48 protein-coding genes and 1 riboswitch are annotated in these 56,596 nt (G+C 33.8%); of the genes, 17 read left to right on the top strand and 31 right to left on the bottom strand.

Features of this window, described 5'->3' with window-relative positions:
• Positions 1-138: 138 nt before the first annotated feature.
• From ptsP to auxA, 5 genes are all read right to left on the bottom strand, one after another.
• Positions 139-1,869, bottom strand: coding sequence for a phosphoenolpyruvate--protein phosphotransferase (gene ptsP / locus HHH54_RS07375; protein ID WP_198618204.1), 1,731 nt, complete (start codon positions 1,867-1,869; stop codon positions 139-141).
• Positions 1,869-2,135, bottom strand: a complete 267-nt coding sequence (locus HHH54_RS07370) for a phosphocarrier protein HPr (protein ID WP_198618203.1) — start codon at positions 2,133-2,135, stop codon at positions 1,869-1,871. Before HHH54_RS07370 ends, ptsP begins: the two co-directional genes overlap by 1 nt.
• 158 nt (positions 2,136-2,293) lie before the next feature.
• On the bottom strand, positions 2,294-2,824 hold the full coding sequence (locus HHH54_RS07365; RefSeq protein WP_198618202.1) for a DUF697 domain-containing protein: 531 nt from the start codon (positions 2,822-2,824) through the stop codon (positions 2,294-2,296).
• Between the two features lie 60 nt (positions 2,825-2,884).
• Entirely contained in the window at positions 2,885-4,057 is a 1,173-nt protein-coding gene (locus tag HHH54_RS07360) for a class I SAM-dependent rRNA methyltransferase (RefSeq protein ID WP_198618201.1), read from the bottom strand.
• Between the two features lie 115 nt (positions 4,058-4,172).
• Positions 4,173-5,495 (bottom strand): lipoteichoic acid stability factor AuxA, encoded by a 1,323-nt coding sequence (gene auxA, locus HHH54_RS07355; RefSeq protein ID WP_198618200.1) that lies wholly within the window; start codon positions 5,493-5,495, stop codon positions 4,173-4,175.
• Between the two features lie 301 nt (positions 5,496-5,796).
• On the opposite strand from auxA, the gene graF reads away from it, so the two are divergent.
• The 4 genes from graF (at position 5,797) to HHH54_RS07335 (ending at position 9,338) form a co-directional block, all read left to right on the top strand.
• Positions 5,797-5,928 (top strand): glycopeptide resistance-associated protein GraF, encoded by a 132-nt coding sequence (gene graF / locus HHH54_RS07350; RefSeq protein WP_198618199.1) that lies wholly within the window; start codon positions 5,797-5,799, stop codon positions 5,926-5,928.
• A 292-nt stretch (positions 5,929-6,220) separates the two neighbouring features.
• A riboswitch (TPP riboswitch) is annotated at positions 6,221-6,321 on the top strand.
• A 238-nt stretch (positions 6,322-6,559) separates the two neighbouring features.
• Positions 6,560-7,135 (top strand): ECF transporter S component, encoded by a 576-nt coding sequence (locus tag HHH54_RS07345; protein WP_198618198.1) that lies wholly within the window; start codon positions 6,560-6,562, stop codon positions 7,133-7,135.
• A 12-nt stretch (positions 7,136-7,147) separates the two neighbouring features.
• Positions 7,148-8,554, top strand: a complete 1,407-nt coding sequence (locus tag HHH54_RS07340; protein ID WP_198618197.1) for an ABC transporter ATP-binding protein — start codon at positions 7,148-7,150, stop codon at positions 8,552-8,554.
• A complete protein-coding gene (locus HHH54_RS07335) occupies positions 8,547-9,338 on the top strand; it encodes an energy-coupling factor transporter transmembrane component T family protein (RefSeq protein ID WP_198618196.1) in 792 nt (263 codons plus the stop codon). Before HHH54_RS07340 ends, HHH54_RS07335 begins: the two co-directional genes overlap by 8 nt.
• 135 nt (positions 9,339-9,473) lie before the next feature.
• On the opposite strand, the gene purD is transcribed toward HHH54_RS07335, so the two are convergent.
• Genes purD through purE form a run of 11 tightly spaced genes read right to left on the bottom strand, consistent with a single transcriptional unit; the run spans position 9,474 to position 20,651 of the window.
• Positions 9,474-10,718 (bottom strand): phosphoribosylamine--glycine ligase, encoded by a 1,245-nt coding sequence (purD, locus tag HHH54_RS07330; RefSeq protein ID WP_198618195.1) that lies wholly within the window; start codon positions 10,716-10,718, stop codon positions 9,474-9,476.
• 18 nt (positions 10,719-10,736) lie between these two features.
• Positions 10,737-12,218, bottom strand: a complete 1,482-nt coding sequence (gene purH, locus HHH54_RS07325; protein WP_198618194.1) for a bifunctional phosphoribosylaminoimidazolecarboxamide formyltransferase/IMP cyclohydrolase — start codon at positions 12,216-12,218, stop codon at positions 10,737-10,739.
• 13 nt (positions 12,219-12,231) lie between these two features.
• Positions 12,232-12,798: a phosphoribosylglycinamide formyltransferase gene (gene purN, locus HHH54_RS07320; protein ID WP_198618193.1), complete on the bottom strand. Its 567-nt coding sequence runs from the start codon at positions 12,796-12,798 to the stop codon at positions 12,232-12,234.
• Entirely contained in the window at positions 12,798-13,829 is a 1,032-nt protein-coding gene (gene purM / locus HHH54_RS07315; protein ID WP_198618192.1) for a phosphoribosylformylglycinamidine cyclo-ligase, read from the bottom strand. The genes purN and purM overlap by 1 nt, the downstream gene beginning before the upstream one ends.
• Positions 13,830-13,832: 3 nt before the next feature.
• Positions 13,833-15,254 carry an amidophosphoribosyltransferase gene (gene purF, locus HHH54_RS07310; protein WP_198618191.1) on the bottom strand — a complete coding sequence of 474 codons (1,422 nt, stop codon included), beginning with the start codon at positions 15,252-15,254 and terminating at the stop codon, positions 13,833-13,835.
• Positions 15,233-17,422: a phosphoribosylformylglycinamidine synthase subunit PurL gene (gene purL, locus HHH54_RS07305; RefSeq protein ID WP_198618190.1), complete on the bottom strand. Its 2,190-nt coding sequence runs from the start codon at positions 17,420-17,422 to the stop codon at positions 15,233-15,235. The genes purF and purL overlap by 22 nt, the downstream gene beginning before the upstream one ends.
• Entirely contained in the window at positions 17,415-18,086 is a 672-nt protein-coding gene (gene purQ / locus HHH54_RS07300; protein ID WP_198618189.1) for a phosphoribosylformylglycinamidine synthase subunit PurQ, read from the bottom strand. The genes purL and purQ overlap by 8 nt, the downstream gene beginning before the upstream one ends.
• 1 nt (position 18,087) lies before the next feature.
• A complete protein-coding gene (gene purS / locus HHH54_RS07295; protein ID WP_198618188.1) occupies positions 18,088-18,348 on the bottom strand; it encodes a phosphoribosylformylglycinamidine synthase subunit PurS in 261 nt (86 codons plus the stop codon).
• A 2-nt stretch (positions 18,349-18,350) separates the two neighbouring features.
• Positions 18,351-19,052 (bottom strand): phosphoribosylaminoimidazolesuccinocarboxamide synthase, encoded by a 702-nt coding sequence (gene purC / locus HHH54_RS07290; RefSeq protein WP_198618187.1) that lies wholly within the window; start codon positions 19,050-19,052, stop codon positions 18,351-18,353.
• Entirely contained in the window at positions 19,052-20,182 is a 1,131-nt protein-coding gene (gene purK / locus HHH54_RS07285) for a 5-(carboxyamino)imidazole ribonucleotide synthase (RefSeq protein ID WP_198618186.1), read from the bottom strand. Before purK ends, purC begins: the two co-directional genes overlap by 1 nt.
• On the bottom strand, positions 20,169-20,651 hold the full coding sequence (gene purE / locus HHH54_RS07280; protein ID WP_198618185.1) for a 5-(carboxyamino)imidazole ribonucleotide mutase: 483 nt from the start codon (positions 20,649-20,651) through the stop codon (positions 20,169-20,171). The genes purK and purE overlap by 14 nt, the downstream gene beginning before the upstream one ends.
• Positions 20,652-20,859: 208 nt before the next feature.
• Here purE and folD point away from each other — a divergent pair, with 208 nt between their 5' ends.
• Entirely contained in the window at positions 20,860-21,717 is an 858-nt protein-coding gene (gene folD, locus HHH54_RS07275; protein ID WP_198618184.1) for a bifunctional methylenetetrahydrofolate dehydrogenase/methenyltetrahydrofolate cyclohydrolase FolD, read from the top strand.
• A gap of 63 nt (positions 21,718-21,780) precedes the next feature.
• On the opposite strand, the gene HHH54_RS07270 is transcribed toward folD, so the two are convergent.
• Positions 21,781-22,926 carry a globin domain-containing protein gene (locus HHH54_RS07270; RefSeq protein WP_198618183.1) on the bottom strand — a complete coding sequence of 382 codons (1,146 nt, stop codon included), beginning with the start codon at positions 22,924-22,926 and terminating at the stop codon, positions 21,781-21,783.
• Between the two features lie 261 nt (positions 22,927-23,187).
• Here HHH54_RS07270 and HHH54_RS07265 point away from each other — a divergent pair, with 261 nt between their 5' ends.
• The 6 genes from HHH54_RS07265 to HHH54_RS07240 all read left to right on the top strand — a co-directional run bounded on the left by HHH54_RS07265 (position 23,188) and on the right by HHH54_RS07240 (position 28,917).
• The gene (locus HHH54_RS07265; RefSeq protein ID WP_198618182.1) at positions 23,188-23,520 is read left to right on the top strand and encodes a DUF5011 domain-containing protein; all 333 of its coding nucleotides are present in this window, start codon (positions 23,188-23,190) and stop codon (positions 23,518-23,520) included.
• A 433-nt stretch (positions 23,521-23,953) separates the two neighbouring features.
• Positions 23,954-25,042 carry a cytochrome aa3 quinol oxidase subunit II gene (gene qoxA / locus HHH54_RS07260; protein ID WP_198618181.1) on the top strand — a complete coding sequence of 363 codons (1,089 nt, stop codon included), beginning with the start codon at positions 23,954-23,956 and terminating at the stop codon, positions 25,040-25,042.
• A gap of 2 nt (positions 25,043-25,044) precedes the next feature.
• Positions 25,045-27,033, top strand: a complete 1,989-nt coding sequence (gene qoxB / locus HHH54_RS07255; protein WP_198618205.1) for a cytochrome aa3 quinol oxidase subunit I — start codon at positions 25,045-25,047, stop codon at positions 27,031-27,033.
• Positions 27,023-27,628, top strand: coding sequence for a cytochrome aa3 quinol oxidase subunit III (qoxC, locus tag HHH54_RS07250; protein ID WP_198618180.1), 606 nt, complete (start codon positions 27,023-27,025; stop codon positions 27,626-27,628). The genes qoxB and qoxC overlap by 11 nt, the downstream gene beginning before the upstream one ends.
• Positions 27,625-27,915, top strand: a complete 291-nt coding sequence (qoxD, locus tag HHH54_RS07245; protein WP_198618179.1) for a cytochrome aa3 quinol oxidase subunit IV — start codon at positions 27,625-27,627, stop codon at positions 27,913-27,915. Before qoxC ends, qoxD begins: the two co-directional genes overlap by 4 nt.
• Before the next feature lie 96 nt (positions 27,916-28,011).
• The gene (locus HHH54_RS07240; protein ID WP_198618178.1) at positions 28,012-28,917 is read left to right on the top strand and encodes a nucleoside hydrolase; all 906 of its coding nucleotides are present in this window, start codon (positions 28,012-28,014) and stop codon (positions 28,915-28,917) included.
• Positions 28,918-28,989: 72 nt separating this feature from the next.
• On the opposite strand, the gene HHH54_RS07235 is transcribed toward HHH54_RS07240, so the two are convergent.
• From HHH54_RS07235 to HHH54_RS07175, 13 genes are all read right to left on the bottom strand, one after another.
• Positions 28,990-29,652, bottom strand: coding sequence for a PepSY domain-containing protein (locus HHH54_RS07235; RefSeq protein ID WP_198618177.1), 663 nt, complete (start codon positions 29,650-29,652; stop codon positions 28,990-28,992).
• 106 nt (positions 29,653-29,758) lie between these two features.
• On the bottom strand, positions 29,759-31,090 hold the full coding sequence (locus HHH54_RS07230) for a glycosyltransferase (RefSeq protein WP_198618176.1): 1,332 nt from the start codon (positions 31,088-31,090) through the stop codon (positions 29,759-29,761).
• Between the two features lie 26 nt (positions 31,091-31,116).
• Positions 31,117-32,028, bottom strand: coding sequence for an ABC transporter ATP-binding protein (locus tag HHH54_RS07225; protein ID WP_198618175.1), 912 nt, complete (start codon positions 32,026-32,028; stop codon positions 31,117-31,119).
• Positions 32,029-32,048: 20 nt separating this feature from the next.
• A complete protein-coding gene (locus HHH54_RS07220) occupies positions 32,049-34,046 on the bottom strand; it encodes a hypothetical protein (RefSeq protein WP_198618174.1) in 1,998 nt (665 codons plus the stop codon).
• The gene (locus HHH54_RS07215) at positions 34,043-34,747 is read right to left on the bottom strand and encodes a hypothetical protein (RefSeq protein ID WP_198618173.1); all 705 of its coding nucleotides are present in this window, start codon (positions 34,745-34,747) and stop codon (positions 34,043-34,045) included. Before HHH54_RS07215 ends, HHH54_RS07220 begins: the two co-directional genes overlap by 4 nt.
• 16 nt (positions 34,748-34,763) lie before the next feature.
• Entirely contained in the window at positions 34,764-35,123 is a 360-nt protein-coding gene (locus HHH54_RS07210; RefSeq protein ID WP_198618172.1) for a hypothetical protein, read from the bottom strand.
• The gene (locus tag HHH54_RS07205) at positions 35,110-36,252 is read right to left on the bottom strand and encodes a glycosyltransferase family 4 protein (protein WP_198618171.1); all 1,143 of its coding nucleotides are present in this window, start codon (positions 36,250-36,252) and stop codon (positions 35,110-35,112) included. Before HHH54_RS07205 ends, HHH54_RS07210 begins: the two co-directional genes overlap by 14 nt.
• A gap of 2 nt (positions 36,253-36,254) precedes the next feature.
• On the bottom strand, positions 36,255-38,807 hold the full coding sequence (locus HHH54_RS07200; RefSeq protein WP_198618170.1) for a glycosyltransferase: 2,553 nt from the start codon (positions 38,805-38,807) through the stop codon (positions 36,255-36,257).
• Positions 38,804-39,370, bottom strand: a complete 567-nt coding sequence (locus tag HHH54_RS07195) for a hypothetical protein (RefSeq protein WP_198618169.1) — start codon at positions 39,368-39,370, stop codon at positions 38,804-38,806. The genes HHH54_RS07200 and HHH54_RS07195 overlap by 4 nt, the downstream gene beginning before the upstream one ends.
• Positions 39,371-40,564: a glycosyltransferase family 4 protein gene (locus HHH54_RS07190; protein ID WP_198618168.1), complete on the bottom strand. Its 1,194-nt coding sequence runs from the start codon at positions 40,562-40,564 to the stop codon at positions 39,371-39,373.
• A gap of 13 nt (positions 40,565-40,577) precedes the next feature.
• Positions 40,578-41,390: an ABC transporter permease gene (locus tag HHH54_RS07185; protein WP_198618167.1), complete on the bottom strand. Its 813-nt coding sequence runs from the start codon at positions 41,388-41,390 to the stop codon at positions 40,578-40,580.
• A gap of 28 nt (positions 41,391-41,418) precedes the next feature.
• Positions 41,419-42,681, bottom strand: a complete 1,263-nt coding sequence (locus HHH54_RS07180; protein WP_198618166.1) for a nucleotide sugar dehydrogenase — start codon at positions 42,679-42,681, stop codon at positions 41,419-41,421.
• A gap of 414 nt (positions 42,682-43,095) precedes the next feature.
• The gene (locus HHH54_RS07175; RefSeq protein ID WP_198618165.1) at positions 43,096-44,742 is read right to left on the bottom strand and encodes a phospho-sugar mutase; all 1,647 of its coding nucleotides are present in this window, start codon (positions 44,740-44,742) and stop codon (positions 43,096-43,098) included.
• 509 nt (positions 44,743-45,251) lie between these two features.
• On the opposite strand from HHH54_RS07175, the gene HHH54_RS07170 reads away from it, so the two are divergent.
• The 4 genes from HHH54_RS07170 to HHH54_RS07155 all read left to right on the top strand — a co-directional run bounded on the left by HHH54_RS07170 (position 45,252) and on the right by HHH54_RS07155 (position 51,719).
• Positions 45,252-46,526: an LCP family protein gene (locus HHH54_RS07170; RefSeq protein WP_198618164.1), complete on the top strand. Its 1,275-nt coding sequence runs from the start codon at positions 45,252-45,254 to the stop codon at positions 46,524-46,526.
• Between the two features lie 14 nt (positions 46,527-46,540).
• Positions 46,541-47,008 (top strand): DUF2538 family protein, encoded by a 468-nt coding sequence (locus HHH54_RS07165; RefSeq protein ID WP_198618163.1) that lies wholly within the window; start codon positions 46,541-46,543, stop codon positions 47,006-47,008.
• Positions 47,009-47,101: 93 nt separating this feature from the next.
• Positions 47,102-47,539 (top strand): GNAT family N-acetyltransferase, encoded by a 438-nt coding sequence (locus tag HHH54_RS07160; RefSeq protein WP_198618162.1) that lies wholly within the window; start codon positions 47,102-47,104, stop codon positions 47,537-47,539.
• A 145-nt stretch (positions 47,540-47,684) separates the two neighbouring features.
• Positions 47,685-51,719, top strand: a complete 4,035-nt coding sequence (locus HHH54_RS07155) for a glucosaminidase domain-containing protein (RefSeq protein ID WP_198618161.1) — start codon at positions 47,685-47,687, stop codon at positions 51,717-51,719.
• A 30-nt stretch (positions 51,720-51,749) separates the two neighbouring features.
• Here the strand turns inward: HHH54_RS07155 and HHH54_RS07150 are convergent, their stop codons facing one another.
• Positions 51,750-53,570: an acyltransferase family protein gene (locus HHH54_RS07150; protein ID WP_198618160.1), complete on the bottom strand. Its 1,821-nt coding sequence runs from the start codon at positions 53,568-53,570 to the stop codon at positions 51,750-51,752.
• Between the two features lie 261 nt (positions 53,571-53,831).
• Between HHH54_RS07150 and HHH54_RS07145 the strand changes: the two genes are divergently transcribed.
• Together HHH54_RS07145 and HHH54_RS07140 are read left to right on the top strand one after the other, a co-directional pair.
• On the top strand, positions 53,832-54,842 hold the full coding sequence (locus tag HHH54_RS07145; RefSeq protein ID WP_198618159.1) for an acyltransferase family protein: 1,011 nt from the start codon (positions 53,832-53,834) through the stop codon (positions 54,840-54,842).
• A gap of 298 nt (positions 54,843-55,140) precedes the next feature.
• Positions 55,141-56,310 (top strand): aminotransferase class I/II-fold pyridoxal phosphate-dependent enzyme, encoded by a 1,170-nt coding sequence (locus HHH54_RS07140; RefSeq protein ID WP_198618158.1) that lies wholly within the window; start codon positions 55,141-55,143, stop codon positions 56,308-56,310.
• The last annotated feature ends 286 nt before the right edge of the window (positions 56,311-56,596 follow it).

The following is a 56,596-nucleotide window of genomic DNA, read 5'->3' as shown; positions in this document are numbered from 1 at the left end:
TATCAAAAAACTATCAACTCTACGAGTTGATAAGTTCTATTTAAAATTAAAACAGGAAGATTTTTCATTTTTCATCATGAAAATCTTCCTGTTTTCGGTTCTGAGACACATTAATGTCCCAGCCCCTTGAACATCCTATTATTTTAAATCTAAATGCGCTGTTGTTTCATTTACTAAATCAACAACTTCGTCTACTGTCGCGCAATTAATAGCACGATCAGATAAACGCATCATTTCAGTCGTATTTAAGTTCTTAATAAGACGACGTGCTTTTAATATTGAAGTAGCACTCATTGAGAACTCATCCAAACCTAAGCCAAGTAACAATGGAATTGCTGTTTCGTCGCCAGCCATTTCTCCACACATACCTGTCCATTTTCCTTCTTTATGAGAAGCTTCAATAACTTGTTTGATTAATCTCAAAATTGAAGGATTGTATGGTTGATATAGATAAGAAACGCGCTCGGACATACGGTCGGCTGCCATTGTGTATTGAATTAAATCATTAGTACCTATACTAAAGAAATCTACTTCTTTAGCAAAGACATCAGCTAATGCTGCTGTTGATGGAATTTCCACCATGATTCCTAATTCAATATCGTCACTAACTTTAACGCCTTCGTTTTTAAGGTTTTCTTTTTCCTCTAATAATAAGGCCTTCGCATCACGAAATTCTTGAATTGTCGCGACCATTGGGAACATGATGTTCAATTTTCCATAAGTAGACGCGCGTAAAAGAGCACGTAATTGTGGACGGAAAATATCCGGTTGGTCTAAACATAATCGAATTGCACGATACCCTAAGAATGGATTCATTTCTTTCGGCAAGTTAAGATATGGTAACTCTTTATCTCCACCAATATCTAATGTACGCACAACAACACGTTTCCCTTTCATCTCTTCAAGAACTTTTTTGTATGCTTCAAACTGTTCTTCTTCGGAAGGCATTGTATCTCGTCCCATATATAAGAACTCAGTTCGATATAAACCAATACCTTCAGCTCCATTATCTTTTACACCTTTTAAATCATCAGGTGTACCGATGTTAGCGGCAAGTTCAACTTGTTTACCATCTTTTGATTTTGATGGCTCGTCACGTAACTGTTTTAAAGCTTCACGATCAGCGAAGAACGTTTCACGCTTATGTTGATAAGCACGAATTTCGTCTTCATTTGGATTAATAATAACGTCTCCAGTAAGTCCGTCTACTATAATCATATCACCTTGTTCAACAACATCTGTGATTTTCTTTGTTCCTACTACAGCAGGAATTTCTAATGAACGGCTCATAATTGCTGAGTGTGAAGTTCTCCCACCGATATTCGTTACAAAACCTTGTACGTATTGCTTGTTAAGCTGCGCTGTATCTGAAGGTGTTAAATCATGACCTACGATAATCACGCTTTCATCAACAATGCTTGGATTCGGTAATTCCACACCTAATAAATGTGCAAGCACACGTTTTGATACATCTCGGATATCAGCTGCACGTTCTTTCATGTACTCATTGTCCATCGATTCGAATATCGTGATAAAATTTTGAGTGACTTCTGTAAGTGCATGTGGTGCACTTGCTTGTTCATCTTTAATTTTACTCTCGATAGGTTGAATTAATTCTGGATCATCTAATACCAATAAATGCGCATCAAAAATAGCAGCTTTATCTGGACCGAGTTGTTCCTCGGCATTATTTCTAATTTTTGTTAATTCAACTTTAGATTGTTGAATTGCTTCATTAAATTTTGATACTTCTGCATCAGGATTATCGGTTTTTTCACTTTCATAACTTAAATCAGGTTCTACAAGTAAATATGCTTTGGCAATGGCAACACCGTCTGACGCGCCAATTCCCTTAATAATATCTGACATTATTTTGTAAGTCCTTCTTTACTTAATACTTCAGTAATCGCTTGAATCGCTTCAGACTCATCACTACCATCAGCATAAATTGTGATTTCAGCATCTTTTCCGACACCTAAACTCATAACACCCATGATTGATTTTAAGTTAACTTTTTTAGCGTTATACTCTAATTGAATATCAGAATCAAACTTTGAAGCTGTTTGTACTAGCATAGTTGCTGGGCGAGCATGGATACCTGTCTCGTCAATAATTACATATGATTGTTGTTCCATCTTATATCTTACTCCTTTAATTGAATCAATTTATTAGCTAAAAATTATTACTAATCCTGCTACATAGGTTTACCTTACCAAAATCCACCCTTAAATTCAATTCGTAATTGACTGTCACACAATGCTTTCAATCAAGTTTCGACAAATTTTCGAAATTTTTAAATGAGAGACTTTACTACATTCTCACATTTTTGAATATGTTCTTTTCCAAGTTTAGTCATAAAATAATAACTAATAGAAGCTGATACTGCTTGTCCAACCAATGGGAACCAACGTGTCTGCTTAGCTGCAGTACGTTTTGCTAAATCTTTAATAAACATTTTCACAATTCCATTTGTTACTTTTTGACCGATAAGCTGACTTCCTTGAATACCGGCTGCAACAAACACTCTATTTTTAACATCGTCTGATAATTTATTCACTTGTTTATGGTCTAGACCATAGATTTTATTAATATCTTCAATAATATCTCTCATTAATTTAACATCAACACCAAAATCAAAACCAGGTACAGGAATAAGTGTTGCTCCAGATGACATTAACGCCTTTTTCTTCACTAAGTTTTCAGCATATTTTCGACGCTCTTCAATTTCTTTTATTGATACTGGTAATTGATCTTTATGGCTAATATTATCTATATTTAATACTTTATTTCCAATCGTTTGTGTAATTTTACTAGAAATATTCATAATATTTTTCGCACTTCCTTTACTTTAATGGATAAAGTCAATATACCCTATTTACAATAATTAATGCTTTACTGTTATAAAAACAACTTTTAAATATTTAGAGGGTTTGTAATGCAGATGTGTTTTAAAGTCCTTAGGCAAACCCATAACCTCATCTAAATCAAACTCAACACCAACATCTTTCAATGTACGTTTAATCATATTTTTAAATGATTTTAAACTGAACATACTGTGATTAGTACTTAAAATAAGTGTGCCATTTTTATTTAGAAGCTCTAATGCGCCTGTAATTAATTTATCGTAATCTTTCATTACAGAAAACGTTTTATTTTTGCGTCGTGCAAAGCTTGGAGGATCAATAACGATAGTATCATAACTTAACTGATGACGTTTAGCATACTTAAAGAAATCAAATGTATCCATCACAAATATCTGTTGTGTGTTTGGATCAATTCCGTTTATACCAAAATTTTCTTCAGTCAGTATTCTTGAACGGTTAGCTAAATCAACACTTGTTGTTGTTTTAGCTTCCTGTGCTGCAATGACTGAAAAAGCCCCCGTATAACTAAATAAGTTAAGAATATTACGGTTTGTTGCGTAATAATCGCGTAATTTTTTACGTACTTCTTTTTGGTCTAAAAATATACCTGTCATAGGGCCATCATCAAGGTGTACATTATAAAATGTATGATTTTCCTCCATAATGATTGGAAACTCAGGCGCATCACCTAACACAAACCCACTTTGAATTCGTTCGTGTTTAAACCGTGTTTTTTCATATATTGAATTATAATCAAAAATTGCCGTAATCGCGCTTATGATAAGCGATCGATATGCGTATATCCCCTCTGAATACCATTGTACAAGGAGATGACCGTCATAGTTATCAATCGTTAAACCACCTATACCGTCACCCTCTCCATTAAATAAACGAAAAGCATTCGTACCATCAACATTGTAAAAATATTGTCGTTCTTCAAGTGCTAAAGCAAATTGTTTTTGAAAGTAATCTTCATTTATTTCCTCATTTGTATCATAAGTTAATACCCAACCAAGTCCTTTATGCTGACGTCCGACATAGCACGTTGCTATATACACATCTGTTGAAGTTTTTAATTGAAATAAATCCCCTTCGTTAAGAACATCACTTTTAAAAATATCTTCAGCTTCAACCAATGGGTATTGGTTAAAATATTTATCTTCCTTACCTTTATTTAAAGTAGCCGTTTTCATGTTTTATCAGCCTTTCCATATAACATTAAATTCATTTTAACATGAAAAAACCTGAAGTTAGAATGAGACTAAACAGTTCATTTATCGCTCCAGGTTTTGTTATTTACAGTTCATCTTAATAGGTCTTTTCAGGTGGTCTTTGTCTAAGTTGTAATATAAACGCAATAATAGCTGGTATTAGCATTAAAATTAAGATCGGCGTAATGAAAATTGATAATAAGAGACCGTTAAATAGAATCACAATATATTCCGTTAAGAGTTTAAAGAATATGATACTTATCATAAACAACTGTAAATAATAGTATTTTTGCTTTAGCATGAAAGTCACAGACGTTAGTATAAAAACAATGGATACTATTAAAAGTAAGAACAAACTAACCCATTCATAAACATATTGTGTTTGAGACAGTCTCCAATCACCTGACATAAATAAATTATTACGATTATTAAACTCTAATAAAATGAAGAATAGAATAATAACTCCACATGCAAGTACAACGTAGTCTTTTCTTAACCAACTTGGACGATGTAAAAAGGATGGGATATCATCCTCTTCTAAATGCGCCCACTTAAACCATTTATTTTTAATATGATCTTTTTGACGTCGCATTTTCTCCACATCAATACTCCGACGCGTTCTTCTTGAAATATTTTCTGTAAACTCTGTTGTGCGATTATGAATATCTTTAATATTGTATTTACCATGTTCTGTATATTGATATCGCTTACTTCTTGAGTATTCATTTGGTTCACCTGTGATTTCTTCTTGTGTAACAGGTAACGCGCGTCTTAAAAATAAAAAGTTCCAGATTGCCATCTGTCCTAAAACCCAAAGTATCATAAAAAATGTGTTGATACTTAAAACATCAATCGCTGCAATTTCTCGTGCCTCAATACGACCATATAACGATAATTGTGTCAGAATGTAACTAATTCCGTAACTTAGAATAATCCACAAATAATGTTGCTTTCTATGTTCAGGATTCAATTCATCCTTATAAGCAATATAGCCGATATGTATCAAGAATGGAAATACAAAAATAAATGCAACCCAACTATACACTTGAGACATAAATATTAATGTAAGGACAAAAAATATAATACCGATTAATAAAAAGAAAATAGATATATCATAGTCAAATCGTGTTGTATTCGTTAATGTTCGTCCTATTAAAACAACTAAAAGGCCGAATAGTAAAATAATAATGCCACTTATTAACGGAATGTCACCAATATATCGACTCATAACACGAATGATTTCATGGAAAAAGGCCATGGTAAAATCCCAAGCATTTTCGATATTAGGTATCTTTCTTTTACCGTCATTTAATTGGTGAATAAGCGGAATATTAATAAAAATAATAATGCTTAATAAAATAGAAAGTACACCAATCACATAACTATAAATGACCTCGGTGTATTTATTAAACAAAGACATACACTCACCTCATAACTATTATAAACAATTCAAGACTATCTGTCTGTAGATTTTGAGAAATTCAGTCTATAGAACGACTAAAATCAATCTCAAATTTTGAGTGTTGATAATATACTACAACATCCTAGATACCTTCCTCATTTATTATCCCTTATTCGCATATTAAAACGTTTTATTTCGATAGTTACCTTCTATTTTCCCAAAAGTTGAAAATAGAATCGGACATGATTATTCTTTCATGTTTAATTTATAGTCTATGGGGAAATACAAATATATACAACTTTAAAGGAGTGTAAAGAACATGGCTGAAAAAGATATTAAAAAAGCTGCTGAACAAGCAAAAGAAAAAGAACAAGAATTGAAAGATAAAAAAGAAGAAACAAAACAAGGTGCAGAAGAAACTAAAGATATTATTCAAAATACATTTGAATAATATTAACATCGTCACATCGTAATCTAAAATTATTCACAAATGAGATGTGATTTAATTAGACTATGACAGATTGATTGTCTAGCACAATTAAGGAAGTTAGATAACATGGTGTTATTTAACTTCCTTTTTTAGATTTCTGTCAACATCGGTTGGCAAACACAAGACATAATAAGTTTCTATTTTAGTTACTCGGTATTTTTTATTCATTTATAATTTCGGACGCAAAAACGCTCTATAATATGCGGTTTCTTGACTTTTCTAAGTGAACGGTGTACAGTAACTATGACAATTAAATTCGCACTAGGGGTGTGTATGCTGAGATGAGGCTTTTACCTCAAACCCTTTGAACCTGAACTAGGTGATACTAGCGTAGGAAAGTGTAGTCAGAACTAATAAGCATTACGCTTGTTCAACTCTGATTAGCGGTGTCCCAACCTCATGGTATATGGGGTCATTAGGATAACGCTTTTTTATAATGACAATATATCATTAATTCCTACGCACAGCTCAGTATGAGACATGTGCGTTTTTTATTTGCAACAACTACTAATGCTTAATGCTAATATATGGATGTTAAATAATATCCGACAATCTGGATTGGCGTTATCAATATTTAAGGAGGACATTTAAAATGAAGAAAGGATTAACACTTTCGGATATTTTAGTAACCGTATTAATTTCTGTTATTTTCGCGGTAATTTACAACTTATGGTGGATAGTTAACAATACGGTTCAACCACTTGGTTTACATATCGATCAACTGATGTACGGTATGTGGTTTAGTGCAGCTGTTGTAGCATATTTAATTATTCCTAAAATGGGAATCGCTTTACTTGCTGAGTTTGCAGCTGGCGCTGGGGAAACAATTATGATGGGACGTTTCGATATCCCTACTATCATTTATGCATTATTACAAGGGTTGGCTTGTGAAATTGTATTTGCAATCTTCCGTTATAAATCACGTGCTTTAATTGTAGCCATCCTTGCTGGTATGGCAGCTGCAATTATTAGCTTACCTATTGATTGGTACTACGGTTATTTAAACGAAGTAGCAACTTGGAACTTAATTTTATTAATTTCGTTCCGTGTGATTAGTGGTGCAGTGCTTGCTGGTATTTTCCCATATTACCTTGTAAAAGCACTCGATCGAACAGGGGTAACTAAACTATTCCGCCCCGCTTCAAAAGATGATTATGATACTTTATAAGGAGCATTTAAAGTGTTAAAAGTTAAAAATTTACGCTTGAAATATCCAAGTGCAGACTACAAAATTTTTGACGGCATTGATATTGAAATTAAACCTAAAGAAAAAGTACTTTTACTTGGGCCCTCTGGCTCAGGTAAGAGTACTTTGCTTAATGTATTAAGTGGTATCGTGCCTGAATTAATTGATTTACCAATGAAATATGATGAACTTCAAATTTCTAAACAAAGTGGAGTCATTTTCCAAGATCCCGACGCACAATTTTGTATGCCACAGGTTAATGAAGAACTTGCATTTATTCTTGAAAATAGACAAGTTCCTCGTAAAGAAATGGATCCGTTAATACTAGATGCACTGAAGCGTGTCCATTTAAATGTAAATCCAAAGCAAAATATCAACCAACTCAGTGGTGGTATGAAACAAAAATTAGCGATTGCTGGAACACTATTACAAAATACAGATACACTATTTTTAGATGAACCGACTGCAATGCTTGACGTAGATGCGACTGAAAATCTATGGACATTACTTAAAGACATTTGGCACGATCAGACCGTGTTAATTGTAGAGCATAAAGTCGAACATATTTGGCAACATGTCGACCGTGTTATTTTAATGAATCATCAAGGTCAGATTATTCAACAAGGAGAACCTGACTATATTTTAAATCATTACGAAGATTTGCTTACTGAATACGGAGTGTGGCATCCTAAAGCTTGGGATAACGCACCAAAGCCACTTCCACTATCAGAGACCATACCAAATACGTTTAGTTATCAGTTTAACAAAGGTGCTATTCAAAGAGGAAAAAAGAAATTATATGATGTTTCTAATTTTGAAATAAAGCCTGGTGAGTGGATTACACTGACAGGTAAAAATGGAACCGGTAAAACCACATTATTTGAATCCATGATGCAGCTTTTAAAATACAAGGGGACAATGTATTACAATGAACGCAAATTAACTCAGCTTAAAGATGCAGCTAACCATATGTATTTGGTTTATCAAAATCCAGAATTGCAATTTATTCAAAATACAGTTTATGATGAAATATTTGTTAATTATGACCATTCAGATCATGAACAAGCTCAAACGTTAACGCATAAAATGTTAGAGCTTTTGGACTTAAGTCATGTAAAAAAACAACATCCATTCGAGCTTTCTATGGGACAAAAAAGACGTCTTAGTGTAGCAACTGCGCTCAGCACGAATGCTGATATTATCTTATTAGATGAGCCTACATTCGGTTTAGATAGTCACAATACATTTAAACTTATCCGTTTATTTCATGAGCGTATTCAACAAGGTCAAACCATAGTCATGATCACACACGACCCTCATATTATTCAACGATATCCAACACGTCATTTTGAAATCGAAAATGGTGCATTGTTTGAACGTGAGGTGAAGCATCATGATTGAATCATGGAAACTTAAATATACATTTATGGATCGTGTTAATATCATTACTAAACTATTTTTAGGTATTGGCTTGTTTTTCTTTATTATATTTATTCATAACTTTGATTTCATGATATACCTAGCTGCTATCATGCTTATCTTTTTACTATGTGTCAACGGCACAAAATGGAAAGTTGTTTTCGTATTTCTGAGCTTCTCCATTTTATTTGCGTTATCTTCTTCGTTGTTTATGATTTTTTATGGTGACGGACAGCATGTATTATTACAGTTTGGTTTTGTAAAAATTACTACTGAAAGTTTAGTTCGAGGCTTACATTTATCGCTTAGAACAATGGTGATAAGCTTTTTTGGGTTATCTATTGCCTTTACATCTCAGGTCATTATGATTTTTTATAGTTTAATGCAACACCTTAAAGTTAAACCTAAAGTTGCTTACGCATTTATGGCTGCTTTTCGTATGATTCCGTTGATGATAGAATCACTTTTCCAATTGCGCAATGCTTTAAAAATGCGTTATCAAATGATAGATAACAAGAATTATTCTGGTTTTAAACGCTTAAATCATTTACTTATCCCATTGCTCAGTCAAAACATTCGTAAAGCACATCGTTTATCTGTAGCAATGGAGAAAAAAGGATTTAAAGATGGGCCGCGAACATACTATTATCACGTGCCTTTCTCTTATAGAGATTTGGTACTAGTAGGTCTTGTAATACTATTTGTTGCCCTAGCATTTTTATTAACACAGTATTTACCAATTACCCACATTACTGACGTAAGATAATTTAAAACTTGCTTTTTCATGATCTCGAAGATATGAAAAGGCAGTATTGGTTTGCTTTCCCGTTTATATTAAAAACCAATTATAACAAAAAGAACCATGAATCATTTATGAAACATTGATTCATGGTTCTTTTTGTTATGCTTTTATTGCTTTATGTGCAATATCGTGTCGATAAAAAAGATTATCGCTTTGAATTTTTTTCGCGTAGTCGTATGCACTATCTTTAGCATTCATAATGGTATCACCTGTACCTATTGCTAATATGACACGACCACCTGAAGTCACAAATTGATCTCCTTCACGTTTTAATCCACTTACAAAGTAATGATCTAAATCGTTTTCAAATCCAGTAACTGCATGTCCCTTCTCGTAACTTCCAGGATATCCTTTTGACGCAAGCATTACACCAACGACAGATTCCGATTTCCACTTCATTTGAATTGGTGCTTTTGACTCTAATTGAAGGATGTGCTCCATTAAGTCGCTGTCAAGACGATGAAGTAATACTTGAGCTTCGGGATCACCAAATCGCGCATTAAACTCAATCACTTTCGGACCTTCTTTAGTGAGAATGGCCCCAATATACAGTAGACCCATAAAATCATAGCCTTCTGCTTGCATAGCACGCGCAATAGGTTGAGCAATCTTTTCATTTGTCTCTTTCAACACATCATTTGAAATATGAGGCACCGGGCAATATGCACCCATTCCTCCAGTATTCGGACCTTCATCATTATCAAACGCACGCTTATGATCTTGTGCAATTGTGTCAAATGGAACAGCGTAATCACCATTAACAAAAGTCATTAATGAAAATTCTTCACCTTCTAAAAATTGTTCAAACACAACTTTACTATTTTCTTCAGGATATAATGTTTCTACAGCTTGCTTTGCTTCTTCACGCGTTTCCGCAATAATAACGCCTTTACCTGCTGCAAGCCCATCTTTCTTCAAAACAATTGGTAACTCACAATCTTTAATATATTCTAATGCTTGTGCTTTTTGATTTATTTCTTCATAAGTTGCTGTAGGGATTTGATACTTTGCCATTAAACGTTTGGCGAATGCTTTTGATGACTCAATCTGAGCAGCTTCTTGATTCGGTCCAAACACTTTGATTCCAGCTTCTCTTAATAAATTACCTAAACCATCAGTAAGTGGTTGTTCTGGACCAATAACTACCCATTCAACCTTGTTTGATTTTGCAAATTGTAAAATAGCATCATGATCATTTTCCGCAATGTCTTGATGTATTTCAGCTACTTTAGTCATTGCATCATTCCCAGGAATAGCATAAACTTTTGAAACTAAACGAGAATCATTTAACTTATAAGCTAATGCGTGCTCACGACCTCCACTACCAATAACAAGAACGTGCATATGATAGACCTCCTATGATTAATGTTTAAAGTGACGCATACCTGTTGTAACCATTGCAATGCCATAACGGTTTGCCATATCTATTGAATCCTGATCTTTGATAGAGCCTCCAGGTTGTATAATTGCTTTAATTCCTGCTTTTGCAGCTGTTTCTACAGTATCATCCATTGGGAAAAATCCGTCAGATGCTAAAATGACATTATCATTAATTTCAATTGCACGATCAATTGCAATTTCTGCTGAACCTACACGATTCATCTGACCTGCTCCTACACCAACTGTTTGATGATCATTTGCGAGTACAATTGCATTACTTTTAACTGCTTTTACAACTTGCCAACCTAACAATAATGCGTTCCATTGTTCATCAGTAGGTGCGACCTCAGTCACAACTTTCATATCCTCTTTTTTTACATCAAAGTGATCTTTATCTTGTACAAGATAGCCACCAGAAACTGATACAAATTCTTTCTCATCTTGGTCTTCTGTCATTTCGATTTCAAGTAAACGAATATTTTTCTTTTGTTCAAGAATGTTTCGAGCTTCTGGTTCAAATTCAGGTGCAATAATAACTTCTAAAAAGATTTCATGAAGCGATTCTGCTAAATCGCGTGTCACTGGACGATTTAAAGCTACAATACCACCGAAAATAGATTGGCTATCCGCTTCATAAGCATGTTGATATGCTTCTTCAATTGTATTGCCGATACCTACACCACAAGGGTTCATATGTTTCACTGCTACAGCAGCAGGAATATCGAACTTTTTAACTAAGTTTAGTGCTGCATCCGCATCTTTTATATTGTTATAGCTTAGCTGTTTACCATGGAGTTGATTTGCTCCCGCTAAAGTATTTTTAGCTTGAGAAGTACGAATAAATTCTGCAGACTGCTGTGGATTTTCTCCATAACGTAAGGTTTCAGTATTTTGATTAAAAAATTGAACAATTGCACGATCATATTCAAAGGTATGTTGGAATACTTTAATCATTAGTGATTTGCGGAAGTTCTCATCTAACATATTATTTTGAATACGCGAAATTACTTCATCATAATCAGAAGGATGTACAATTGTCGTCACATGTTTAAAGTTTTTAGCTGCAGCGCGCAACATCGTTGGTCCACCAATATCAATATTTTCGATTGCATCCATTTCTATTACATCTGGGTTTGCAACAGTCTCTTTAAACGGGTACAAATTCACAACAACCATATCAATTAAGTCAATATTTTGTGCTTTCAATTGTTCTAAATGTTCAGGTTTATCTCGATCAGCTAAGATTCCACCATGTACAGCTGGATGTAATGTTTTCACACGGCCATCCATAATTTCTTCAAACTGTGTTAATTCTGAAACTGAAGACACAGTGACGCCTGCTTCTTGAATTTTACGGTAAGTTCCTCCTGTTGAATAAAGTGTATACCCTTCTTTCACAAGAGCTTTCGCAAATTCAACGATACCTGTTTTATCCGAAACACTTAAAATTGCTTTTTTTCCCATTACTCTTGACTCCTTATTGAATGATCTTTTGAATAACTTCTGGATATAATTCATACTCTAATGCTTTAATTCGATTTTCAAGTTGTTCATGTGTATCTTCTCGATATATCGGACAGTGACGTTGTTCAATAATTTGTCCCGTATCCATACCTTCATCAACATAATGAACTGTTGAACCTGTTTCAGTATCCCCACTGTTTAACGCTTGTCCGACTGCATCTTTACCTTTATATTTCGGTAATAACGAAGGATGTATATTTAAGATTTTCCCCTCATACGCTTGTAATAACGTAGGTCCAATTAGACGCATGTAACCTGCTAAAATAATCCACTCGACATTTTCTGTTTTTAATTGATTTAATACATCTTGTTCATAGTCGGTTTTAGATGCATATGTTTTAGGTTCATACACATGCACTGTGACATGATGACGTTTTGCAAGTTGAATGCACGATGCATGAGGTTGGTCTGTATACAAAGCAGTCACTTCAATGTTTGTTAACACACCAGATTCGATACGATTCATAATATTATCAAAATTTGTACCAGAACCTGATGCGAAGATTGCTACTTTTTTCACTATAATGCCTCCGTTAAACGAATTGGCGTATCCTCTTCAGCAATACGTCCGATTGTATAGGCATCAACTTGTTCTTTTTTAAGAATCTCATGAACTTTCGCTTCGTCTTCTTTTGCAACAACTAACGTATAACCAATGCCCATGTTGAAGATGTGATACATTTCATCAGTATCAATTCCACCAACTTCTTGTAACCAATCAAAGACTTTCGGCGTAGGAAAAGCTGTTGTATCTATCACTGCTGTTTTTCCTTCTGGTAATGCACGTGGTATATTTTCATAAAATCCTCCGCCAGTGATATGAGTCATTGCTTTAATACTAACGGATTCTTTTATTTTTAATACAGGTTTTACATAAAGTGCAGTCGGTGTTAAAAATGTGTCTAAATATGTCTGTTCGTTGTCAAATTTATCATTAACATCAATGTTAGACTGGTCAATTAAACGTCGAACTAAACTATAGCCATTAGAATGGATACCGCTCGATGCTAGGCCAATAACTACATCATCCGTTTTAACGTTAGAGCCATCAATGTAGTCAGATTTTTCAACTGCTCCTACTGCAAAACCAGCAACGTCGTATTCACCTTCACCATACATCTCACCCATCTCAGCTGTTTCGCCACCGATTAAAGCAGTATTGGTCGCTTCACAACCATCACTAATACCTTTAACAATTTGTTCTATCGTTTCTGGTACTACTTTATTCGCTGCGATATAATCTAGAAAGTATAAAGGTTCTGCTCCTGTAGTTAAAATGTCATTTACACACATTGCTACTGCATCAATACCAATTGTGTCGTGACGGTCATGATCAATTGCTAATTTAAGTTTTGTACCAACACCATCCGTGCCTGATACTAAAACTGGTGCTTTCATACCTAATTGTGATAAATCAAATGTTGCACCAAATCCACCTAAGCCACCTAAAACTTCTTTACGCATTGTGCGCTCAACGTGACTAGACATTCTTTTTACAGCTTCATATCCTGCTTCAATATCTACGCCTGCTTTTTTATACGAATCAGCCATTGGTTACACTCCTCTTCTTTTCAGTTCTTTTGCTTCTGGTAGTTGATGGTCTACGATTTCTATTGGGTAGTTTCCTGTAAAGCACGCATCACACTCACCTTTAGAGTCAAAACTTCTAAATACGTCATGCATACCTTCAACTGATAAATAAGTTAAAGAATCCGCACCTATCATTTCTTTAATTTCATCTACTGAATATTGCGCCGCCATGAGTTCTGCGTGCGTTGATACATCAATACCGTAATAACATGGATCTTTTAATGGAGGTGATGAGATACCCATGTGTACTTCTTTAGCTCCTGCATTTTTTAAAGCTTTAACAATATATTTACTTGTTGTGCCACGTACGATTGAATCATCAATCACTACTACACGCTTACCTTCAATAACGTCTCTAATCGGAGCATGCTTCATACGCACTTGACGTTCACGCACTGATTGGTCTGGTGTAATAAATGTCCGCCCAATGTATCGATTTTTAAGTAAACCTTGCTCGTTAGGTATACCTGTTTGTTCTGAAAATCCTTTTGCTGCTTGCAAGGAAGAATCTGGAACACCAATCACAATATCAGCATCGACACCCATTTCTTCAGCAAGACGACGGCCTAAAGCTTTTCTCACATTATAAATAGAATGTTTGTGGAATTCTGAATCAGGTCGTGCAAAATACACATATTCCATTGAACACATACGGTGACCAATATCTGAAGAATACGTATCATAGTCAATATCATGTTCACCATAAAACGTTATTAATTCACCTGGCTCAATATCCCTAATATATTCAGCACCAATTGCAGTAAACGCACAAGTCTCACTAGCAACACAATACGCACCATCTACTTTTCCAAGCATTAATGGGCGCACACCGCGATTATCTCGTGTCACAGTCAATTGATTTTCATTTAAAATCACACAGCTAAATGCACCTTTTACTTGATTTAAAGCTGCTTTTTGATTCGTTTTGATATTTTTAGATTTACCTTTGATTAATAAATGTGCCAATACTTCGGAATCACTTGTCGTTTGGAAGATGCCACCTTCAGATTCTATTGCACGTCGTATTTGTCTTGCATTTGTAAGATTTCCATTATGTGCTAAACCTAAATCACCTTTAGAGTGTTTAAACAAGAAAGGTTGAACATTTGATATTTCACTTGCACCTGTTGTGGCATAACGGACATGACCGATTGCATTGTGATAACCTTCTAAAGATTTCAATTGCTCATCTGAAATAGCTTCAGTTAAGAGGCCCATGCCTCGTGCACCGAATAGTTGTTCACCATTCGAGCACACGATACCAGCACCCTCTTGTCCTCTATGTTGAAGGCTATGCAGCGCCATATACGTTAAATATGCTGCATGTGGATGATTCCATACACCAAAAACTCCGCATTCTTCATTTAGTCCACGGATGTCATGCATGACTCGATTGCCCCTTCCCATTTTTGTTTCAATTCAGATGTACGACGTTCAATGGTGTGATCACTAGATACAACTTTAAAATCATCTGTATCAGTCAATGTACCAATTTCAACGGCACCCTCAATGTTAATATTTTGATCTTTTTTAACAGCGACAACATAACGCCCTTGTGTTTCGCTGAATAATTGTGATTTAGATAAATCTACTTTTGCGTCTAATCCTAAATTATAAAATGCACTCATTCGAGCAAGTGTGACAAGTAAACCACCTTTACCTACAGTTTGTACATGTGAAATAGCACCATTTTGTACTGCTTCACGAATTGCCTCACCTTTTTGTGCTTCATCTTTTAAATCTACTTCAGAAACTTCATGGTTTACTTGACCATATAATAATTTTTCAATTTGACTTCCACCAAAATCACTTTTTGTCTCACCAATCACATATAATCGGTCACCTACACTTGGTGTAAAATCATTTAAATAATCAATATTTTCAATCAATCCGACCATTCCAACAACTGGTGTTGGGAATATAGAAGAAGTTCTTGTTTCGTTATATAAAGAAACATTACCAGACACAACTGGTGTTTCTAAAGTTTCACATGCTTCTGCCATACCACGTGTGGAATCGATAAGCTGTTGATAAATATTTTTCTTCTCAGGTGAACCGTAGTTAAGACAGTCTGTCATTGCTAAAGGTTTGGCACCTACTGCAATTAAATTACGATATGCTTCAGCAACTACCATTTTTCCACCTTCATAAGGATCGTTAAAGACATAACGCGCTTCCCCATCAATAGTTGATGCAATCGCTTTATTTGTTCCTTCTACACGTACAACAGAAGCCTGTAGTCCAGGTTTAACAACAGTATTTGCACCTACTTGTTGATCGTATTGGTTATAAAGATAGCGTTTTGACGCGATTGTTGGATGTGTCAGTAAACGTTCAAAAACATCTTCAACATCTATATCATCGTATTGATTCGCTGGCTTGTTATGTTCTAATTTTTCACCTTCTAAAATATATACAGGTGCTTCATCAGCTAATGGTTCGACAGGAATATCTGCAAATGTTTCGCCTTCATATGTTAAAAGGAAGCGATTGTCATCGGTAACTTGTCCAATTACAGCACTATCTAATTCATGTTTATCAAAAAGGTCTAAAAACTTTTGTTCTGTTCCTTTCTCTACGACAAGTAACATACGCTCTTGCGTCTCAGATAACATCATTTCATAGGGCGAAATACCTTTTTCACGTACTGGTACTTTCTCTAATTCAAGGTGAATACCACTACCGCCTTTAGCTGCCATTTCAGATGAAGATGATGTTAAACCAGCAGCACCCATATCTTGAATACCTACAAGCTCTTTATAAGTAATCGCCTCAAGTGTAGCTTCCATTAATTTTTTCCCTACAAATGGGTCGCCAATTTGTACAGATGGACGTTTGTTTTCACTTTCTTCTGTGAGCTCTTCTGACGCAAATGTCGCACCGTGGATGCCGTCACGTCCAGTTTTAAGGCCAACATAAATGACTGAGTTACCAGCACCTTTAGCAGTACCCTTTTGGATCATATCGTGATCAATAACACCCACACACATTGCATTGACTAGCGGGTTGCCATCGTAACGTTCATCAAACTCGATTTCACCTGCAGTTGTTGGAATTCCAATACAGTTACCATAGCCACCGATACCTGCTACAACACCACGTAATAAACGACGGTTTGTTTTTTCAGTAAGTTCACCAAAACGTAAACTGTTTAATAAATTAATTGGTCTTGCACCAATCGATACGATGTCGCGAATGATACCGCCAACACCTGTTGCAGCACCTTGATACGGTTCAATCGCTGAAGGGTGGTTATGAGATTCAACTTTAAATACCACTGCTTGTTTATCGCCAATATCAACTACTCCTGCACCTTCACCAGGTCCCATTAATACATGCTCACCTGTCGTTGGGAATTGTTTCAAGAAAGGTTTAGAGTGTTTATATGAGCAATGCTCACTCCACATTACAGAGAAAATTCCAGTTTCTGTAAAATTTGGATCGCGACCCAAAATAGATTGGACTTTTTCAAATTCTGAATCACTTAACCCCATATCACGATAAAGTTTTTCTAACTTCACTTCTTCTGCAGTCGGTTCTAAAAATTTAGGCATTTTGTTCCCTCCAACTTTTTACCATTGATTCGAATAATTTAACACCATTGTCTGTACCTAATATTTTCTCTAACGCACGCTCAGGATGCGGCATCATTCCACAAACATTTCCTTTTTCATTCACAATACCCGCAATGTCGTCATAAGATCCATTAGGATTATCCGCATACTTTAGAATAATTTGATTATTCTCAACTAATTGATTATACATTTCTTCTGTACAATAATAATGACCTTCACCATGAGCAACTGGGTAAACCACTTCTTCTCCTTCACCATATAAGTTTGTAAAAGGAGTTTGATTATTTACTACATTTAATACTTCATTACGACTTACAAATAAATGAGAGTCATTATGCAATAAAGCACCAGGGAGCAATCCTATTTCTGTTAAAATTTGAAAACCATTACATACCCCTAACACTGGTTTCCCTTCTTCAGCTAAACGTTTAACCTCTTTAATAACTGGCGCAACACTTGCTACCGCACCTGATCGTAAATAATCTCCAAATGAAAATCCACCAGGGATTAATACCCCATCAAAACCTTCTAAAGACTCTTTACGATAGTCTACATATTCTGCATCTACACCTGATTTAATTGCCGCATTGTACATATCACGGTCACAATTAGATCCAGGAAATCTAAGGACAGCAAACTTCATTTTATGCATTCTCCTTTTCATCCAAAACTTTATAGCTGTATTCTTCAATCACTGTATTCGCAAATAACTTTTCACTTAGTGTTGTGATCACATTATGAACCGCTTCATCAGTCGCTTCATCTATAGTCATGTAGAGGACTTTACCAACTCGGATATCGTTAACTTGCTCATATCCTAAGTCATGCACAGCTCTATTTAAAGCTTGACCTTGTGTATCTAAAACTTGTGGTTGTAATGTAACGTGTAATTCGATTGTTTTCATGATTAGATTTCCTCCAATTTATTTAAAAATGTTTGATATGTTTCAATTAAAGATCCTGTATCTTCTCTATATACGTCTTTATCAAAGTTTTCGTGTGTTTTTTCATCCCATATGCGACACGTATCTGGTGAAATTTCATCCGCTAATAAAATTTGACCTTGTGCATCTTTTCCAAATTCAATTTTATAATCCACTAAGATTAATCCCATTGATTGCATCAACTTAACAAGTGCTTTATTAACTTGTAATGCTTTTGATTTAATTTGCGCAATTTCAGCATCATTTGCAATATTTAACAATTTAATATGATCTTCTGTGATAAGTGGGTCATTTAAATCATCATTCTTATAGAAAAACTCTACAAGTGGTTGTTCAAAGCGCATGCCTTTTTCGAATCCTAGACGTTTTGTAATTGATCCTGCTGCAACATTTCGAACGACAACCTCTAAAGGAATAATGTCTACTGCTTTAACTAACTGTTCTGTTTCAGAAAGTTGCTTAATAAAATGGCTCTCGACACCTTCTTGATGAACATAATCAAATATTTTTGATGTAATTTGATTATTTAACTTTCCTTTACCGATCATTTGATCTTTTTTTGCGCCATTACCTGCTGTTACTTCATCTTTATACTCAATACGTAACGCTTCAGGATTTTCAGTAGTGTAAACTCTTTTTGCTTTACCTTCATATAATAAACTCATTATTCCTTGTCTCTCCCTTCAAACGTTTCAAGCATACGTTGTTCTGTTTGATTTACATCATTTGTAAGTAGCGTCATATGTCCCATCTTTCTTAAAGGTTTACGCTCTGTTTTACCATAGATATGAACATGCCATTCTGGATGATTGTAAAATTCATTTTCAAGTAAATCTAAATCTTTACCTAATAGGTTCATCATCACTGCTGGTTTTAACAGTTCAATCTGATTCGGTAACTGCTGTCCTGTTACAGCTAAAATATGTGTATCAAACTGCGAATAATCACATGCTTCTATCGAATAATGTCCGGAATTATGTGGTCTAGGGGCAATTTCATTCACATAAAGATGATCGGATTGATCAATAAAAAACTCTACTGTAAATGTCCCTACGAAGTGAATTGCTTTTGCAATTTTTTCAACTTCTTGACGCGCTTCTAATTCCTTGTCGGAACGAGCAGGTACTATCGTTTTAAATAAAATCTGATCTCGATGTTCATTTTCTTGAAGAGGGAAAAATATAGTTTGTGCATCCTTACCAATCGTCACTGTTAACGAAACTTCTTTCTTTAAATCTAAAAATTGTTCGGCTACACATTCTTGATTAGAAATAAGTTGATATGCTTCATCAAACTGCTCAGAAGACTGTACTAGAATTTGGCCTTTTCCATCATAGCCTCCAAAACGCGTTTTGAGCATAAATGGAAAACCTAACTCATCAGCTGCTTGTGTTAAATCCGCTTCATTTGTAACCTGAATAAAAGGGACAACATGCGCACCTGCTTTTTGTAGCGACTGTTTTTCTGTTAGTCGATCTTGAAGTAATTGAATCGCTTGATAGCCTTGAGGTACGTTATACTGGTCAACTAATTGTTTTAATTGTTCAGCTGCAATATTTTCAAACTCATATGTGATGACATCTGACAATGTCCCTAACTCTTTTAAAGCATCCATATCATCATACGCTGCCTCTATAAATTGATGTGCGACATTTTGACATGGACACTCTGGGTCTGGGTCTAATACGACAACACGAAATCCCATTTTTTGTGCAGATTGTGCCATCATCTTACCGAGTTGGCCACCTCCGATAATGCCAATCGTTTGTCCAAACTTTAATTTATTGAAGTTCATCTTGCATAGCCTCCACTTTGTCCACTAAAGACTTCTCATATGACTCTAAACGTTGTTGTACTTTCTCATTTGTCATACCTATCATTCGTGTTGCTAAGATACCAGCATTTTTAGCACCTGCTTTACCAATTGCAGTTGTAGCTACTGGTATACCTCCCGGCATTTGAACAATGGATAATAATGAATCTAATCCTTTTAAACTTTTGGATTCAATTGGTACGCCTATAACAGGTAGTGTTGTCATAGATGCAACCATTCCTGGTAAATGTGCTGCTCCACCTGCTCCTGCGATAATAATTGAATATCCATTTTGGCGTGCTTCAGATGCAAATGAGACCATCGTGTGTGGCGTACGATGTGCTGAAACAACCTTTTTATCGTACGGGATATCAAATGTTTCTAACATGTCACACGCTTCACGCATAATGTCCCAATCTGAAGAACTCCCCATGATGACAGCTACCTTCACTTATGAACACCCTTTCAAAAATTTGAAATTTAATGATTAATCGATGTATATTACAGGTATAGCATAACAAGGATAGATGCTTTTTTCAATGCAAAAATCGAACTTTACTAAGTAAAATAACTTTATATTTCGTATTTTACTAAAATATTGGTATCATTTGATATGTACCATTCGTAAAGTTTGAATTAATCAAAGGAGGATATTTTTTATGAGTGCAAAAATTTTAGACGGCAAACAAATTGCTAAAGATTACAGACAAGGACTACAAGATGAAGTAGAAAAACTAAAAGAAAAAGGGTACACACCAAAACTTTCTGTTATTCTTGTAGGTAATGACGGCGCAAGTCAAAGTTATGTACGTTCTAAAAAGAAAGCAGCAGAAAAAATCGGTATGATTTCAGAAGTGATTCATTTAGATGAAGATACATCTGAAGCTGATGTTTTAAAAGAATTAGATCGTTTAAACAACGATGACACTGTTAGTGGTATTCTAGTGCAAGTACCATTACCAAAACAAGTTGACGAGCAAAAAGTATTAGATGCGATCGATCCTGATAAAGATGTTGATGGTTTCCATCCTATTAATATCGGACGCTTATATTTAGATGAAGCTAAATTAATCCCTTGTACGCCACTTGGTGTAATGGAACTTTTAAAACATGCTGATATCGATTTAGAAGGCAAAGATGCTGTAGTGATTGGTCGTAGCCATATTGTCGGTCAACCTGTAGCTAAACTTTTAACTCAAAAAAATGCAACAGTTACTGTACTACATTCACGTAGTCAAAATGTACGCGAACACCTTAAAAATGCAGATGTTATTGTAAGTGCTGTAGGTCGTCCAGGTATGGTAACTAAAGACGATGTTAAAGAAGGTGCTGTAGTGATTGATGTTGGTAATACACCAGATGAAAACGGAAAACTTAAAGGGGACGTTGAATACGACGAAGTTAAAGAAATCGCTGGTGCAATTACTCCTGTACCAGGCGGTGTAGGTCCAATGACTATTACTATGGTTTTAAATAACACTCTCATTGCTGAAAAAATGCGTCGTGGTCTTGAATAATAAAGTTAAACACCGCTAAGGAGAACCTTGGCGGTGTTTTTTGATTGACTATGTTATTTTGTATTATACATCAACACTTAGACGAGGAACGAATGTCTCAAAATGAATTTGATTTTCACTAACGTTTAGTGACTCTAATTCTTTAATCATAGATTTTAAGAAAGGTGTGCCTCCGCAAATATAAACCTCAGTATCGTCTAAAAGATATGATTTAAGTTCATTTGCTTCTAGATATCCTTCTTTATCACGTAAATGAACATGTAATGATGCATTTGTGTTTTCATCAGTAATTGATTTTAAAGTTTCCTCAAAAGCAACATCCTCTTTAGAAGCGGCTACATTGATAAATTGTGATTTAGGACTTTCTTTAGCTGCTTTTCGATACATTGAAACAAGTGGTGTAACCCCTACTCCAGATCCTAAGAATAGCTGAGGTTTATCCACTTGATGTACTCTAAAGCCACCAACAGGTGCAGATAAATTAATTAAGTCGCCTTCTTTAAACTCATCATGGAGGATAGTTGAAACTTCACCTTCATGACCCTCACTTGCTTCACGACGTACACCGAATGTTAAAAATCCTTGCCCACCGTCAACTATAGAATAGTGACGTTTCGCACGGTATGGCAATTTATCACTCGAAACATCTACTGTAATATATTCACCTGGTTCATATTGGCTGAAATCATATTCATCTGAAACTACTGTAAAAGCTTTAATATTATGCGTAATATCTTCAATTTTTTCAATTTTAAATGGTTTAAAGCCTTGCCACATCATGTTCGCATAAATTTCTTTTTCAATACCAATAAAAGCATCAGCGATAACACCATATGCTTTTGCCCATGTTTTGATAATTGGATGATTTTCATCAATTCCTACAACATCTTGAATCGCAGCGAGTAAGTTTTCACCTACAATTGGATAGTGTTCTTCTCGTACATCAAGAGCACAATGTTTATAACCAATTTCTTTAACAATAGGTACAATTGGCGTAAAGTCTTCAATATTCATTGCTGCTGCTAAAACAGAATGCGCTAAAGCCGTAGATTGAAAACCTTTCTTTTGGTTCGTTTGATTAAACATATTGCGTAATTCAGGGTGTTGCGTAAACATTCTGTTATAAAACTTTGAAGTTATTTCTGTCCCTTTTTCTTTCAATACTGGAACTGTTTCTAAAATAATTCCTTTTTCTTCTTGCGTTAACATACAATCACTCCTGTAGTAATGATTAGCTTTTTATATAATCTTATAACACAATTAATATAAGATGAAACGACCTGTTATATCCGTTTTAAATAATCTCAAATTTGCATTTTAAAAACTAGATGTTCCACGCTATATTTGAGTTATAAGATAATACACTTTTATTAAGTTTTTAAAGATGATAGGTCTTTCGAATGATTTTTTTCATAGCGCCCCGATATATAATACTTAATGATGATACATAGAAGGAGGAGAAAGGATCTTATGAAAAAAATACTTCAATCATTATCAGCAATAGGTGTCTCCGCTACACTTGTTACTCCTCACCTTAGCGCTGAAGCCACAACTAACACCATTCCTTCAATAAAGGGAGCTGACCACCTCACACTAAAAGTCGGTCAATCTTACCATCCACTAGAAGGTGTTTCAGCTTATGATAAAGAAGACGGCGACCTTACTGATAAGATACAGGTTAATGGTTTTGTCGATACTTCCACACGCGGTATCTATCAATTAGAATATAAAGTTATTGATTCTGATGGTGCCACTCAGACTTCAACGCGCACAATTGAAGTTGTAGAAAGTGAATCCAACTAAATTGAAGTAACGTTATATTGGGGTTGAGATGTTGTTCATAAATATTTAAAATGACTACTTTTAAATTATCTCAACCTCTTTACTATTATCTTTTAATTTACCTGACCATCTTTTCATCAAAAGTATAACGCTCAATTCTCTCTTTGTGTATGAGTATATTCCCTATAATCACTTATAAAACTCCCTTTAACTGACGAACAAATGGTCAAAAAAACTATTTTTACATCAAATTCCTTCATTAATGTTACACTATTTCAGTTTTCACAAAATGTACACATAATTTTAATAATCTTTTAAACCCTTGCTATCCCTAGAGTCTCAAGGGTTCTCTCTAATTTTTTAATATATTTTATTAAAATGCCCCTTGTAAATATTACATATTATTTTAAAATTAATGTAAGCCCTACAATTGTAGTATTAGGAGGTCAATAAAGTGTCAAAATTTAAGTCTATACTTCTTGCAGTTGGAACACTATTTTTACTTGCGGGCTGTTCTAACATGGAAGTTCTTAACCCAAAAGGGCCAATGGCTTACGATTCAAGATTTTTGATTGTATACTCAATTATCTTTATGGTAGCCATTGTTGTCGTAGTACTTATTTTATTCGCTATTTTTACGTATAAGTATCGCTACACGAATAATCGCGAATCAGGTAAAGTACATCACAGTGTTTTACTTGAAACAGTATGGTTCATTATCCCTGTAATTATCTTAATTGCATTAATGATTCCAACTGTTCGATCATTGTACCTTTATGAAGAACCACCAAAATCTGAAGATGATCCTATGGTCATTTACGCAGTGAGCGGTGGATACAAATGGTTCTTTGCTTATCCTGAAGAAAAAATCGAAACGGTTAACCATTTAACTATTCCAGTTGATCGTCCGGTTACTTTTAAACTTCAAGCAATGGATACAATGACAAGTTTCTGGGTCCCACAACTTGGTGGTCAAAAATATGCTATGACTGCTATGACTATGCAATGGACTTATGAAGCACATGAAGAAGGAACATACCGTGGTCGTAACTCAAACTTCAACGGTGAAGGCTTCTCTAGACATACATTTAATGTAGATGCAGTAAGCCAAAGTGAGTATGATCAATGGGTAAAAGAAGCACAATCAAAACCAACACTTTCTCAAGATACATTTGATAAGCAACTTTTACCAATCACTAAAAATAAAGCGTTGACATTTAGTGGTACACATATGGATTTCGTAGATCCAGCAGCTGATCCTGAGTATATCTTCTATGCTTATGATCGTTTCAACTATGAGCCTAAAGATCCAAACTTCTATGACGATACAAAAGGTGTATTAGATAAACCAAAAAAACCAGCTCGTCAACCACAAGTCACAAATGTTAACTACGAACGTCATGGTATGAAGATTAATCTTCTGAAAAACGATGAACCGTACAACAACGAGTTCAAAAAAGAAGAAGCACATACTATGGACGAAATGGAGTCTATGCAAAAAGGTGCTAAAGAAGAAGCACATGAAAGCGGAGGTGGACATTAATGTTGGACTTTCCATGGAATGAGCTTTTAGTAAAAGGTAACTGGATGATTACAATGGCTCAGATTGGTGCGCCTTTCTTAGTTATTGGTGTCATCGCTGCTATCACATACTTTAAGCTTTGGGGATATTTATATAAGGAATGGTTCACGTCGGTCGACCACAAAAAAATTGGGCTTATGTACTTAATTTGTGCAGTTTTAATGTTCGTACGTGGTGGTATTGACGCACTACTTATTCGTATTCAATTAGCTGTACCAAACAACCCATTCTTAAGCTCAAATCACTACAACGAGATTTTCTCAACTCACGGTGTAATCATGATTATATTCATGGCGATGCCTTTAGTTATTGGTTTAATGAATATCATTATTCCATTACAAATTGGTGCACGTGACGTTGCATTCCCAGTATTAAATAATATTAGTTTCTGGTTATTCGTAGCAGGTATGTTACTATTCAATATTTCATTTATTATTGGTGGCTCTCCTGCTGCTGGTTGGACAAACTATGCACCTCTTGCAGGTGAGTTTAGTCCAGGACCTGGTGTAAACTATTACTTAATTGCAATTCAAATTGCTGGTCTCGGCACATTGGCAACTGGTGTTAACTTCTTCGTAACAATTATGCGACTAAAAACACCTTCAATGACATTCATGCAAATGCCGATGTTTGTTGTGACTACATTTGTAACAATGCTAATCATTATTTTAGCATTCCCACCATTAACAGTTGCATTAGCACTTATGACTACTGACAGAATCTTTGACACTGCATTCTTTACAGTAGCAAATGGTGGTATGCCAATGCTATGGGCAAACTTCTTCTGGGTATGGGGGCACCCTGAAGTTTATATCCTTGTATTACCAGCATTCGGTATTTATTCAGAAATTATTCCAACGTTTGCACGTAAACGTTTATTCGGACATCAAAGTATGGTATGGGCAACTGGTGGTATCGCATTCTTAAGTTTCTTAGTTTGGGTTCACCACTTCTATACAATGGGTAACGGTGCACTCGTTAACTCATTCTTCTCAATTACAACAATGTTAATTGCCGTACCAACAGGTGTTAAAATCTTTAACTGGTTATTTACGTTACACAAAGGACGTATTACATTTGAATCACCAATGCTATTCTCATTAGCATTCATTCCGAACTTCGTTATCGGTGGTGTAACTGGTGTTATGTTAGCGATGGCGTCAGCTGACTATCAATACCATAATACTTACTTCTTAGTTTCACACTTCCACTACACAATTGTAGCGGGTGTTGTATTTGCAGCGTTTGCAGCTATGATTTTCTGGTATCCAAAAGCAATGGGATACAAGCTATTTGAAAAACCAAACAAATGGTTCTTCTGGATCTTTATGATTGGTTTCAATGTGACATTCTTACCTCAGTACATTTTAGGTCTTGACGGAATGCCACGTCGTTTATACACTTACATGCCTGAAGATGGTTGGTACTTATTAAACCTTATTTCATCTATCGGTGCAGCATTAATGGCAATTGGTTTCTTAATCTTTGTTGGTAATATCGTCTACAGTCATATTAAAGCACCACGTGAAGCAACTGGTGATAACTGGAATGGTCTAGGTCGTGGTTTAGAGTGGTCAACTGCTTCAGCAATTCCACCTAAATACAACTTTGCGATTACTCCAGATTGGGACGATATCGATTCATTCGTTGAAATGAAAGCACAAGGTCGTCACTACTTAGATAATCACAATTATAGTGACATTCATATGCCTAACAATACTCATATTGGATTCTGGATGGGTCTCTTCTTCTTAATTGGCGGTTTCTTCTTAGTATTCGAGACAATCTTACCAGCTATCCTTTCATTAGTAGGTATCTTTGGTCTTATGCTTTGGAGAAGTTTCCAACAAGATCATGGTTACCATATTCCAGCAAGTGAAGTTGCTGAAACAGAAGCACGTTTAAGAAAAGCACGTCAAGAAGAAAGGGAGGCAATGAGCCATGAGTCATAATGTTAATACAATTGATTCACGTACGCATGAAGGAAATTTAAATAAGCTCGGTTTCTGGATCTTCCTTACAGCTGAATTTGCCCTTTTCGGTACGCTTTTCGCAACACTATTAACACTACAACACGGTGGTGGCTACGGTGGTATGATGACTACCGAGTTGTTTGAATTACCACTTGTATTAATAATGACTTTCTTACTTTTAGCAAGTTCATATACTTGTGGTATTGCGATTTACTTTATGCGTCAAGAAAAGAAAAATTTATTAATGATTTGGATGATCATTACAGTACTACTTGGTGTTGGTTTCGTTGGATTTGAAATCTATGAGTTTGCGCATTACGCTCATGAAGGTGCTAACCCAACAGTAGGGTCGTACTGGTCTAGTTTCTTTATCTTACTAGGTACACACGGTGCCCACGTTTCACTTGGTATTGTTTGGATTACTGGTTTAATCATTCAAGTGGCAACACGTGGATTAAACAAATTTAATGCACCTAAATTATTTATAGCAAGTTTATACTGGCACTTTTTAGATGTTGTTTGGGTTTTCATCTTTACTGCCGTATATATGATAGGGATGGTGTATAGCGGATGAATACAATAGTTAAACATACAATCGGCTTTATTGCCTCAATCATTTTAACGTTACTCGCAGTATTCGTGACTCTTTACACATCAATGGCACTTAATGCTAAAATTACAATTATTTTTGGATTTGCATTCATCCAAGCTTTCCTTCAACTTCTTATGTTCATGCATTTAACTGAAGGTAAAGATGGTCGCTTACAACTTGCAAAAGTTATTTTCGCGATTATCATTACAATCGTTATTGTTGTCGGAACTTACTGGGTAATGCAAGGTGGACACAGTTCTCACCTATAATCATCCTGAAAAAAGCACTTGTGTTTAAACGACACAAGTGCTTTTCTTATACTTTTAAATCCGATTACAACTCTCTTCATTTAGGAGGCTGAAATTATGAAAAGACCTATTATTATAGATACTGATCCAGGTATAGATGATGCTGCTGCTATTGCTTTTGCGCTACATCATCCTAAGTTAGAGGTTAAGTTAATCTCAACTGTTCATGGCAATGTAAATGTGCATCAGACAACGCGTAATGCATTAAAACTCTTACAATTTTTTAGTCAATCTATCCCAGTGGTTCAAGGTCAAGCTACTCCCCTTTTACGTAAAGCCATTCATGCACCTCATGTTCATGGTGATAATGGATTAGCTGGATTCAACTTCGAAGAACCAACCACAACAACACAGGATGGTAACCCGTTACTTATAATGAGAGACACTATATTAAACTCGCCTCAACCTATCACACTCGTTCCTATCGGCCCATTAACTAACATTGCATTACTTTTAAAATCATTTCCAGAAGTACATCATCATATCGAATCGATTGTACTGATGGGCGGCAGTATAGGTAAGGGTAATGTGACAGAAGCAGCTGAATTCAATATATATGCCGATCCTGAAGCAGCGCATATCGTATTTTCTTTAGACATTCCGATTACAATGATTGGTTTAGACATTGTGCGCAAAAGTCAATTACCTTTTACATTACTACCTCAAATGAAAGAAATGAACCAAACAGGAAATATGTTATTCAACTTATTCAAACACTATCGTAATGAATCTTTAAAATATGGGTTAAATATATATGATGCATACACCATTATGTATTTATGTTATCCGGACCAATTTGAAACAGATTTCGCTCATGTCAGTGTTGAACTTAATGATTCTACATTATTAGGCCGAACTTATGTTGATTTTAATCATCCAGAAAAATCAGTAAACGTATTAACGTATATACACCATGATACCTTTGTTAAATACTTCACGGCATTATTGAAATACTGTCCATAAATTCAAGTATTAACAATTTGAATATCAAAAAAGAGGAATGGCTTTGAGTCATTCCCCTTCTTATTCCTATACTTAATTATCAGTTGAGATGATATCGCCAGATTTAGCGTCAAGTTTAACTTCTTTTTCATCTGTACCATCTAATAATTCAATTTCATATACGAATTGATTATCATCATGGCCTAATTTCCATTTTTTCAAATCACCTGAGACTTCGTCTTGAGCTTTTTTCACAGCGTCTTCATATTTGATTGCGTCATCATATTTAATTGTTTTCTCGTTATCATTATCGTCATCAGTGTCTTTATCAGTATTGATTACTTTATTGTCGGCATCTGAAACTTTAACTTCGCCTTCATCATTACCATTGACTAAGTCTATCTCATAGATCCATTCGCCATTATCTTTTTTATATTCGATGCTTGTTACATCGCCATCAAATGAATCTTTAGCTGTCTTCACAGCATCATTTGGTTCAGTCTTGACATCATTTACTGCGATAGTACGATCATTATTTGATGCATTTTTGTTTGTGTCATTATCAGTGTCTGTGTCATCATCTTTGTTTTGATCATCCTTGTCTTTAGAATTCTCGTTATTAGACTTGTCTGTTTGTTCAGTTTGATTATTAGATTGGTTGTTATCAGCATCTTTATTATCAGTATCGTTATCATTACCACACGCTGCTAACACAATCCCTGCTGATAATAATAAACCTAAAATCTTATACTTCATACATAAACCCTCCAACTTAATATTTTCTTTACATTATCTTTATACCCACTTCACAAAAAAAGTATTTATAAATAAATGCTTTTAAACATATTTTATGGAAAGACTCTTACTTTAACTGCGTATTTAGTTTTCCAATAACAGATGTAGATGGTTCTAAATTGCGATACACTTCAAGTAATTTTGCTTTTTCATTTTGCCAATTATATATTTGCTTTGCTGATTCTGTATTCTGTTTGAATGTTTGATATAATTCTTTATCATTAAGTAAAGTATTTACAGCATCAACAATATTTTGCACGTGATGTGGATCAATTGAAATTCCAACTTTATTATCTTCGACCACTTTTTTAATTTCTGGGAAGTTACTAGCCACTACCGGAACATGTGCCATAATGTATTCAAATAGCTTATTTGAGCTTGCTGAATAATGATTAAAACAAATATCTTGTAACACTTGAAAACCTAAATAAGCTTCGCGCGTTATACTTGGTAATTCTTGGAATGGCACTTTATCTAAAAAGTAGATACGATCTTTCGCAGGCGATTGCTCCGCTTGTGCTTTTAAAGGTTCAGTCAATTTACCTGCACCAATGAATACTAATACCCCTTCTTGAATTAACGGCATAGCTTCGATTAGTTTTTCAAGTCCTCTTCCTTGTTGTAAGCCTCCTTGGTATAATAGTATCTTTTCATCAGGAGCAATTCCTAATTTCTGATGTAAATCTATCTTTTTACGTTGCTCAATATCATATAACTCTGAGTAATTATAAAGCGTTTTAGGATAAAAGCCATATAATGTTTCATTATGTTTCGCACGTGTATGATTTTCTACCATCATTTCATCTACAAAGTGTAATAAGAAACGTTCAATTTTCTTAATTCGTTGAGGATTATAACCTGTACGATCCGATTGTACTTCGTGACTATCATAAATTAATGGCTTAGGCTTAAGTCTTAATTTTGCACAAACAATACCTTGTGGTAACGTATTTAAATCGTTGGAATGATAAATATCTGGATTTATAAGGTAGCCCTTTACAATCATTCTTGCAATAATAGCACTATTTACGATAAATTTTCGGACTTTACGTATTTTAATAGATGCTGCACCCGCAAGTAACATAATGAGATAACTACTTAAAATCATAAAATTAACATAGAATAGGCCAATAGCAATACTCACAGACACACCGCCAACAACGAGCAAAAATTTCTTTCCGTAGTCTGAGTATGCTTGTAGTAGCCAAGGATAACGTTTTACTCGGTGTACTCTAAATCGTTCTTGTACTTTTTCATATGCTTGTATCGCCGGGTTTTTAGGGTCATTAATTGCAATTAAATCAACATCATATCCCGCTTCAGCTAAAGCTGTACATTCACGATTAACACGCGCATCATTTGTAAAGTGATTCCATACAAACATGCCCACTTTTTTCATAATATCATCAGCTTCCTTGTTTTAATTTAAAAAAATCCTAATTGCCATAAAATACTTATAATAAACAATGTTAATGAACCTAAAACAGGTATAAAAGAAGTCCAATGCACACGATCATATTCAGAAGTGGTAATGGTATCACTTCTTTGTTGTTGTAATCTTAGCATTTTTCTCTTATATGCTAACTGCCCTGCTTTATCTCTAGCCTTAAATCCTCTAATTAAGGTGTTATATCTATTCACGACATAGTTAACATCACCGTATTCTATCATTTGTCCATAGTGTATCCATATCGCTTTATCACATAAATTTTTAATTTGAGCAGCAGAATGTGAAACAAAGAAGATTGTTTTCCCTTCTCTTTGTAATTCTTTCATTTTAGCAATACATTTGTTGGCGAACGTTTCATCACCTACTGATAAAGCCTCATCTACTATAAGTACATCGGGATTAGTATGAATTGCGATAGAAAAACCTAATCTCGCTTTCATACCGCTCGAATAGTTTTTAATAGGTTGATAAATAAATTCATCTAACTCTGAAAATGCAACAATATCATCAAAAATTGCTTTAATTTCACTAGAGGACATGCCATGCATTAAACATTTATAACGAATGTTTTCCTCACCTGTAAAGTCGTTTTTTAATCCCGCAGATATAGCTATTAACGATGATTTACCTTTTATATCAACATAACCTTCAGAAGGTAAAAGCACTTCTCCAAGTATGTTAGAAAGCGTAGATTTACCAGACCCATTTAATCCTATTAATCCTACTGACATCCCTTCTTCAACTTCAAATGAAACATCATGTAATGCATAATATGGTTTAGGCTTATAAAAATAGCCAAAAGATAGCAAAGATATGATTTTACTAATTTTACTGTTATTCAAATCATAAATTTTAGAAACTTTATCAACTTTTACTTTGTAAGTCATTACATCACCTTTTTACTTACTCAAAGATTAAAGCGAGAAGCAAAACCTTTAATTTTTTTAAAGTTATCTATATAGTGTTCATAATCACTCATACGTGTTCTTAAGATATCTTCATCCCTATCCATAATACTATTTTCTTCCGTAAATGCCCAAACTTTTCTGCCACTACCTTTATAATCACTCAATTTTGAAGGAATATAAGGATTAAGCGGTTTAATTCCTATAGTATGTGCATCAAATAATAATAAACCATCAAACATAGTAGTAATATTTAAAAATTCAAAATACCCTACTAGTGGGTGTAGTATAATGTATTCTTTGAAATCACTCGCTTGATATAATCTTTTGACCGTACCATTGATATTTGTAAAACAATGAATTTTAAAATTTGTTTCTCCAGCAATTTCAAGATATTTACAAACCAATTCAATTTCATTAAAGCCTCTAGTCGCGTAAAAGTTTCCAAAATATCCTAAATTAACGTAATCTGGTGAAACTTGATAATTAGAAATGACCTTTCTGTAGTCCTCTTTTAATGGTATTGGGTGTCGTGAAATCACTGCACGTTCTCGTATAGAATTTTTAATTGTTTCATCAAAACGCTCAATCATATACTCTAGTTGATTTTCATTAGTAAAAATCAACTCATTAGCATGAGAGAGTGCTAATAATTCACACACATTGAACACATTATCATCTACAAGTTCTCTTAGATTAGGTTTAATTTGTTGTTTTACTGTTTCTAAATATATTTCATCTGTGATAGGTGCATAGCGTAAATCACTTGTCACAGTTGAATGTAGCGGATCTGAAAATTCTGCTCTCCAATAAATTTCAGGATTTGAACGTTTAATTTCAAACGCTAGAAAATGCGACTGAGGAAACATGGCTCTTGAATATAAATTTTGATATACCTTTTGGTTTTGATAAATAACATCTAAACCTTTTTCAGTGAATCCTGAAATACTTTCCCAACTTGAAAAAGCTTGCTTGGCATCTAATAGATAATGAACATCTATCAAGTGTTCTGATAAACTGTTGAGTTTCATATCTTTTTTTCGAATGCGAGACATATTGTTAGAAATAATATCAACAACTTCACCTTTGTCACGTATACGCTTGGCCATTACATTACCACTTGTATCAATGAAAGGTGGAAAGCAATATGCAATGACGAGAGTTTCAGCTTGACCATCATTCAAACGACTAAAATTAAACTGATTCGTATGATTAATGATATAATTTCTGATTTCTTCTCTATCGTCTGCTTCTAAACCGGCCATATACAGTTTGATACTGTCAATTAAAGCATTTGCTTCGTCATTATAACTTAAAGATAAATTAGAGCTTTTGGTTTGCGCATATATCGCATTAATAGTGTCCAAAGCTTGTATAACTTCATGAAATGATGATATATCAATAGTATGTATGCTCTCTTCAGAGTCCTCTAATCTAATGTGAGACACACCTATACTAAAATTACAAACTTCATTAATATAATACTTTATAAATTTATTAATTGTATGGTCGAAACTTAAGTTTCTAACAATGTAAGTCGGATAGATATTAAAACCATTTAGATGATATACAATACTAGATTTCAAATCATTTTTGTTGATCAATACATCCCTTTTGATATCTTCGTGATATAAGGAAAATATACAGTGCGTATACTGAATCTGTTTAATAATGAACTTAAAGGTTTCATTGAAATCACTATTGTCTAAAAATGCTTGAATTTTTGCACTATGACTTAAATCTCTTTCAACAAACTTCACCATATCTTCGCTACGTTTAAACACTAAAATAATCTGATCATAATTAATTACTAAATCTTCAATCTCTGTAAAATCTAAATTATCAATATAATTAATATAAGCAATGCCTTTAGATAAATTTTGTGGACGGAAGGAGGAATTAGTATTAAATAATTCATCAATAAAAGTATGTGTCTTCTTCTTATGTGGTTGTTTCATTGCTTCTAATTGTTCAGGTGTATAAATTTCATTATTTTTCATTTTCTCACCTTCTTCAATAACAGATTAACTGCTTTTTTTATATTCTTCTTATTCAGTCGTTTTTTATAAGTTGACACTTTTTCTAAGTTATCTAACACCATTTCATATTTTAAATATTGCTTCTTATATGTCCAAGCACTTCTTTTAAATTTATGCAATTCTCTAAAAGCATATTGCATTCGTTTATGCGTATATAAATAAACAGCATATAATTCATCATAATCTTCTTTAATTTTTATGAGCTCTTGTTTTAATGCTTTATCATCATATGTTGGAATCTGTTGAGCAATCTCCAATTCTTCCTCAACAGATTTAAATAGTTGATTATTATGATCATGGTTATATTGAACAGTACTTACATCTAAAAATTCTACTTTTAATTTTCCATCTTCAATATAATAAATATTAATTCTCTTACTCTCACTGATTTCTTTGATAACCTGTAATATTTTATTTTTGTGATTCGCCTTCAGATCAAATGATGTGAGGATCATTGCTGTTTTCTTAACAGTTTTTAATAGTTCTTGAACTACTTCCATATCTGATTTGGTGATTGTCTCTTCAAAGTTAAAGATGATTTGATCAAATTCACTCATACTTTGTTTAACTTCTTGCACTGAAGCATTTGACTGATTTTTGAATATTACTGTTAGTGTTGTCTCAGATTTAGATAAATTATTTGATATAATATAATCGTTCATCACTAACTCACTCCATTTAGTAAACTCTAATTTCTTTATCTTTTGATATTTTTTGTTCTCGATTTTGTCTCACGAATCCTTTGATCTTATAGCGGCCAGGTTCTAAATCTAAATTAAAAGTGTTTGAGTGTTGGTACATTAACTTTTCTAATGCTACAGATTCACCTTTTTTATAAATATACAAGGCATATTCCATGTTTTCACCTGAGCTACTGATAATGACATCAACGTTACCTTCTTGCTTTCGATTAACTATAATATCATCAATTTTCAAAGTAGCTGGATTGTTATCTAACAATTCTGCTGTTTCAATCATAATATCTTCTAATTGTTCTTCTAAATATTCATATGCTTTTTTATAATTAATGTTTCCCATCAGTAATCACCTCAACCTCTTTTTCAATCACATTATGAGTTCCAGTTAATTGTTGAATCGAACTTGATGCTTCTCGACTCATTTCTAAAAATTGATCTGGATGCTTAATTAAATAATCAATGTATTCTGCCATTTCTTCAACATTATTTCTTTGAGCTAAAAAGCCACTCTTACCGTGTTGAATAAAATCCGGAATACCACCAATATGATTCGAAATTGGTACAAGTCCTGAACTCATCGCTTCATTTAATGAAACACCTTGAGAGTCATGACGACTTGGCCCTAAGTAAATACCATTTTCAGCATGAATTTTGGAAATTTCAGGTTGTGGTACAAACATTTTATTTAAATTTACATTTTTATAATGTTTTATAGGTTTAGTAATTTGATCAAATAACGGTCCATCACCATATATTGAAAAAGTCAACTTCTTAAAATAACTTTTTTTAGAAAGTAGTTGTATTGTACGAACCGTTAAATCATTCGCATAGTTCTTTGCAGTAAATGGTCTAATAGATAAAATATTGAATCGATCTTCTTCTTTTTTCTCACGATACGGGAAAAGCTTATGATCAATAATATTAGGAATAATATAATATTCCTTTGGTTCCACTCCGACAAATGGATCTACATAGTATTCTTTTAATCCTCTTGAAACATAAATAAATTGAACACGTATATCATCTCTTTGCATTAAATGTCTTAAAAATGCTTGTTGGTACGGATAATGTTCATCTTTTTTACGTAATTGTTCTTTAAGCGCTTTTGGAGACGCAAGATAATTATAATAACGCGTATACCAATTTTCAGCCTCAAATCCATGTAGCCAAACGACAATATCTGGTTTATTTTCAATACGCTCTACTGCATTGAACATTTTGTAGTTAATAAAATGAAATAGTAATTTATCATATTGATGATATAAGAGATGGTTATACAGTTGAGATTCATCCATATACTTAACTCTCACACCATCATATATTTCGTCACGTTTAATCTTCGTTGTAAATACTACTACAGTTACATCAAGGTCACGTGCTATATATTCCTTAACACGTCTATGAACAAATGCATTCGCATATATTTTGTCTTTATTAGGATACGCATTAGTTATGAGTAAATAAGCCATTGTTAAACCTCACTTTTTAGATTTTTTATTTCATTTTCTAATGCTTTATCGACAGGTCTTTTGATACCTTCATATAAAGAGTATAATTTTAAAAACTCCTCAATGACTGGTTGATCTACAACGTTGCTATTTCTAATTCGTTTGATATACCAATTCTTCATGTAGTAATTAAACCTATGATTCATATATACATCTAAATAATTATTTTTCTTCAAAAAACTTATCTTTTCTTTTTCAATTAAAATATACTTTTCAAAAAAAGACTTTGAAATTGTATTAGTCATCGATGTGAGTACTGCAGCATAATAAACATGTATCATTGTATCAATAACTTCCACGTGGTTCGCATTATGCATGATTTCTAGGAAAAATAATGAATCTTGTCCTAATGCACCTGGTACCATTCTGATATTGTTAGATGTAATTAATGATTTTTTCACAATAAGTGCTTGAATGCTTGCAGTTTTAAGTTTCGTCTGTCTTAATAATTCCTGTGTACTGTTCGTTACTTCTGACTGTGCGTAATTTGTAAAATAATGATAGTAATTATGCTCTTGTGTTTTTTCATTATCCACTTTCAACATATTTCCAATAACCATATCTATTTGAGCATTCGATTTGATTCGATGAAGTAACTGATTGATACCATCTCCAACCCACTCGTTGTCTGGATCTAAGAAAGTAATATAGTCACTTTTAGCATTTTGAATCCCAATATTTCTAGGTGTAGATGCACTTCCAGACGCTTCATCTAAATGAATAAGTTGAATATTTGGATAACGTCTATCAAAAAATTTCAAGATCTCTATTGTTGTTTTATCACTAGAACCATCATCTACTAAAATCACTTCAAATCGTTCAAAATCTTTGTTTTTGATAATAGATCTTAAACATTTGTGTTCCAAATGACTACCGTTATTATGGACAGGTACAATAATACTCAATTCAGGTGTTTTCAAATTATGTTCAAGGGGATGATTATCTATGTATGTCTTTCCTAATGTATAACCCTTTCGATAATTTGTAATTCCCGTCTTAAACAACGTTAAGTACTTTGATGAGTATGCATTAACAAATTCGTCATGTATATCACTATTCGTTATAAATTCCACATCCGCATACATCGTAGCAGCTACCATGTTTTTTAAATAATCTGACTCATACTCATGTTGACTACTAAAGTATGTATAGTATGGCGTGGTAATCTGCTCACCTGGTTCACTTATAATAATATTGTCATAACTCTGCCGAGCTACAATAGTTTCAATATCTATATCCGTCGGTTCCTTAATAACAGTAATAGTCGGTTCCTTAAAATCTTTCGCTGTAAATCCTAAGATAATAGCAATATTACGGAGCCACTTGAAATGATTGAAATTCAGCATCATATTTTGAATGCTTGATGATTTCGCACGATCTAATAAAAGTGCATCTAATTCAAGTGTAGGTTGGACATCATTTTCATTAAAAATCATTTGAACTTGTGGAAAGGCCATATTTACAAACGTATTATAATTGGATATTAAAAAATTCCCCATTGCTTGCAATTCAAATACACGATTTGCACACATACTTGATGAATATTTAATTGTATTCAAGTTAATTGCATTAGGATGAAGCTTATGCATCTTCATCGTTTGCTCATGTGTTAATGGCGCAGCTATATATTTTATATAGTTCGACGGAAATTGATATTTTGTCTGATCTAACCACAAATTCCTATCAAATATTGTCAGATCATAATCACTTCTAATTACACCATCAAACAACGTTCTTGTATCATTAATACGCTCTTGATACTTTTGAACCCAAGACCCTGCGAATACCACAGATTGATTTGTATCATGAGACTTATTGATAGGATTATGAATGCTTGGATTAATAGGAAAATGCGTATGATAAACTTGATCATTTCCTATTAATTGACGATATTTTTCTTTGTAGCTCACTTCAGTTGTAATAACAGTTCCAACCTCTTTGGCATGCATTTTAAATACATCAAAATTAACGGGATCCTCTTTATTAAAAAATATAACAGGTATGTTTCTCTTTTTTAAAGATCTGATAAAATATGTTAATTCTTCATATTTTTCACTATTTATATTAGTATTACCTTCCCAGTAACCATCAATCCCTTTCCAAGTCGATGCGATAATGACAAAATCATAATCATCATCTTGACCATTATGGTTAATGTATTTAAGATGACAGGATCCTTCAAGTGCACGATATAAAAAGGTGTCAGCAATAATACCAACCTTATAATTCAAAAATAAGTCTTTTGTTACTATAGCTTCATCAATGTCTATGTCATCGTATACCGAACTCAAGTCACCTTTACCTGTTTGATGAAACACTTTTAAGTAATCAACATATTCCGATAAAAATCCCAGTTGATTTATTTTATAAGTTGCTTCACCAGGATTGATATCCATTATTTCTGATATAGATTTTAAAACTTCATTTTCCTCAGACTTAATATCAATAGGCTTTTCCGTCATTTGAAATGGTTTCATTTTACCGAACAACAAATATTTCAAAGTTTTTAAATTCATGAACGAAACTCCCATAATTTAACTTGAATTTGACCTAATTTAGACTTTCTTAAATTAAGATAACGTTTTAATATTTTTTCTTTTTCCTTAGAGAGTTGAGATAGCGACTCTCTTGCGTGAATATTATCATCTAGCAACTTTTTGATTGAAATGGCGTATTTTTCCATTTGTAAAACATTCAATATTTTAAAGTGATTTGCTATCAATTGCCATTCATTCGTAATATCGATTGACTCTTCACTATCGCTTCCCACTTCATAACTAAACCAACCATTGTCATAGAAAATTAACTCGATGTGATTAGCATGTAAATCGTATTCAGAAAATAGCATTGGAATGACGTCGTTTTTGTATGTGAAATAAACATGCTTTTGATGTTTTATAGCTACTTTTTGACTATTATCATACTCATATAACACTTCGAAAACATTATTTTTATGTTCCAAAAGGTGAGTCTCACTTTCAAAGTTTTCATCTGTATATATTGAGTGATCTGTTGATCCCAACTTAACATACATGCATTCATAGTTACTTGAAGTTACAGTAGTTTCATTCTCAAACACCTAATCACCTCTTAAAGCTCGAGTAAGTTTATTTATATTTTTTTCCCAATTAAAATGGGATTCACTTACTTTTTGTGTGTTGTTTATCACACTTTTCAACCTATTCGTATCATTTTTCAAATTGATAATATATGTAACAATTTCATGAGGTGTCGCACTTTTTTTTGAAAAACCAATTTCATTTTTATTAATAAGTTGATAAGTTTCTCCACCTAAATTAGATATAACTGGTGTATTACTACCAATACTATCGATGACTTTTCCAGGCATTACATTCATGAATATGTTTGTATTTTGTAATATTGAAAGCGATACATGATGTTGAGATATCAAATGTAAACACGATTGACGTTCCATCGGTGGAATCAGGTTAACGTATTCTAAATGTTCTTCTTTAACCACTTTTCGAAATTTGTCTGCTTGCACACCGTATATCACAGCTGTGAAATGGATTTGATGTTGATTTAATAATCGTGCGATTTCAATCAGTTCATCTACATTTTGAGCATATCCCACATTGCCTGTATATATTACTGAAAACGCTTCTAACTTCTCTACGACGTTGCGCTCTTCCTTAGATAAAGCATTTGGAAGATAGATATAGTTTTTTTGTCTATCCGTTAGTTGATTAATATGTTTTTCAAAATATGGATTATTTACGATGATTTCATCTGCTTGTTGGTACATTTTCTTTTCGAGAAACTTTAATAAAGGGGCAATATACTTAATTTTACCTTGCTTTAATTCGAGAAAACTATCTGGCCATAAATCACGAATTTCTAAAAAGTACTTTGCTTTTTTATTTACTTTAAAGAATAAGGTACCCCAAGCTAAAAATATATTTGGACTTGACACAATAATATTTTGAAATTTTCCGGCTTTCTTTAAATAAAATCTTATTTTTAACATGAGTTCAATGTAATACAATAGCCTGAATAAAAGATTTGGATGTTGTTTTTGAAATCTCATTTTTATACGATGAATTCGTTTGCCCTCTAAATGATTTAAATATTCATCATTAAAATATTGATTTGTCTTAAATAAATCTCTATTAGGGTATGACGGCTCAGTTGTGACAATTACAGGATGATAGCCTTTTGAATCTAATTGTTCAAACATCTTTTTCATTCTATTGGCTGCCGAACCAAGCTCTGGGTAAAAATTTTGACTGATTAATAATACATTTCCGCCCATAAAATCCTCTTTTCTACAAGAAATCTAATAATCTATTTTTAAAACGCTGATGAACCATTGCTCCTAAAGTTAATACAAATAAGGTAAACATCCAATAATAAAAATGATCTGCTAATGATCCATATAAAAAAGGCGACGAGTGTACAAAAGCACTTCTGTATATCTCAACTAAGTATGTGAATGGATTAAGACGTGCGATATGTTGAAGTACAGGTTGTACAGATTGAATTCCCCAGAAAATGGGCGTCATAAAAAAGCCTAGTCGCAAAATATTTTGCAGTAGATTCTTAGTGTCTCTCACAACTATAACTAAGGAACTCATTAGTAATGAAATCCCAAAAATTGCTGGGAATGCAGCAATAATAAAATAAATAAATAACAAGTATTTCCAAATTGGAACATATCCATTTATTAGAGATACAACAAATAATATACTTGTCATAAAAAACAAGTTAAACAATGTATTCGTAAACGAGATTGATAATAATACTGATGAAGGGAATTTCATCTTCGTAACTAATCCTAAATTAGATTGAATCGCATTAGCACCCTGATTAATACTTTGAGAAATAAAAAGCCATGGGAATAATCCAGATATTAAATGGATGATGAAGGGGGCTCCATCTACGAGCCTATCGCCGCCCCCTCTAAGTCCTAAACCAAAGATAAGGTAATACACTCCTACTTGCATAAGTGGTTGTAAAATATTCCAGAAAACACCTAAATAGTGATTAGAATATTGACTTTTCATATTATATACAGCAAGTTGAAGTATTGTTTTCCAGTTTACTGCTTGTTCACGTAAAATAGTAAATAACGCTTTCACATTATAACCCTCTGTCTATAATTATTACTTATTCGTTATCAAATTCGTATAAGTTACCATAATTATAATATTTTACTTTCTCGAAATCATTCGGAACCACATTTTTTGTATCAAAAATAATAGGATGTTCCATTGTTTCGAATTGCTCATCTTTTAGTGTTTTGAACTCTGAATGGTCGCTTAATACGAGTACTAATGATGAACCGTCAACGGCTTTTTGAATATCTTTTTCAACAAAACTTAGTTCGACATGTGGATCATATGCTACAACTTCTAGACCTTCTTGTTGTTTTAATAATCCATAAATATCAAAGGCAGGTGATTCACGAATATCATCGACGTCGCCCTTGTAAGTTAATCCAAACACTGTCACTTTATGTCCATCTAAAGCTTTAAGCATACGTTTTGTATGTTCTACAACATATGCAGGCATAGAACGGTTGACTTCTCTACCTGTTTGAATTAAACGTGAGTTTTTAGGGTCTTTTGCAATAATGAAATATGGGTCAACAGCTAAGCAATGTCCACCGACACCAGGTCCTGGTTGATGAATATTTACACGTGGATGTTTATTTGCCATTTCAATAACATCAAGCACGTTAATGTTTAATTCATTACTGATTTTCGCCAATTCATTTGCTAACGCAATATTTAAATCACGATAAGTATTTTCCATTAATTTACTCATCTCTGCTGTACGTGCATTCGTTTCAATCATTTCACCTTTCACAAAAGTGCTGTATACACGTTTTCCAGCTTCAACACATTGTGGTGTAATACCACCGATAATACGGTTATTGTAAACTAATTCTTCTAAAATTTTACCTGGTAATACACGCTCTGGACAATGAACTAAATAAATATCCTCGCCTACTGTATACCCTTGTGATTCGATAAACGGTTTGACATAATCATCCATCGTACGTGGTGCTATCGTTGATTCAACAATGATAGTATTCCCTTTTTTCAAATAAGGCACAATACTTTTCGCCGCTGCCATAACAATGGAAATATCACATGATTCATAACGGTCATCATTGTTTGGTGTTGGAACCGCAATGATAAATGCATCCGCTTCAGCTGGCTCCATTGAAGCTTTAAATTTTCCAGTTTGAAGTACTTCTTCATACATTTCCTGAAGACCAGGCTCTTCAATATGAATATGCCCGCCATTGAGACGCTCAACTGCTTTTTCATTCACATCTACACCATGTACATCTACACCATGTTTCGCAAACATAATTGATGTTGGTAAACCAATATAACCTAATCCAATTGTTGTTAATTTCACTTTCATACACCCTTTTCTATATTTTTTAATTATGATAATTAATATCTATAAAATAATCCTTACTCAATATTACTTTTCACTTTGTAGATTTCACTCTACATCATTTCATAATCTATTAAATTCCAATGAGGTCTTACCTCTTTGAAGGAATAGCTATTAAAGTATGTAACGTCTATTAAATTGTTATTATTTAAACTAGCTTTTTATACAACTATCTTATTAATGATAACTAGTAATTGTTAAGCCTATATTAATTTTTAAGTATATCTATTGATATTTCAATAGATAAAGGTAAATCAAACCTCTATTTACATACTCTTAGACTTTCTTTAACATTTTCTTAATATTCTTTACATTATTTTTAAAAAAGACTCAGCCGAATTTTTTATGTTCAGTCTGAGTCGTGTAAGTATATTAGTTTAGATATTGTGTTTGAAATTCTTGAACAATTGCCTCAAAATGTTCCGTGTTTAATGAAAAATACACCTTAATTTTAGGCTCTGTTCCTGATGGCCTTAGTGCAATAAATCCTTCCTTAAATGTAAAACGTAAGACATCTGCTTGTGGTAAATCAAGCTTGTGTTCTGTATGATTTTTATAATCATAAACTTGGTGCGTTAAGTAATCTTCTTTAGTTTGAATACGGAGGCCGAGCAATGCCTCACTTTTATCATTTCTAAAATGATCCATAATTTTAGAGATTTTTGATTTCCCCGACGCTCCATCATAAGTAGGTGATAAAGTCACATCTTGATAATAACCAACTTGTTGATAAATATCATCCAAAACTTGTTTGAATGTTAAACCATTTTTACTTAGTTGTTGTTTATATTTTACTAACAAAGGTATAAATTGTATCGCATCTTTATCCCTAGATAAATCTTCAACTAAGTACCCATGACTTTCTTCATAGGCTAAAATAAGTTGTTGATCTGTCATTTCATTTTGTTTAAGTTGTTCTGATATATATTTGAATCCAGTTAGCACATTAATCGTTTTAATATCTAAGCTATGTGCTAATGCTTCACTTAATGCACCTGTCACAATAGATTTAATAATAAAACCTTGTTGTGGCTTCGGTTGAAGTTCTTGAAAACGTAATTTCATTAATAGTAATCCAATTTCGTTTCCAGTAAAGTAACGTGTTGTACCATCATTGTATCGCTCTACAAATCCAAATCGATCAGCATCTGGATCAGTTGCAATCACTAATGACGCGTTAACCTTTTCTGCTAAACGTTGACCATATATAAAGGCATCTTTTTCTTCAGGATTTGCACTTTTAACTGTAGGGAAGTGTCCGTCTGGTCGAGATTGCGCTTCCTCAACCACATAGTTACTAAACCCTAATTCTTCCAACAATTCTGAGCCGAGCGGTAAGCTTGTACCATGTAAGCTTGTAAGCACAATCTTTTCACCTTGGTCTTCAATCGGACCTACTAAATTTTTCACACCAGTTTTATAAGCTTCGGTCACTTCTGGATCTAGCCACTGAATTAAGCCTAGCTCTGCTAAACTTTCTAAATTATCAGCCTCGATAGTCAGCGGTGAATCAATCTGGTTGATGTACTCACTTAAATCTTCTGAAGGTGCTGTCAATAGTTGACCACCATCTGGACCGTACACTTTCACTCCGTTGTAATGACTTGGATTATGGCTTGCTGTTATCATAACACCCGCATCAGCCTTTAAATAACGTACAGCAAATGAAAGTTCAGGTGTCGATTTGTATTGTTTTGAAAGGATAGCAGTAACCTTTTCGGTTGCCAAAACTCGTGCAATCTCATTCGCAAAATCTTGAGATAAGAACCGAGTGTCAAAATGAATGACAGTAGTAGGTGCATGATGTTGATCTTTTAGATACCGTGCCAGACCTAATGCGATTTTACGAATAGTATATTTATTAAGACGACCAGGTCCTAATCCGAACGTACTTCTTATCCCAGCTGTTCCAAATTCTAAAGTTTCATTAAATGCGGCTTGACGCTCCTCTTCTGATTGCATTTCATAAAAAGGCTGAACCAAACTCTCCTCTAAATGTGCTTTCCAATTCTCTTGCATTTATGTAACACCTTCCCTATCAAACTGCAGTTTTAGTGTGTTGTATCAAGGTTGGACATCATAAAATAATACTGGTGTCACAACATTCATATTCTATTACATATTATACACGAGGTAGTATGACATTGAAAATGCTTACTTCTCAATATGAGATACATTCATTTCAATTGAAAAGATAACTGAATTAAGTTAGAGGCTTTCGCGTAATGGGAACTGGATAAAATTGACAACATCGAAATACTTGAGCTATAATTTCTTGCAAGCCAATACAAAAATATTGACAACACATAAATAATGTTGGGACAATAACGGTTAGGCAAAAATCACTTTGCTGTAAATGTTATTTACTATAGTTATGCAATTTTATAAATTTCTAACAAACCTAATCTTTAAAATCTTCAATAAATTACAACGAAGACACTGGTCGCTATTTTCTCAAAGTGATGATTTTACGTGACTAGTCCTAACTTTAATTTGTGTTAGTGAAAACGAACGAGGAGCAATCGGTTATGAATAAGTTTTTTAAATATCTACTTTATTTACTGTCACTTATGCTAGTCGTTGTTCCTACAATTTATATCATCATGTTATTTAATTCATCAAAATCTGCTTTTGAGCAATCTTTTTCTAATGATTCAAAACGTCAATCGCAACATCGAGATACGAATGTTGATATCACGCAACAACCTATTTCAATTTTGTTTCTAGGAATTGATGATAATGAGTCTCGTCGTGAAAATGGTCAAAGTATCGATCATGCTAGAACTGATGCTATGATATTATCCACATTTAATCCTGATCAGAAACAAATCCGTCTCCTCAGTATACCGCGCGATACATTAAGTTACATTCAAGAAGTCGGCTATTATGATAAAATTACACATGCACATGCATATGGTGGTCCTGAAGCATCTATGAATAGTGTCGAATCCACTTTGAATGTTCCGGTAGACTATTATATTCGTATCAATATGGAAGCTTTTGCGACTGCAGTAGATGAATTAGGTGGTATCGAGTATGATGTGCCATACGACTTAAACGAACCGAATACATTAGATAAGGGGCGTATCAAACTCAAAGCAGGTAAACAACAACTTAATGGAGATGAAGTGTTAGCAGTCGCACGTACACGCAAGCATGATTCTGATTTAAAACGTGGTCAAAGACAAATGGAAATTTTAAAAGCACTATTTAAAAAAGCTCAAAAAACAGATTCTCTCCATAAACTTGATAATATCATTGAAATTGTAGGAGATAATGCACAACATAACTTATCCTTTAAAGAAATTCGGACAATTGCTATTCAATATCTCGTAAATGATGTTGATATCAAGTCTCAACAACTTAAGGGTAACAATGAGTTAATTGATGGTACGTATTATATTAATCCAGATGTAGACGCATTAATTGATACATCAAATTTATTACGTCGAGACTTAAAATTAGACCCAATTACTGATCGTAATGCTTATCTCATAGAACGTATCAAATCAAATTATGGTGAAATCCCACCACTTACAGAAATACCATCATCATTATTGAAATATCCTCCAACATACGAGACTCAAGAGGATAATTCAAATAACAGCAACGCTTCAATACCTAGAACTCATGAAGACCAATATCAAGAATTCAATAATTCAGAGCCACCAAGTGATACTACTGAGCAAAATCTAAATACAACACAAGTACCAGATTCAACCTATAATCAAGGTGCCCAATCGTCGCTACAATATGATTCTAATGCTCAAACTAACGGCACGGATAATAACGAATTTTATTAATAAGGAGGAACATCATGTCAATGACACTTGATAAAATAAAGCGTATTAATGGCATGTTTTCAATGCTAGAACAGCAAATTATTCATAGTAAAGATATGGCCCATTTTCGTAGTGAGTTTTTTTACGTTAATCATCAACACCGTGAAAACTACGAAGCACTTCTCCTTTTTTATACCGATAGCGAAAACAATCCTGTGTTAAATGGGGCATGTTACATCGTTGCATTACCAGAAATTTTCGATGCTATCGATGTTTTCAAATCTCCCCTTCCTTTTTCATGGGTCTACGATGAAAAAGGAATAACGCCTGAGATGCAAAAGCTAAGTGTACCTATTCAATATTTGGTTGCTGCAGCTCTAGAAGTCACAAATATTAATATTTTTAAGCCATCTGGATATGCAATGGGCTTAAATAACTGGAATCTTGTGCAAATGCGTATATTTTGGCAATATACTGCTATTGTCCGTCAAAATGCTATATAATATATGATATCAATCTAAAAGTGTGGTGACCCCAATGTTTTGTCACCCACTTTTTTTATCATTTCTAATTTTATTTAAAGTGAGGCGATATTTATGTTTAAAACTGGACAAGATGAAAATATTTACAAGGATGCTTTATATGTAAGGGAGAAAGTCTTTGTTGATGAACAAGGTGTATCTCAAGAAGATGAAATTGATCAATTTGAACATACTGCTCAATATATTGTAGGTTATGATAACAATCATCAGCCTATTGCGACTGCACGTTATCGTATTGTGGATGGTATTGTAAAAGTTGAACGTGTAGCTGTACTTTCTTCAATGCGCGGTCAAAACATTGGTCAAGCTTTGATGAATACACTAGAAGCTGATGCACTTCAAAATGGCTATCATCATTTCAAGTTAGGCGCTCAAATACATGCGATACCTTTTTATGAAAAACTTGGTTACTACAAATACGGTGATTTATTTATGGATGCAGGTATCGAACATTACAATATGGAAAAAATAATAAATTCTGATAATTCATAATCATCGATACAAAACCATAGTATAATTAAACAGTAGACAATTATTAAAGTTCAATTACAATCTAATTAAAAGACGCCTTTTTTCCTTATTAAAGATTATACTAATAGTAATCAACTTTACTATTATCTTTAAAAGGAGTAATACAATGTCTAAAAAAATTGGCTATAAAACATCTTCTATCATTGCTTTGACGTTAGCAGGTGTTGGCTTGTCAGCCCACCACGCAGATGCAGCAGAACAAGAATCAAATTCACAAGAAACACCACAAAACGTTTTAGACGATCAAGTTTCTCTTAATCAAGCGGAAAATGCAAAAGCAACTGTAACAAACACGTCACAAACTAACATTGTTGATACACAACGTTATCAAGACCCTACTCAAATTGAAACTTATGATACATTATCATCAGAAAATCAGTCAACTCCTGAGACAAATACTAATGTTGAAAATGAAGATTCAACATCATTAACTCATACTCAACCTAATAACAACGTAGAATCTGATACTACAAATTTAAACGTATTAGAAGTTGAACAACCTGAAAAATCTAATACAGAAACACCAGACACACATATTGACACGCATACTGAAGCTGAAGTTTCACAAGAAGAGTATGACAATTCAGAGCAGAACATTGAATCTCATTCAACTCAGATTGATTCTAAGACGAATCAAGACGCTAATACTGAGTCATCTGATGAAACAGTTGTATCTTCTGAGGCAACTCATGATGTATCAAATCAAGAAACAAAAACGACGCCAGACAACGATGTTACATATCAAGATGTTACATACCAAAATCAAACACCATCTTTTGATGAACAAAACATACAACCACAGTCATCTGAACAAGAACGTAATAGCGTTGTCTCTACAAATCAGAATGATCAAACTACATCACAATATTCAAATAAACAAAATATAGATGCTCAAACTACAAGTAATGATAATGCAGAGGAGCAAAATTCAAGTAATCCAGACACTTCTACATCAGAGGCGAAAGACACACATCTATCAGAAGATACCATCTTGCTCAATGATGAAGAAGGACAAATGATTCCAGTAAATGGTTCAGTATTTCGTTCAGCAACTGCACCTCAACCTGTGACTTATGCTGCAACTACAAGTCAACCCGCGGCATATCAACCACAAGTGAACTCAAGTATTAATAATTATATTCGACGTAACAATTTCACAGTACCTACGTATGAAGAGGATTATTCATACTATTTTCCAAAATACGGCTACCGTAATGGTGTAGGTCAACCTGAAGGCATTATTATCCATGATACAGCAAACGATAGCTCAACTATTGATGGCGAAATTAATTACATGAAAAACAATTATAATAGTGCATTCGTTCATGGTTTTATTGATGGTCGTCGTATTATTGAAACACAACCAACTGATTATCTAGCATGGGGTGCTGGACCAGTTGCAAATAATCGCTTTATCCACATTGAGCTTGTACATGTTCACGATTATGATTCTTTTGCACGTCAAATGAATAATATGGCTGATTACGCCGCAACAAACTTACAATACTACGGTTTACAACCTGATAGTGCTGAATATGATGGACGTGGGACAGTATGGACGCATAATGCTGTTTCGAATTGGTTAGGCGGTACAGACCATGTCGATCCACATGGATACTTACGTGCTCATGGCTACTCTTATGACGAACTATACGATTTAATAAACGAAAAGTATCAAGTTAAGATGGGTTATGCTTCACCGGCATATTCTGGCTCAACAGCACAGCCGAGCACCCCTTCTCAAAATAATGATTTAACAGTTAATGCTAACAATGGTTACTTACGTATCAACTCAAATAACAACGGTTTATACACAACAGTTTACGATCAAAATGGCAGAACAACTAATGCAACAAATCAAACTTTAAAAGTAACTAAAAAAGCGAATTTAAATGGACAAGATTTTTATCTTGCCTCAGATGCTAAAACAAATAAGTTACTTGGCTGGGTTAAGTCAAATGATACTTTCTATCAACAAGCTCAATCTATTAAATCTATTAATCAAAAGTATCAAGTTAAACCTGGCACAGTGGTATATAACGTACCTTGGGGCACAAAATCTCAAGTTATTGGAACTTCAAATAAAACTGTAAACCAAGCTTTTTCAGCTCAAAAATCACAAGTTGTAGGAAAAACAAATTGGTTGTACGGTTCAGTTAATAACTTGACGGGTTGGATTAACTCTGCAAATATTGCACCTGAAACTCAAAGTTTAAAGGTAACTAAAGATACAGGCATAGGACGTATCAATTCATCAAATAGTGGTCTTTATGCATCTGTTTACGATCAAAAAGGTAAATCAACAACATTGGCTAATCAAACGCTAAGTATCCCTAAAAAAGCTAAATTAGGTGATCAAGAATTTTATCTTGTTGCAGATTATGCTACTGGTACAAATGTTGGTTGGATTAAAACGTCTGATGTCGACTATCGTACAAGCCAACCTTCAACTGCTATCGATAAAGTATATACAATCCCAAGTGGTACAACATTATACGAAGTACCTTGGGGCACATCTAAACAAGTAGCAGGTCAAGTGTCTGGTCAAGGTGCTCAAACGTTTACAGCAAGTCAACAAAGAAAAATTGGCAACGCTACGTATATTTTTGGTAAAACACGTAATATTTCAGGTTGGGTAAACCAAATTCGTTTGTCTACACCAACAGCATCAACACTTATCACAAAACCTGTATCAGAAATTGGTCAAGTTCAACCGTCAACGTCAGGTATCAGAGCATCTGTTTATGATCAAACAGCTAAAGATGCTACTCGTTATAATGATAAAACATATAAGGTATCAAAACGTGCATCTCTCAATAATCAAGATTATGTGTTGTTACAAAATGCAACAACGCCTATTGGTTGGTTTAAAGCATCTGACGTTAAAACTCAATCATTAGGTAAAGAAGTGCGAACTACAGGTCAATATACTGTGCGCTCAAACAACAATGGTCTCTATACAATACCTTGGGGTACTGCACAACAACGTATTGATGCATTAAAAAATCTATCTAATCCATCGTTTATCGCTACGAAAAAGGTAAATGTAGGAGATAATGTATATCTATTTGGTAATGTCAATCAAAAAACTGGTTGGATTGATTTAAAAGATTTGTCACAAACTTCTAATCTTAAAACAGCTGTTGCACCTACATCATCCTTAAGAACTGCAACAACATCATCAAATACAACTGAATCAAATCATAATTCTGATTACTTTGTGACAAACTCAAAAGGGTATTACTATGATAGTCCAGAGCAAAAAAAGATTTTAGGTACACTGTCTAATTATTATGAAACACTATTTTCAATTGAAAAATCATCAATCCATCAAGGTGTAACGTGGTATTATGGTACATTTAAAGATGGCACTAAAGGTTGGCTTAAAGCAAGTGATCTACGTTCAGTGCTAATCCATCACTACACTGCTCCAGTGACATTAGAAGAAGCACTTAACCGTCAACTTGTATTAAGTGCAAAACCACAAACACAACGTCAACCAGGTAAATGGGTTAATGCGACTCGCGAAGAAACACGCGAAGCTATGGATACAACAAAACTTGAAAAAGATCCTGTTCAAAAATATCAATTCTTGAAACTCGATCAACATCAAGGATTAAGTGCTGCTCAATTAAACAAATTACTAAAAGGTAAAGGTATATTAGAAGGTCAAGGTGAAGCGTTTAAAACCGCTGCAGCGCAAAATAATATTAATGAAATTTATCTTGTTTCTCATGCTTTATTAGAAACTGGCAACGGAACATCTCAATTATCAAAAGGTGGCTATGTTAACTCTAAAAACCAAGTTATCACAGATAGTACAACTAAATACTTTAATATGTTTGGCATTGGGGCATTTGACCAAAACCCATTAGTTAATGGCTTCAAAACGGCACAAGATTTTGGTTGGAATTCTGTAAGTAAAGCAATTATTGGAGGCGCTCAATTCATCAAAGATCGCTATATCAATATGGGACAAAATACACTATATCGTATGAGATGGAATCCTCAAAACCCTGCAACACATCAATATGCGACAGATATCAGTTGGGCTAAGCATAATGCATTACGCCTCAAGAGTTTCTATGATGCACTTAGTGAAACAGGTAAATATTTTAATATCGACGTTTATCGTAAATAATAACTATAATGATAAAACCGGACTAATTGCTTAGTCCGGTTTCGTTTCTGTTTTTTGATATTTAGACATTTGTTCATCTAAAGTTTCAACTAGCTTTTCAATTCCAGGATATTCAAGATGTATGCCATCATATGCAAAATATTCTGTATGACCTACACCAACCTGATACCAATCAACAAGATGTACATTTTTATGTTTTTGAGCCGCTTCTGATAGTAACGTATTAACATGTTCTTGATACCCTCTAGGCACCGTAGTATTAATGAGATATACATTGGCTTGATCAAAATCCTTCAGTAACGTTTCAAGTTCAGAATCACTAAAATCTCCATTCGTACCGATTTGAATCACGACTGACTGTCCATCGCGGTTATAAGATGCATATTGACTAGCAACTTGAATTGCCTCTTCCATTGACCGTCCTACACGCGCATCAATCATCGGCGTATCATAATGATTATCTAAATAATTCCCCATCCCCACTGTTAATGAGTCTCCAATAAATAATGGGGATTCCTTTGAAGCATCAAATTGTGAAGGTTTATTATGACTTTGATTAGTGTCTTTTGGAGTAGCTTGTTTTGATGCATGATTTTTATGTTGTGTTTTATACGCGCTCAACTTCTTCTCTGTCTGAGCTAAACTATCAAATTGCCCCATCATTGTTAATGCGAAAAACCCAAGTCCAAGTAATATTAACGGTGTGCGCACCATAGAAATCATTGGTGTTGAACGATGAACAAAGGTTTGCCATCCATATCGTCTAAATGGTGTTTCTACATAACGATAAGAAAGCTCTGCCATTAATACAGTTAAAATAATATCTATAATATAGACATAAAATGGATACTGTCCCGCTACGAAATGTTTATGTACAAACGTAACAACCACAAAGTGCCAAAGATATAAACTATACGAACGCTTTCCAATATAAATAAAGAGTGGGTTAGATAATATTTTAGATAAAACACCTTGAGGTTGGACTGTACTCGCAATGACAATTAATGTCAGCATAGAAATAAGATAAAATCCGCCCATATATAACCAGTCTTGCTCTTCATTAACCATCCAAAATAACGCTATCAAACCAATAAGCGCAATACTTCCAAAAGCATCAACAATTCGTCTTCCTAACTTAGGTGGGTCAAGTTTGAGTTTAAATGCTGGCCATATAAAAGCAAACATAGCGCCTAATAGTAAAGTTTGTAGACGTGTATCCGTACCAAAGTATGCTCTAGACAGATTTGTGTCGATTGCTGCTACAATCATCATCCATACTAATGACACTAAAGATACTACAAAAAATGCAAGCGTTACCTTCCTTTGAGATTTAAAATATTTTAGAAAGAGGATTAAAATAATTGGATAAAAAATATAAAATTGCTCTTCAACAGCCAATGACCATAAATGCTTGAGTGGCATTGGCTTAAATTGATCAAAATAATCGACATCTTGAAAAATGTACCACCAATTAGAATAGTACAGTAATGCAGCCTGAGCATCTCCTTTTATAGAATGCAACAATGACTGCTCAAATAATAAAACATAGAGCACTGCAAACGACGTTACAAAAAGCATTGCTGGGATTAAACGTTTAAAACGTTTAATCCAAAATTGAGCTAGGTTTATTCTTCCATAATTTTCATATTCAAACATTAGCAAAGAGGTGATTAAATACCCGGAAATGACAAAAAATGTGTCAACACCAAGAAAACCTCCGGATAGCCACTGTGCATTAAGGTGATATACAATAATACCTATTACTGAAATTGCACGTAATCCATCTAAGCCAGGCAAATATCTTGGTGGATGTTTAAGCTTCTTTACCCCAGTAAATTGTTTATTTGCCATAACATCATATCCTTATGATTAAAATAAATTGTCTATTTACTATGCCACGTTACAACACATAATTTACCATACTGTAAACCTAAACAAGAATCCATAAATATTTTAAAGCTACTTAAAACATTCATTAGATATCCTATAATTTCTTTGTTTATGTATGCACGTAATTAAACATAACAATACATTATCATAAGTTGCTTTTCGTTGCATTTATAACGATGTTTATAATACATTTATTTTAAGTACGAAAAAGGAGTAATCGTTATGGTGCAATCAAAAAAGAGAGATGCATTTTTCGATAATGCAAGAGCAGGATTGATTTTTTTAGTTGTATTCGGTCACCTTATTAGACCATATGTAGGATCTAGCTCTTTTATCAACGCACTTTATCTATTAATTTATAGCTTTCACATGCCGGCCTTTATTTTCATATCAGGTTATTTCGCGCGTCATGTTGAACGCGCTGGTTACATCGAAAAGGTAGGAAAAAAACTTTTAGGCCCATATTTAATTTTCTTTACATTCTTTTCAGTATACTACTTCATTACTGGAAAAAATAGCACAATAGATATCGATCCTTTCAATCCAATATTTGCATTGTGGTTTCTAGTATCTCTATTCTTTTTTAATGTATTTATCGTAGTCGTTAGATCGTTTAAGCCTTATATTATTTTACCTATTGCAGTAATCGTAGCTGTACTATCAGGATTTTCTGACCACGTTGGCGGATATTTAAGTTGGTCCCGCACACTGGTCTTTTTCCCAATTTTTTATCTTGGTTACATATTAGATACACAATTTAGTCGTTTTATTCGATTGAAAAGATTTGTTCCTATTTCTTTGATGATTCTTATAGGGTTTTTTATTATTTATTATTTCCATCCTATTAATTCATCTTGGTTATTAGGAAGTGCTCCGTATGGGCTTACCGAGGGAATTCATCTTATTTTGAGTCCGTTAAAACGTCTTGTATTATACGGTATTATTATCACAACGATGTTCTCATTTTTGAATCTTATGCCTCAAAAGCATCATTGGTACACATATATTGGTTCAAGAACGATGTACGTCTATCTACTACATGGTTTATTTATAGGCGTGATACGTGGTAATGAGATTTATCCCTTTATGGATAGCCCAATATTAAGCTTAATTTATAACTTTGTATTCTCATTATTTATAGTTCTATTATGGTCCTCAGACTTTGTAGCCAAATGGACAAATCCATTTATCAACTTACAACGACCATCAGCATTTAAGCCGTATCAACCATAAATATGATTAATAGAAACATTCATTTTTTAAAGAATCACTCTAAATGTAACTTCTTAATGAATTTAAGCTGTTTTTATTCATTTTACATTCAGGAGTGATTCTTATAATTTTATATAAAAACGTACGGTTTATACCTTACTTCTTATTAATACTCTACGTTTTAAAATTAATCTCACTTAAATCTTTGTGCATTCGACTAATATATATCTTATTATTCCGAATTTTAAGATTCATTTAGCGTATGATTATCTTTTCATGTTACACTTAATATTAATTATATATTTAAGGATGTGTGATAATGAAACTCCAACTTAATTCACAATCTCGCTTTTTAAAAGCACCGAGCATTCGTCAATTTTCAAGTCGAATCTCTCAAATGGAAGATGTGATTAATTTAACTGTTGGGCAACCTGATTTTAATATGCCTGTATCAGTTAAAGAGGCTTATCAACAAGCTATAACAAATAATCAAACGCAGTATTCTCATAATAAAGGTCTATTAGAAACACGTCAGACTGTTTCAGATTACTATTATAAAAGATTTGGTATTCAGTACACCCCAGAGGAAATCATCATCACAAATGGGGCTTCTGAAGCGTTAGATACGGCACTTCGATGTATTATTGATCCAGGCGATGAGATATTGGTTCCAGGTCCTGTTTATGCTGGATATATTCCTTTAATTCAAACATTAGGTGGCACGCCTATCTATTTAGATACGACACACTCTAATTTTAAAATTACACCAGAATTAATTGAGCAACATGTTACTAGTAAAACACGTGCTATCTTATTAAATTATCCATCAAATCCTACTGGTATGACTTTAAATGAACAAGAGGTTGAAGCGATTGTTAATACCTTAAAGAACTACCCTATTTTTATCATCAGTGATGAAATTTATGCTGAAAATACATTTGACCATGAGCATGTCTCTTTTGGACGCTATGAATGCATTAGAGACCAACTGTTATTGATTAATGGCTTAAGCAAATCTCACTCAGCAACTGGACTGAGAATCGGCTATTTGTCAGGTCCCGAATATCTCATAAAAAAGCTCACATTTATGCATGCATATAACTGTATATGTGCTAATGTTCCAGCTCAAATTGCTACAATCAGTGCATTAAATGAGGCAGTAGATGCTCCTAAAGAGATGAATCGCGCTTATATCGAAAGACGTGACTATTTAATCAAAGCATTAACAGAAATGGGATTTAAATTAAATGCAATTCCAGAAGGGGCATTTTACATTTTTCCAAGTATTCATCATTTTGAAGAGGATGATTTTAAGTTTTGTGTCGATGTGCTTGAAAATGCTGGTGTTGCAATGGTCCCAGGTTCTTCATTTACTGATTACGGAAAAGGTTATGTACGAATATCATATGCCTATGAAATGGAAACATTAAAAGAAGGAATGAAACGATTAAAAAATTACTTAGATCATCATATTTATCAACATCAATAATATATTATGGTTGTGATTATATTGGCTCTATACTTTTAACGGTTGGTGAAATATTCACTAGCCGTTATTTTTTAGTTTTTAATATAAAAACGGCACAAATATCTCTATAATTGTAAGTACCAACAAACTAATTAAGGAGAGATATTTATGCCTATAAACTATGATATAACAGAATGCTTTGGAATTGAAGGAGAAAATTTAAAAATAACAGGTTATTTAGGGTTAAAGGACATTAAAGGGATAACATCTTTAGTTTTTACTGGCTATGTTAGCTACGAACCTACGG

Source organism: Staphylococcus canis (assembly GCF_016238445.1).
Classification (GTDB): Bacteria; Bacillota; Bacilli; order Staphylococcales; family Staphylococcaceae; genus Staphylococcus; species Staphylococcus canis.
The sequence above is the reverse complement of the archived record's forward strand: the minus strand, read 5'-3'. Positions and strand labels throughout refer to the sequence as shown.

Bases quoted from the DNA above. Each gene is read 5' to 3' on its own strand.
- HHH54_RS07365 (WP_198618202.1), bottom strand. From the start codon at position 2,824: ATGAATATTTCTAGTAAAATTACACAAACGATTGGAAATAAAGTATTA.
- HHH54_RS07140 (WP_198618158.1), top strand. From the start codon at position 55,141: ATGAAACTCCAACTTAATTCACAATCTCGCTTTTTAAAAGCACCGAGC.
- HHH54_RS07335 (WP_198618196.1), top strand. From the start codon at position 8,547: ATGATTGAATCATGGAAACTTAAATATACATTTATGGATCGTGTTAAT.
- HHH54_RS07160 (WP_198618162.1), top strand. From the start codon at position 47,102: ATGTTTAAAACTGGACAAGATGAAAATATTTACAAGGATGCTTTATAT.
- HHH54_RS07205 (WP_198618171.1), bottom strand. From the start codon at position 36,252: ATGGCTTATTTACTCATAACTAATGCGTATCCTAATAAAGACAAAATA.
- HHH54_RS07200 (WP_198618170.1), bottom strand. From the start codon at position 38,807: ATGAATTTAAAAACTTTGAAATATTTGTTGTTCGGTAAAATGAAACCA.
- purH (WP_198618194.1), bottom strand. From the start codon at position 12,218: ATGGGAAAAAAAGCAATTTTAAGTGTTTCGGATAAAACAGGTATCGTT.
- ptsP (WP_198618204.1), bottom strand. From the start codon at position 1,869: ATGTCAGATATTATTAAGGGAATTGGCGCGTCAGACGGTGTTGCCATT.
- HHH54_RS07170 (WP_198618164.1), top strand. From the start codon at position 45,252: ATGAATAAGTTTTTTAAATATCTACTTTATTTACTGTCACTTATGCTA.
- HHH54_RS07230 (WP_198618176.1), bottom strand. From the start codon at position 31,090: ATGAAAAAAGTGGGCATGTTTGTATGGAATCACTTTACAAATGATGCG.
- purD (WP_198618195.1), bottom strand. From the start codon at position 10,718: ATGCACGTTCTTGTTATTGGTAGTGGAGGTCGTGAGCACGCATTAGCT.
- purC (WP_198618187.1), bottom strand. From the start codon at position 19,052: ATGAGTTTATTATATGAAGGTAAAGCAAAAAGAGTTTACACTACTGAA.
- HHH54_RS07370 (WP_198618203.1), bottom strand. From the start codon at position 2,135: ATGGAACAACAATCATATGTAATTATTGACGAGACAGGTATCCATGCT.
- auxA (WP_198618200.1), bottom strand. From the start codon at position 5,495: ATGTCTTTGTTTAATAAATACACCGAGGTCATTTATAGTTATGTGATT.
- qoxD (WP_198618179.1), top strand. From the start codon at position 27,625: ATGAATACAATAGTTAAACATACAATCGGCTTTATTGCCTCAATCATT.
- HHH54_RS07215 (WP_198618173.1), bottom strand. From the start codon at position 34,747: ATGAACGATTATATTATATCAAATAATTTATCTAAATCTGAGACAACA.
- HHH54_RS07145 (WP_198618159.1), top strand. From the start codon at position 53,832: ATGGTGCAATCAAAAAAGAGAGATGCATTTTTCGATAATGCAAGAGCA.
- purL (WP_198618190.1), bottom strand. From the start codon at position 17,422: ATGCCTAAATTTTTAGAACCGACTGCAGAAGAAGTGAAGTTAGAAAAA.
- HHH54_RS07155 (WP_198618161.1), top strand. From the start codon at position 47,685: ATGTCTAAAAAAATTGGCTATAAAACATCTTCTATCATTGCTTTGACG.
- folD (WP_198618184.1), top strand. From the start codon at position 20,860: ATGAGTGCAAAAATTTTAGACGGCAAACAAATTGCTAAAGATTACAGA.
- qoxC (WP_198618180.1), top strand. From the start codon at position 27,023: ATGAGTCATAATGTTAATACAATTGATTCACGTACGCATGAAGGAAAT.
- purS (WP_198618188.1), bottom strand. From the start codon at position 18,348: ATGAAAACAATCGAATTACACGTTACATTACAACCACAAGTTTTAGAT.
- graF (WP_198618199.1), top strand. From the start codon at position 5,797: ATGGCTGAAAAAGATATTAAAAAAGCTGCTGAACAAGCAAAAGAAAAA.
- purK (WP_198618186.1), bottom strand. From the start codon at position 20,182: ATGAACTTCAATAAATTAAAGTTTGGACAAACGATTGGCATTATCGGA.
- HHH54_RS07270 (WP_198618183.1), bottom strand. From the start codon at position 22,926: ATGTTAACGCAAGAAGAAAAAGGAATTATTTTAGAAACAGTTCCAGTA.
- purM (WP_198618192.1), bottom strand. From the start codon at position 13,829: ATGGCTGATTCGTATAAAAAAGCAGGCGTAGATATTGAAGCAGGATAT.
- HHH54_RS07165 (WP_198618163.1), top strand. From the start codon at position 46,541: ATGTCAATGACACTTGATAAAATAAAGCGTATTAATGGCATGTTTTCA.
- HHH54_RS07175 (WP_198618165.1), bottom strand. From the start codon at position 44,742: ATGCAAGAGAATTGGAAAGCACATTTAGAGGAGAGTTTGGTTCAGCCT.
- HHH54_RS07225 (WP_198618175.1), bottom strand. From the start codon at position 32,028: ATGACTTACAAAGTAAAAGTTGATAAAGTTTCTAAAATTTATGATTTG.
- purF (WP_198618191.1), bottom strand. From the start codon at position 15,254: ATGCATGACATCCGTGGACTAAATGAAGAATGCGGAGTTTTTGGTGTA.
- HHH54_RS07150 (WP_198618160.1), bottom strand. From the start codon at position 53,570: ATGGCAAATAAACAATTTACTGGGGTAAAGAAGCTTAAACATCCACCA.
- HHH54_RS07210 (WP_198618172.1), bottom strand. From the start codon at position 35,123: ATGGGAAACATTAATTATAAAAAAGCATATGAATATTTAGAAGAACAA.
- HHH54_RS07265 (WP_198618182.1), top strand. From the start codon at position 23,188: ATGAAAAAAATACTTCAATCATTATCAGCAATAGGTGTCTCCGCTACA.
- HHH54_RS07240 (WP_198618178.1), top strand. From the start codon at position 28,012: ATGAAAAGACCTATTATTATAGATACTGATCCAGGTATAGATGATGCT.
- HHH54_RS07190 (WP_198618168.1), bottom strand. From the start codon at position 40,564: ATGGGCGGAAATGTATTATTAATCAGTCAAAATTTTTACCCAGAGCTT.
- HHH54_RS07235 (WP_198618177.1), bottom strand. From the start codon at position 29,652: ATGAAGTATAAGATTTTAGGTTTATTATTATCAGCAGGGATTGTGTTA.
- HHH54_RS07345 (WP_198618198.1), top strand. From the start codon at position 6,560: ATGAAGAAAGGATTAACACTTTCGGATATTTTAGTAACCGTATTAATT.
- purQ (WP_198618189.1), bottom strand. From the start codon at position 18,086: ATGAAGTTTGCTGTCCTTAGATTTCCTGGATCTAATTGTGACCGTGAT.
- HHH54_RS07360 (WP_198618201.1), bottom strand. From the start codon at position 4,057: ATGAAAACGGCTACTTTAAATAAAGGTAAGGAAGATAAATATTTTAAC.
- HHH54_RS07220 (WP_198618174.1), bottom strand. From the start codon at position 34,046: ATGAAAAATAATGAAATTTATACACCTGAACAATTAGAAGCAATGAAA.